This window comes from Variovorax sp. 679 (assembly GCF_003952185.1).
Lineage (GTDB): Bacteria > Pseudomonadota > Gammaproteobacteria > Burkholderiales > Burkholderiaceae_C > Variovorax.
In genome coordinates this window covers 508,260-565,223 of sequence record NZ_RXFS01000001.1, presented here as the reverse complement: position 1 = coordinate 565,223, position 56,964 = coordinate 508,260, and the positions used below count along the sequence as shown (strand labels likewise).

The 56,964-nt window shown below is 68.1% G+C and carries 52 protein-coding genes (2 of these 52 running past the window's edge); 33 read left to right on the top strand and 19 right to left on the bottom strand.

Translation table 11 applies throughout. The features are described from left to right. Positions 1-605: the 5' portion of a LysR substrate-binding domain-containing protein gene (locus tag EJO71_RS02580; RefSeq protein ID WP_125946943.1), read on the bottom strand. The gene continues 322 nt to the left of window position 1, outside the view; only the first 605 of its 927 coding nucleotides appear in the window; its start codon is at positions 603-605; the stop codon falls past the left edge of the window. A gap of 74 nt (positions 606-679) precedes the next feature. Here EJO71_RS02580 and EJO71_RS02575 point away from each other — a divergent pair, with 74 nt between their 5' ends. From EJO71_RS02575 to EJO71_RS02550, 6 genes are all read left to right on the top strand, one after another. After that, a complete protein-coding gene (locus EJO71_RS02575; RefSeq protein WP_125946944.1) occupies positions 680-1,543 on the top strand; it encodes an aldolase/citrate lyase family protein in 864 nt (287 codons plus the stop codon). A gap of 61 nt (positions 1,544-1,604) precedes the next feature. Then, complete coding sequence (locus tag EJO71_RS02570) at positions 1,605-2,483, top strand: amidohydrolase family protein (protein WP_125946945.1); 879 nt, start codon at positions 1,605-1,607, stop codon at positions 2,481-2,483. Positions 2,484-2,496: 13 nt separating this feature from the next. Beyond that, positions 2,497-3,609 (top strand): hypothetical protein, encoded by a 1,113-nt coding sequence (locus tag EJO71_RS02565; RefSeq protein ID WP_206168981.1) that lies wholly within the window; start codon positions 2,497-2,499, stop codon positions 3,607-3,609. Then, positions 3,606-4,796, top strand: a complete 1,191-nt coding sequence (locus EJO71_RS02560; RefSeq protein WP_125946947.1) for a DUF5624 domain-containing protein — start codon at positions 3,606-3,608, stop codon at positions 4,794-4,796. Before EJO71_RS02565 ends, EJO71_RS02560 begins: the two co-directional genes overlap by 4 nt. A gap of 91 nt (positions 4,797-4,887) precedes the next feature. After that, positions 4,888-5,856 carry a tripartite tricarboxylate transporter substrate binding protein gene (locus tag EJO71_RS02555; protein ID WP_125946948.1) on the top strand — a complete coding sequence of 323 codons (969 nt, stop codon included), beginning with the start codon at positions 4,888-4,890 and terminating at the stop codon, positions 5,854-5,856. Between the two features lie 144 nt (positions 5,857-6,000). Further along, the gene (locus EJO71_RS02550; protein WP_125946949.1) at positions 6,001-7,065 is read left to right on the top strand and encodes a porin; all 1,065 of its coding nucleotides are present in this window, start codon (positions 6,001-6,003) and stop codon (positions 7,063-7,065) included. 10 nt (positions 7,066-7,075) lie between these two features. Here the strand turns inward: EJO71_RS02550 and EJO71_RS02545 are convergent, their stop codons facing one another. Further along, on the bottom strand, positions 7,076-8,077 hold the full coding sequence (locus tag EJO71_RS02545; RefSeq protein ID WP_125946950.1) for a phosphotransferase: 1,002 nt from the start codon (positions 8,075-8,077) through the stop codon (positions 7,076-7,078). A 66-nt stretch (positions 8,078-8,143) separates the two neighbouring features. On the opposite strand from EJO71_RS02545, the gene EJO71_RS02540 reads away from it, so the two are divergent. Further along, the gene (locus EJO71_RS02540) at positions 8,144-8,782 is read left to right on the top strand and encodes a class I SAM-dependent methyltransferase (protein ID WP_125947411.1); all 639 of its coding nucleotides are present in this window, start codon (positions 8,144-8,146) and stop codon (positions 8,780-8,782) included. 31 nt (positions 8,783-8,813) lie between these two features. Here the strand turns inward: EJO71_RS02540 and EJO71_RS02535 are convergent, their stop codons facing one another. Beyond that, positions 8,814-9,725, bottom strand: a complete 912-nt coding sequence (locus tag EJO71_RS02535; protein WP_125946951.1) for a DMT family transporter — start codon at positions 9,723-9,725, stop codon at positions 8,814-8,816. A gap of 93 nt (positions 9,726-9,818) precedes the next feature. Between EJO71_RS02535 and EJO71_RS02530 the strand changes: the two genes are divergently transcribed. Then, the gene (locus EJO71_RS02530) at positions 9,819-11,315 is read left to right on the top strand and encodes a PLP-dependent aminotransferase family protein (protein WP_125946952.1); all 1,497 of its coding nucleotides are present in this window, start codon (positions 9,819-9,821) and stop codon (positions 11,313-11,315) included. Between the two features lie 9 nt (positions 11,316-11,324). Here the strand turns inward: EJO71_RS02530 and EJO71_RS02525 are convergent, their stop codons facing one another. The 4 genes from EJO71_RS02525 to EJO71_RS02515 form a co-directional block, all read right to left on the bottom strand. After that, positions 11,325-12,335: a LacI family DNA-binding transcriptional regulator gene (locus tag EJO71_RS02525; RefSeq protein ID WP_125947412.1), complete on the bottom strand. Its 1,011-nt coding sequence runs from the start codon at positions 12,333-12,335 to the stop codon at positions 11,325-11,327. A 170-nt stretch (positions 12,336-12,505) separates the two neighbouring features. Beyond that, a complete protein-coding gene (locus tag EJO71_RS34260; RefSeq protein WP_164546722.1) occupies positions 12,506-12,673 on the bottom strand; it encodes a hypothetical protein in 168 nt (55 codons plus the stop codon). A gap of 39 nt (positions 12,674-12,712) precedes the next feature. Beyond that, positions 12,713-13,657, bottom strand: a complete 945-nt coding sequence (locus tag EJO71_RS02520; protein WP_125946953.1) for an alkaline phosphatase D family protein — start codon at positions 13,655-13,657, stop codon at positions 12,713-12,715. A 99-nt stretch (positions 13,658-13,756) separates the two neighbouring features. Next, complete coding sequence (locus EJO71_RS02515) at positions 13,757-14,656, bottom strand: LysR family transcriptional regulator (protein ID WP_164546723.1); 900 nt, start codon at positions 14,654-14,656, stop codon at positions 13,757-13,759. Positions 14,657-14,792: 136 nt separating this feature from the next. On the opposite strand from EJO71_RS02515, the gene EJO71_RS02510 reads away from it, so the two are divergent. Together EJO71_RS02510 and EJO71_RS02505 are read left to right on the top strand one after the other, a co-directional pair. Continuing rightward, on the top strand, positions 14,793-15,800 hold the full coding sequence (locus EJO71_RS02510; protein ID WP_125946955.1) for a tripartite tricarboxylate transporter substrate binding protein: 1,008 nt from the start codon (positions 14,793-14,795) through the stop codon (positions 15,798-15,800). Positions 15,801-15,819: 19 nt separating this feature from the next. Beyond that, complete coding sequence (locus tag EJO71_RS02505) at positions 15,820-17,121, top strand: FAD-dependent oxidoreductase (RefSeq protein WP_240651242.1); 1,302 nt, start codon at positions 15,820-15,822, stop codon at positions 17,119-17,121. Positions 17,122-17,141: 20 nt separating this feature from the next. Here EJO71_RS02505 and EJO71_RS02500 read toward each other — a convergent pair whose 3' ends face one another. Then, positions 17,142-17,543, bottom strand: coding sequence for a phage holin family protein (locus tag EJO71_RS02500; protein ID WP_125946957.1), 402 nt, complete (start codon positions 17,541-17,543; stop codon positions 17,142-17,144). After that, positions 17,537-17,938: a VOC family protein gene (locus EJO71_RS02495; protein ID WP_125946958.1), complete on the bottom strand. Its 402-nt coding sequence runs from the start codon at positions 17,936-17,938 to the stop codon at positions 17,537-17,539. The genes EJO71_RS02500 and EJO71_RS02495 overlap by 7 nt, the downstream gene beginning before the upstream one ends. Before the next feature lie 123 nt (positions 17,939-18,061). Between EJO71_RS02495 and EJO71_RS02490 the strand changes: the two genes are divergently transcribed. Together EJO71_RS02490 and EJO71_RS02485 are read left to right on the top strand one after the other, a co-directional pair. Continuing rightward, the gene (locus tag EJO71_RS02490) at positions 18,062-19,453 is read left to right on the top strand and encodes a HAMP domain-containing sensor histidine kinase (protein ID WP_240651243.1); all 1,392 of its coding nucleotides are present in this window, start codon (positions 18,062-18,064) and stop codon (positions 19,451-19,453) included. A 199-nt stretch (positions 19,454-19,652) separates the two neighbouring features. Then, on the top strand, positions 19,653-20,804 hold the full coding sequence (locus EJO71_RS02485; protein WP_125946960.1) for a hypothetical protein: 1,152 nt from the start codon (positions 19,653-19,655) through the stop codon (positions 20,802-20,804). A gap of 89 nt (positions 20,805-20,893) precedes the next feature. On the opposite strand, the gene EJO71_RS02480 is transcribed toward EJO71_RS02485, so the two are convergent. The 8 genes from EJO71_RS02480 to EJO71_RS02445 form a co-directional block, all read right to left on the bottom strand. Continuing rightward, positions 20,894-21,496 (bottom strand): response regulator transcription factor, encoded by a 603-nt coding sequence (locus EJO71_RS02480; RefSeq protein ID WP_125946961.1) that lies wholly within the window; start codon positions 21,494-21,496, stop codon positions 20,894-20,896. Between the two features lie 73 nt (positions 21,497-21,569). Next, the gene (locus EJO71_RS02475; protein ID WP_125946962.1) at positions 21,570-22,904 is read right to left on the bottom strand and encodes a tryptophan--tRNA ligase; all 1,335 of its coding nucleotides are present in this window, start codon (positions 22,902-22,904) and stop codon (positions 21,570-21,572) included. Between the two features lie 18 nt (positions 22,905-22,922). Beyond that, complete coding sequence (locus EJO71_RS02470) at positions 22,923-23,597, bottom strand: site-2 protease family protein (protein WP_125946963.1); 675 nt, start codon at positions 23,595-23,597, stop codon at positions 22,923-22,925. Positions 23,598-23,638: 41 nt separating this feature from the next. Next, the gene (locus tag EJO71_RS02465) at positions 23,639-24,274 is read right to left on the bottom strand and encodes an L-threonylcarbamoyladenylate synthase (RefSeq protein ID WP_125946964.1); all 636 of its coding nucleotides are present in this window, start codon (positions 24,272-24,274) and stop codon (positions 23,639-23,641) included. A gap of 19 nt (positions 24,275-24,293) precedes the next feature. Then, positions 24,294-25,271: a DMT family transporter gene (locus EJO71_RS02460; protein WP_125946965.1), complete on the bottom strand. Its 978-nt coding sequence runs from the start codon at positions 25,269-25,271 to the stop codon at positions 24,294-24,296. Beyond that, the gene (locus tag EJO71_RS02455) at positions 25,268-26,125 is read right to left on the bottom strand and encodes a 3',5'-nucleoside bisphosphate phosphatase (RefSeq protein WP_125946966.1); all 858 of its coding nucleotides are present in this window, start codon (positions 26,123-26,125) and stop codon (positions 25,268-25,270) included. Before EJO71_RS02455 ends, EJO71_RS02460 begins: the two co-directional genes overlap by 4 nt. 97 nt (positions 26,126-26,222) lie before the next feature. Then, entirely contained in the window at positions 26,223-27,308 is a 1,086-nt protein-coding gene (locus EJO71_RS02450; protein WP_125946967.1) for a transporter, read from the bottom strand. A 25-nt stretch (positions 27,309-27,333) separates the two neighbouring features. Continuing rightward, positions 27,334-28,965 (bottom strand): inorganic phosphate transporter, encoded by a 1,632-nt coding sequence (locus EJO71_RS02445; RefSeq protein ID WP_125946968.1) that lies wholly within the window; start codon positions 28,963-28,965, stop codon positions 27,334-27,336. 159 nt (positions 28,966-29,124) lie between these two features. Between EJO71_RS02445 and ppk2 the strand changes: the two genes are divergently transcribed. From ppk2 to EJO71_RS02390, 10 genes are all read left to right on the top strand, one after another. After that, the gene (ppk2, locus tag EJO71_RS02440; protein WP_125946969.1) at positions 29,125-30,054 is read left to right on the top strand and encodes a polyphosphate kinase 2; all 930 of its coding nucleotides are present in this window, start codon (positions 29,125-29,127) and stop codon (positions 30,052-30,054) included. 143 nt (positions 30,055-30,197) lie between these two features. Further along, entirely contained in the window at positions 30,198-31,241 is a 1,044-nt protein-coding gene (locus tag EJO71_RS02430) for a PHB depolymerase family esterase (protein WP_125946970.1), read from the top strand. A gap of 95 nt (positions 31,242-31,336) precedes the next feature. Beyond that, the gene (locus EJO71_RS02425) at positions 31,337-32,803 is read left to right on the top strand and encodes an MFS transporter (protein ID WP_125946971.1); all 1,467 of its coding nucleotides are present in this window, start codon (positions 31,337-31,339) and stop codon (positions 32,801-32,803) included. Between the two features lie 56 nt (positions 32,804-32,859). Continuing rightward, positions 32,860-33,180: a nucleotide pyrophosphohydrolase gene (locus tag EJO71_RS02420; RefSeq protein ID WP_125946972.1), complete on the top strand. Its 321-nt coding sequence runs from the start codon at positions 32,860-32,862 to the stop codon at positions 33,178-33,180. Positions 33,181-33,296: 116 nt separating this feature from the next. Beyond that, entirely contained in the window at positions 33,297-34,565 is a 1,269-nt protein-coding gene (urtA, locus tag EJO71_RS02415) for an urea ABC transporter substrate-binding protein (protein WP_125946973.1), read from the top strand. A 162-nt stretch (positions 34,566-34,727) separates the two neighbouring features. Beyond that, a complete protein-coding gene (gene urtB, locus EJO71_RS02410; protein ID WP_125947413.1) occupies positions 34,728-36,275 on the top strand; it encodes an urea ABC transporter permease subunit UrtB in 1,548 nt (515 codons plus the stop codon). Next, positions 36,272-37,492, top strand: a complete 1,221-nt coding sequence (gene urtC, locus EJO71_RS02405; protein WP_125946974.1) for an urea ABC transporter permease subunit UrtC — start codon at positions 36,272-36,274, stop codon at positions 37,490-37,492. The genes urtB and urtC overlap by 4 nt, the downstream gene beginning before the upstream one ends. Further along, positions 37,489-38,367 carry an urea ABC transporter ATP-binding protein UrtD gene (gene urtD, locus EJO71_RS02400; protein ID WP_093301977.1) on the top strand — a complete coding sequence of 293 codons (879 nt, stop codon included), beginning with the start codon at positions 37,489-37,491 and terminating at the stop codon, positions 38,365-38,367. The genes urtC and urtD overlap by 4 nt, the downstream gene beginning before the upstream one ends. A gap of 13 nt (positions 38,368-38,380) precedes the next feature. Then, positions 38,381-39,073 carry an urea ABC transporter ATP-binding subunit UrtE gene (urtE, locus tag EJO71_RS02395; RefSeq protein ID WP_019657834.1) on the top strand — a complete coding sequence of 231 codons (693 nt, stop codon included), beginning with the start codon at positions 38,381-38,383 and terminating at the stop codon, positions 39,071-39,073. Positions 39,074-39,205: 132 nt separating this feature from the next. After that, positions 39,206-40,456, top strand: coding sequence for an MFS transporter (locus EJO71_RS02390; RefSeq protein ID WP_125946975.1), 1,251 nt, complete (start codon positions 39,206-39,208; stop codon positions 40,454-40,456). A gap of 8 nt (positions 40,457-40,464) precedes the next feature. Here EJO71_RS02390 and EJO71_RS02385 read toward each other — a convergent pair whose 3' ends face one another. After that, a complete protein-coding gene (locus EJO71_RS02385) occupies positions 40,465-41,130 on the bottom strand; it encodes an anti-sigma factor (protein WP_125946976.1) in 666 nt (221 codons plus the stop codon). Further along, a complete protein-coding gene (locus EJO71_RS02380) occupies positions 41,117-41,695 on the bottom strand; it encodes a sigma-70 family RNA polymerase sigma factor (protein WP_125946977.1) in 579 nt (192 codons plus the stop codon). The genes EJO71_RS02385 and EJO71_RS02380 overlap by 14 nt, the downstream gene beginning before the upstream one ends. 154 nt (positions 41,696-41,849) lie before the next feature. Between EJO71_RS02380 and EJO71_RS02375 the strand changes: the two genes are divergently transcribed. The 11 genes from EJO71_RS02375 to EJO71_RS02325 all read left to right on the top strand — a co-directional run. After that, positions 41,850-43,094 (top strand): plastocyanin/azurin family copper-binding protein, encoded by a 1,245-nt coding sequence (locus EJO71_RS02375; protein WP_125946978.1) that lies wholly within the window; start codon positions 41,850-41,852, stop codon positions 43,092-43,094. A 54-nt stretch (positions 43,095-43,148) separates the two neighbouring features. Further along, the gene (locus EJO71_RS02370) at positions 43,149-44,723 is read left to right on the top strand and encodes an alkaline phosphatase D family protein (RefSeq protein WP_125946979.1); all 1,575 of its coding nucleotides are present in this window, start codon (positions 43,149-43,151) and stop codon (positions 44,721-44,723) included. A gap of 95 nt (positions 44,724-44,818) precedes the next feature. Continuing rightward, positions 44,819-45,829, top strand: a complete 1,011-nt coding sequence (locus EJO71_RS02365; RefSeq protein ID WP_125946980.1) for an aldo/keto reductase — start codon at positions 44,819-44,821, stop codon at positions 45,827-45,829. Positions 45,830-45,903: 74 nt separating this feature from the next. Continuing rightward, on the top strand, positions 45,904-47,379 hold the full coding sequence (locus EJO71_RS02360; RefSeq protein WP_125946981.1) for an efflux transporter outer membrane subunit: 1,476 nt from the start codon (positions 45,904-45,906) through the stop codon (positions 47,377-47,379). A gap of 4 nt (positions 47,380-47,383) precedes the next feature. Beyond that, the gene (locus EJO71_RS02355) at positions 47,384-48,601 is read left to right on the top strand and encodes an efflux RND transporter periplasmic adaptor subunit (protein ID WP_125946982.1); all 1,218 of its coding nucleotides are present in this window, start codon (positions 47,384-47,386) and stop codon (positions 48,599-48,601) included. Further along, positions 48,598-51,771: an efflux RND transporter permease subunit gene (locus EJO71_RS02350; RefSeq protein WP_125946983.1), complete on the top strand. Its 3,174-nt coding sequence runs from the start codon at positions 48,598-48,600 to the stop codon at positions 51,769-51,771. The genes EJO71_RS02355 and EJO71_RS02350 overlap by 4 nt, the downstream gene beginning before the upstream one ends. A gap of 60 nt (positions 51,772-51,831) precedes the next feature. Continuing rightward, positions 51,832-52,551, top strand: a complete 720-nt coding sequence (locus EJO71_RS02345; RefSeq protein ID WP_125946984.1) for a heavy metal response regulator transcription factor — start codon at positions 51,832-51,834, stop codon at positions 52,549-52,551. After that, positions 52,548-53,945, top strand: coding sequence for a heavy metal sensor histidine kinase (locus tag EJO71_RS02340; RefSeq protein ID WP_125946985.1), 1,398 nt, complete (start codon positions 52,548-52,550; stop codon positions 53,943-53,945). The genes EJO71_RS02345 and EJO71_RS02340 overlap by 4 nt, the downstream gene beginning before the upstream one ends. Before the next feature lie 116 nt (positions 53,946-54,061). After that, positions 54,062-55,000, top strand: coding sequence for a VTT domain-containing protein (locus tag EJO71_RS02335; protein ID WP_125946986.1), 939 nt, complete (start codon positions 54,062-54,064; stop codon positions 54,998-55,000). 131 nt (positions 55,001-55,131) lie between these two features. Next, entirely contained in the window at positions 55,132-56,370 is a 1,239-nt protein-coding gene (locus EJO71_RS02330; RefSeq protein WP_125946987.1) for an MFS transporter, read from the top strand. 44 nt (positions 56,371-56,414) lie between these two features. Further along, positions 56,415-56,964, top strand: the start of a protein-coding gene (locus tag EJO71_RS02325) for a cache domain-containing protein (protein WP_125946988.1). Its footprint extends 872 nt past the window's final position; only the first 550 of its 1,422 coding nucleotides appear in the window; it begins with the start codon at positions 56,415-56,417; its stop codon lies beyond the right edge, outside the window.

The window sequence follows — 56,964 nt, the reverse complement described above, 5'->3', positions numbered from 1 at the left end:
ATGCCGGCATTGCGCGGATACATCACCAGCGGCTCGTCGCGCAGGTCGGCGATGCGCAGCGGCTTGCCGGCGAGCCTGTGCTCGCGCGGCACGACGGCCAGCAGCGGCGACTGGTACCACTCCTCGACCACGATGCCGGTCGGGATCTCCACGTTCGGCCGGCGCAGCACGGCGACGTCGAGGCCGCGGCCGTGCACCGCATCGAGCTGGTCGAGCGAGGTCATCTCCTTCAGCGTCAGGATCACGCGCGCGTGCTGGCGCCGGAAGCGAAGAATGGCCGCCGGCAGCGCAGGTGAAAGCATCGAAGACGCCGTGTAGCCCAGCGCGATGCTCCCGACATCGCCCGAGGCCGCGCTCTGCGCCTCGCCCTTGGCCGCTTCCACGTCGCGCAGGATGCCGCGCGCGCGTTCCAGGAAATGCCGGCCCGCCTGCGTGAGGAACACGCGCCGCTTGTCGCGCTCCAGCAGCCGCACCTTGAGTTCTTCTTCCAGCGCCTGGATCTGGATGCTCAGCGGCGGCTGCGCGATGTGCAGGCGCTGCGCGGCGCGCGTGAAGTTGAGCTCCTCGGCGACCGCGACGAAGTAGCGGAGATGGCGCAGTTCCATGATATTCAGCGAGTATTGAAAACCGAAGATAAACGGTATTTCCAAATATAAGTCAGCCTGCCTACGATGCCTGCATGACAAGCAGAGACAAGCCGCAGGAGCACCCTGCACCCCGACCTTTCCAGGGCCATCCGCTGATGCAGGCGCTGGCTCGCGGCGAGCCGATGACGGCCTTCGGCATCCGCATCTCGCGCACGCCCGACATCGCCCGACTGGCAAAGGCCAGCGGGCACCACGCGATCTGGGTCGACCTGGAGCACAGCACCATTTCGCTGGACGCGGCGGGCGCGATCTGCGCCGCCGCGCACGACCTCGGCCTGATGGCGCTGGTGCGCGTGCCGGAGCGCGAGTACGGCGCCATCGGCCGGCTGCTCGACGCGGGTGCGTCCGGCCTTATCTTCCCGCGCGTCGAGACGGCCGATCAGGCCGCCGACCTGGCTGCCGCCTGCCGCTTTCCGCCGCACGGCCATCGCTCGGCCATCGCGGTGCTGCCGCAGTTCGGCTATCGCCGGCTTCCGGCGGCCGAGACCTACAGGCTCGCCAACGACACCGTGGTCGTGAACGTGCTGATCGAGAGCCCGCTCGGCATCCGCAATGCCGAGGCGATTGCCCGGGTGCCGGGCGTGGATCTGGTGAGCATCGGCACCAATGACCTGAGCGCGGAACTCGGCGTGCCCGGCGATTACCGCCATCAGCTGGTGCAGCAGGCGCTGAACGATGCGCTCGCGGCCTGCGCGCGCGCCGGCAAGCCGCTGTCGATCGGCGGTATCGCCGACGCGGCGCTGAATGCCGAGCTGCTGGTGCGCGGTGCGGCGCCCTTCCTCATGACGGGGATCGACACCGATGTGCTCCTCGCCTCGATGCAGGAGCGTGTGCGCAATGCGCTGGCCGGCCATGCGGCAGTTGCCGCGCAGAAGCCCGAGGCACAGGTGGCCTGAGAGGACATCTCCTGTCCCGACTTCTTCGTTTTCCTTTTTTCCTCCCGCCTTCGTCCCGAACATGAACCACGAGATCCTGACCTCCAAGCCCATGCGCGACGCGCAGACCCTGACCCGCGCGGCCTTCGAGGTTCCCGCCGGCGCATGCGACGCGCATGTGCACGTCTTCGGCCCCGCCGAGCACTATCCCCGCGTCGATCACCCGCACTACACGCTGCCCGACGGCAATCTCGCGCAGCTGCACAGCGCGCTCGAGGTGCTCGGCGTCGAGCGCTTCGCGATCGTGCAGCCCAGCTTCTACGGCACCGACAACCGCTGCATGCTCGATGCGCTCGACGCGGCGGGAGACCGCGCGCGCGGCGTCGCGATGGTGGAAGACGACGTGTCCGACGAGATCCTGCGCGAGATGCACGTGCGCCGCGTGCGCGCGCTCCGGCTCGACCTGTTCCTGCGCCAGAAGCTGCCCACGTCGCAGCTGCATGCCCACATCGAGCGCAGCATCCGCCGCATCCGGCCGCTGGGCTGGCACGTGCAGTTCTATACGCCGGGCTGGGTCGTGCGCGACCTGATCCCGGTGCTGCCCGATCTCGAATCCGATTTCGTGATCGACCACATGGGCTACATGCTGGAGAGCGACGGCCTCACCCGTGCCGACTTCGACCGCCTGCTGCGCGCCGTGGCCGACGGACGCGGATGGTTCAAGCTCTCGGGGCCGTACCGCCTCGCGAAGGACGGCAACTACGCGCGGCTGCGGCCGCTTGCGCAGGCGATCGTCGAGACGGTGCCCGACCGCGTGATCTGGGGCAGCGACTGGCCGCACATTCCGGAGGGCGGGCGCGACACCGGCGAGCTGCTGAACCTGCTGGGCGACTGGATTCCCGACCCGGTGGCGCGACGCAAGGTGCTGGCCGACAACCCCGCACGCCTGTTCGGCTTCTGAAGAAAGCATGAAGATGGCCGACACCACCATGGACTGCATCCAGGAACTGGACACCTCCGGCGCGCGCGCCGCGGAGGTCTTCGAACACGCCGGCACGCGCTATCTCGTGGTGCCGCAGCTCGCCGAAGACATCGCGGGGCAGCCCGCGCAGATGACGCTGGGCAACAGCGACGTGGAAGCGCTCGTCTACCGCTGGGAAGACGGCCGCTTCGTCGAGCACGCGCGGCTTCCCGTGCCGGGCGGCGAGGACGCCGAGTTCTTCCGCATCGGCGAACGCGCCTTCCTCGCCGCCGCCAGCCTGCGCACCGGCTCGGGCCCGTACGCGCTCGACACCCACTCGACGATCTTCGAGCTGGTGGACGGCCGCTTTGATGTCTTCCAGCGCATCCCCACATCGGCCGCCAAGCAGTGGATCCATTTCGAGATCGGCCAGCGCCATTTCCTCGCGCTCGCGCAGGGCGTGACCCATGGCGACACGCCGCTCGCGCCGGGCGCCGAATCGTGCATCTACGAATGGAACGGAGAGCGCTTCGAGAAGCTGCAGACGGTGCGCTCGGGCTGGGGCTACAACTGGGCATTCTTCGAGGTCGATGGCCAGAAGCTGCTGGCCTATGCTGACCACGCCGTGCCTTCGCAGCTGCTGCGCTGGAACGGCAACACCTTCGAGCCCTTCCAGGAGCTGGAAGGCAAGAGCGGGCGGGCTTTCCGCTTCTTCGAGACCGAAGCTTCCACCTGGCTTGCCTTCGCTTGTCTGCACGACGACACCGTGCTCTACCGCTGGAGCGACGGCCGCTTCGTGCAGCACCAGGTGCTCAGCGGACCGGGCGGCCGCGAGTTCGACTGGATCGAGACGTCGGATGGCGGCCGGCTGGTGCAGGTCAACTTCCTGCACGGCACGCGCGAGGCGCCGATTCCGCGGCTGCAGTCGAGCATCCTGCGCATGACGAAGGGCCGCATGGAGCCGGTCGCCGAGTTCCCGACTTCCGGCGGCACCGACGCATCATTTTTCGAGGCGGAGGGCCGGCGCTACCTGGTCGTGACCAACAGCCTCAGCGGCGAGGTGCGGTTCCGCACGCCGAGCCGTGTCTACCGCCTCGACTTCACCGCCGACAAGGAGTCAGCATGAATCATTCAGCCGCCTCGCATCAGAGCCCTGAGCTGCTGCGGCTCTTCGAAACCTACACGGGCGGGCCGCAAGGCATCGGCGCGAACCTCGCCGCGTTGACCGGCGCAGCGACGGCGGGTGATCCGCTCATCGTGGCCACCAGCGCGGACATCGTGCTGTTCCCCGGCAACGGCCGCGACCCCGAGGTCGAGGGCTTTCGCCTCTCCACGCGCGGCTTCAAGGAGCTTGCGGGCATCTCGCACCACGGGCCGGCGGTGGCGTCGATCCTCAAGATGCGGCTGGTCGACCCCGACGGACCGCTGTGGCGCAAGGAAGCCGAACGGCTGGTCGCGGCCACGCGCGTGGCGCGAGAGGCCAACTCGGCGGCGCTGTGGCGCGACCGGATCGCGGTGCCGGCCTACCGCGGGCGCGAGCAGAAGATCGCTGAACTGGTCCGTTACTCGTGCGTGCTGACGGAGCGCTACCTCGAACGCGTGCTGGAGCGGCCCGAGCTCTTCACGCCCGCGGACATGCGCGAGCACTACCTGGAAGGCACGGGCTCCGCCGTCGGTGCCACGGTTCCCATGAACGCGGTGATGATCGCCACCTTCTTCCTGGTCGGCATGGACATCAGTCACCGCGTGATCGGCTGGCTCGACCGCCATGTCATCGACTGGTCGCGCGCGATGGCGCTGGTGATCGGGCGCCAGGGCAGGCCGACCGCCGGCGTGACGTGGACCACCAATTCGGTGGCCGCCATGATCCTCGGCGCCTCGCGCCACACGCTCTCGCTCGACCGGCTCTTCATCGCACCCCACGCCGCCGAGTTCCCGGCCGGTGCGGCATCGGATTTGACGGCCATGCGCGCGTTCGAGACCTCGATGCGCCAGCTGTGGGCCCACACGCGCGCGGTGAGCGAACTCGGCACGCTGATGTACGACGGCTATCCGCGCTACGAGCCTTCCTCCACCGTCCGCCCCGTGCTCCACGCGGACACGCGAACGGTGGCAGAGATGCCGGCCATCGCCGGCCCGGACGACTGGCGCGCGCTGAACACGCGCCTGCGCGTGGTGCTGGAAGACCCGCGCCAGCTGCTGTCGGGCTGCGTCACCGACTACGCCGTCGAACAGCTGCAGGCGCACGGCAACGACCCCACGCGGGTGCCGGTGCCCGGCCTGGACGGCACGGCCTACCCGCCGCTGCCCTGAGCGCCGCCGGCGCCTGCGGAAGAAGACCGCCCGCCGCGCGCCGAATGCGGCGCGCGGACAAGAGACACAGAAGAGATACAGGAGACAAACCATGAAAAGAATCGCTCGCTCGCTGCTCGCCGTGCTGGTCTCGGCCAGCGCGTTCGCACCCGCCTGGGGGCAGGGCTCGCCCTGGCCCTCGCGGCCCATCAAGATCATCACGCCCACGCCCGTGGGTGTGGGCTCGGACATCTTCGCCCGCGCCTACGCGGACCGGCTCAGCCGCGCGCTGCAGACGCCGGTGGTGGTGGAGAACAGGCCGGGCGCGCTGGCTTCCATCGGTACAGACGCGGTCGCCAAGGCCGCGCCCGACGGCTACACCATCCTGTTCTCGACGAGCAACCCGTTCACCATGACGCCGTTCCTGCTCTCGAAGATGCCTTACGACGCGAAGAACGACCTGGTGCCGGTCACGCAGGCGCTCAAGGGCGGATCGTTCATCCTGGCCAACGCGGCGGTGCCGGTGAAGAACATTCCCGAGCTGGTCGCGCTGGCCAAGAAGGAGCCGGGCAAGATCTCGTTCGCTTCGTACGGCTCGGGCACCACTTCGCACCTCGGATTCGAGCTGTTCCAGGAGGCCGCCGGCATCGAGCTGCTGCACGTGCCCTACAAGCAGAGCGCCGCGCCGGACCTCATGGCCGGCCAGGTGCAGCTGGGCTTCGAGCCGCCTGTCTCGGCGCTGCCCAACATCAAGTCGGGGCGCGTGAAGGCACTGGCGTACACGGGCAGCAAGCGCAGCGCGGCCATGCCCAACGTGCCCACGCTCTCCGAGAGCTATCCGGGCGTCGAGGTGTTCACCTGGCTGGGCTTCTGGGTGCCGGCGAAGACGCCGCAGGCCATCGTCGACAGGCTCAACAAGGAGATCGTCGCCATCACGCATTCGCCGGAGATGGGCAGGCTCCTCAGTGACGCGGGCCTCGATCCCATCGGCAGCACGCCCGCCGAGGCGGCCGCCGTTGTCGACCGCGAAGCCCAGGCCATGAGCCGGCTGATCAAGGCCAAGAACATCCGCATCGACTGACGGGCGATGCCCCGGGGCGCGGCCACGCACCGCGCCACCTTCTTTCCCGTTCCGGAATTCCCACGCCACGGTGCTTGCAGCGCAAGCGCCGTGCGTCGGCGCACGCGCCAGAACTACAACGATTTCTACAACCAGGAGACAAGCATGAGGATCAGGACCACCAAACCCCCAACCACCATCGCCCGCCGCGGCTTGCTGCCGCATGCCTTCACCGGCGCGATCTGCCTCGCGGCCGGCGCGAGTGCCACGGCGCAATCCAGCGTGCAGATATTCGGCACGCTGGACATGAACGTCACCTGGTCGAAGAGCGGCGGAGCTTCGGTCAAGTCGCTCGACCAGGGCGGCAACATCTTCCCGAGCCGTCTCGGATTCCGTGGCACCGAAGACCTGGGCGGCGGACTGGCCGCGAGCTTCTGGCTGGAGATGGCGCTGCTGCCCGACACCGGCGAGATCCAGGGCACCGGCTTCCACCGGCGCTCGACGCTGAGCCTGTCGCACAACAGCTACGGTGAGCTTCGGCTCGGGCGCGACTACACGCCCACCTTCTGGAACATCTCGCAGTTCTCGCCCTTCGGCACTGTGGGTGTCGGCGGCTCGGCCAACATCGTCGAGGGCTGGCCCTTCGGACTCGGCGGCGCGCGCACGCTGGCGCGGGCCGACAACTCGGTGGGCTATTTCCTGCCCAAGGGCCTCGGCGGCTTCTATGGACAGGCGATGTACGCGCTGCCCGAAGGCCAGGAGGGTTCGCGCTACCGCGGTGCGCGGGTGGGCTGGGCCAACGGCACCATCGACGTGGCGGCGGCCTACGGCGTCACGCCGGTCGGCACCACCGACTACCGCGTGGCCAGCATCGGCGGCACCTACGATTTCGGTGTGGCGAAGCTCTACGCCAACTACTACCGTCAGAAGGCCGACACCGACAAGCAGGTCAACGCGCTGCTGGGCGTGAGCGTGCCGGTGGGGCCGGGCGTGATCAAGGCTTCGGTGGCGCGCTCCAACCGCTCGGGGCCGGGGCTCGACGGCGACGACGCGACGCAGTACGCCGTCGGCTACGTGCACTACCTGAGCAAGCGCACCGCGCTGTACGGCACCTACTCGTACATCCGCAACCGGGGCAACGCAGCTTATGTCGTCAGCGATTCGTCGCCGGCCGGCGTGCCGGGGGCGGGGTCGAGGGGCCTGCAGTTCGGCATCTCGCACAACTTCTGACAGGCGCCGGTCACAGAGGCAGTTCCAGCTTCTCCCAGGCGCGGAGCATGGTCAGCTGCCGACGGAGGCCGCTCGTAGGCATTGCCTGCGAGCCCCACACAGGAACGCGTCCGGCGTTCTCCCCCAGCATCCAGAACTGCCGGACCGCCATGAAACGCGGGACGGCGGCCAGATCGTTGCCTGCGACGGGTCTTGCCTCGCGATAGGCCGAGATGAAGTGCTTCCACTGAGTCTTCGCCTTGTCGCTCAGCACGCCATCGGTCGTGCGTGGATGCAGAAGCCACGGATAGACAGCAAGTTCGTAGGCAAGGTAGCCAGGGCCTGTTTCATCGAAATCGAAGAACACGGCCTCGCACTGCTCCTGGGCATTGCGCACGATGAAGTTGTTGCCGCCGTGGGCATCACCGTGGCACAGCACCTGCCTCAGCGCGCCCAGGGCCGAGATGTCGGCATGCAGGCGCTCACCCAGTTGCTCGAATTGCGGGCGCAGCTCGGCGGTCATGGTCGGGGCACGCAGCAGGCCCTGCAGCGGTCGTAGAAGGAGGTAGTCGAGGTCGAGGGAGTAGGCACTGCCGGGGCCTTCGTAGGTCTCGCCCGCGACGTGCAGGGTGGCCAGGCCTTGCGCGAAGGCCCGGATGTCTTCGGCCGAGTCGCCGGTGAACTCGCCGTCGAGGTGCTCGAACAACATCAGCGCTCGCGAACCTTCCGGCAGGGGTACCTGCACCGCGACCTCGCCGTTCGCGGCTGGCAGGCAGCGCGATACGCGGCATCCGGCGCGGGCCAGGTGCTCCAGCGCGGCCGCTTCGAACAGCACATTGGGATCGCCTCGCGGCCGTTCGGCCGAGAGCCGCGCCACCACGCGGCGCCCGTCGGCAAAGCCGAGCCTGTAGACCTGGTTGAAGCTGCGCCGCAGGAACTCGCTCTCGATCACTTCGCCCAGGTCGTAGCGGGCCTGCACGAACTTCGCGATGCCGGCGGCGGTTGGCGTGGATTGCGCGATCTCCAGTTCCATCGAAACCCCCAGGACAAAAGGGGCGCGATTATGCCGCCCGGAGGCGAATGCGATGATCTTTCCATCATGGACACAGCGAGCGACGCCAGGTTCTGGGACCGGACTTCACGCAGGTACGCGAAGAGCGCGGTCGGGGATCCGGCCGGCTACGAACGCACGCTGGAGCGCACCCGCGCGCTGCTGCGGCCGGATTCGAGGGTGCTCGAGCTGGGATGCGGAACGGGCACGACAGCGCTGCGGCTCGCGGCCGATGCGGGGAGCTGCCTCGCGACGGACATTTCCGCCGGCATGATCGCGATCGCCGACGAGAAGCTCGCGGCCAGCCTCGTGCCCTCGCTTGCCTTCCGCATCGCAACGGCGGAAGCGCTCGCGCAGGAAGCCGCGCGGTTCGACGTCGTGCTGGGATTCAACTATCTCCACCTCGTGCGCGACCTGCCTGGCACGCTGCGCTGCATTCACGGTCTGCTTGCGGCGGAAGGCCTGTTCGTCTCGAAGACGCCTTGTGTCGGAGATATGAATCCGCTGATCCGCTTCCTGCTGCCCGCGATGCGCGCCATCGGTGCAGCTCCGTACGCGAGCGCCTTCCGGGAGGCGGAACTGAGGCAGCAAATGGATGCCGCGGGCTTCGAGATTCTTGCCGTCGAAGACCACGCGACGAAGGGCAAGGAAAACCGCCCTTACGTCGTGGCGCGCAAGAGGTGGTGAAGAAGCGGTAGGCCGGTTCGCCTTCGCCTGCTCAACCCTTCCCGCGCACCATCCCCAGCGCGATGCCGCCGAGGATGAGCGCGAGCGCTCCCACCAGCGCCAAGCCGATGCGTTCCCCCAGCGACACGGCGGAGCAGACGATGCCGATCACCGGCACGCCCAGCAGCCCCAGCGAAGTCGTCGTCGCGGGCAGTGCGCGGTTGATCGTGGTCATGGCCCACGAGGCCAGCGCGATGCCGAACACGCCGCCGTAGAGCAACTGCGAAACCAGCGCCGGGCTCCATTCGATGCGCGGAACGCCTTCAAGCGCGAAGGCCATCGGCAGCAGCAGGCAGCTGGCGAGCAGTGCATGCCAGAACACGAGCTCGAAGGGCGGTGTGACCCACTTGTGCGCGCGCACGTAGAGGATGCTGCCTGCCCAGCACAGCGCGGCCAGCAGCACCGCGGCGTTGCCCGCCACCGCGCGGCGGTCGTGCCAGTCGAAGTTCAGCGGGTTGAAGATCAGCATCAGCCCCGCGAGGCCGATGCCCGCGCCCACCAGCCGCCAGCGCGTGGGGGCCTCGCCCAGCAGCAGCCATGCGCCCGGCACCACCCACAGCGGCGTGGTGTAGGCCAGCACCACGGAGCGACCGGCAGTGACGTGCTGCAGGCCGATGCTGCACAGCACGGAGAACGCGGTCATGTGCAGCACGCCGACGCTCAGGATGACGGGGATGTCCGCGCGCCTGGGCAGCACCAGCCGTCGCGTGAGCAGGCACAGCAGCAGGACCGCGAGCGCGCCCACGCCGGTGCGAAGCGTCACGGCCCACACCGGCGGAAGGTGGGCGAGCATGGCCTTGCCGACCGGCCAGTTGATGCCCCAGACCACCGCCACGAGGCCCAGCAGCCAGGGGGCGGCGCGCGGTGAGGGTGTCGATGCGAAGGCCGTGGCGGATGTGCTCATTCGTAGGTGGAGGAGGAAGTCGACCCTTGACCTTAGGTTTGGCGTGGCATCATGTGTAGACCCAGATCAGCCCTTATCGATGGAGCCACCAACATGGACTACGGCGCCCTGCTCGCCGCATTCGCGCGCGAAGAGGGGCCGCAGGGCCCCGCAACCCGGCAGCACCGGCTGTACGCATGCCTGCGCTGGGCGATCCTCGGCGGAAAGATCGCCGAGGGAGCGCGGCTTCCGTCCACGCGGACCCTGTCCGTGGAGCTGGGCATGGCCCGCAACTCCGTGCTCTATGCCTACGAGCACCTGGGCGCGGAAGGCTTCCTCGTCGGCACGCGCCATGGCACCGTCGTCGCGAGCCTCGGGCTGGCGCGCGATGCGTCAGCCGGGCACGACGCGGCGCATGCGCCCGAGGCGCTGCCCCTGTCGCGCCGCGCCTCCATCCCCCACGGCGGACCGGATGAAGCCGACCGCGCGCTGCCCCTGTGGCCCGGCGTGCCGGCGCTGGACGAGTTTCCGCTGGCCGCGTGGCGGCGCTGCATGGAGCGCGCCTGGCGCAGCATCGACGCGCGGCAGCTGAACTACGCGCCCGTGCAGGGCCATCTGCCGCTGCGGCAGGCGATCGCGCAATACCTGCGCGTGTCGCGCGGCGTGCGGTGCGAGGCGGAGCAGGTCTTCATCACCAACGGATCGCAGGGCGCCCTGGAGCTGTGCGCCCGCACGCTGGCCGACGCGGGCGACACGGCGTGGATCGAGAACCCCGGCTACCCGGGTGCCCGCGCGGCCCTGCAGGCGGCCGACCTGCGGCTGGTTCCCATCGCGGTCGATGCCGAAGGCCTTGCGCCCGGTGCCGAAGACTGGCGCGCCACGCCTCCGAAGCTGATCTACATCACGCCTTCGCACCAGTACCCGCTGGGCGCCATGATGAGCCTGGAGCGGCGGCTGGCGCTGGTACGGCAGGCGCGCGAGGCCGGTGCGTGGCTGGTCGAGGACGACTACGACAGCGAATTCCGCAGCGACAGGGTTCCGCTCTCGGCGGTGCAGGGGCTGGACGCGCATGCACCGGCGATCTATGTCGGCACCTTCAGCAAGACGATGTTCCCCGCGCTGCGCCTGGGCTTCACGGTGGTGCCGGCGCCGGTGGTCCCGGCCCTGCTGGGCGCGATCGGCGCCACCGGCATGCGCGGCCGGCTCGCGGACCAGGCGGCGCTGGCGGACTTCATCGGCAACGGCCAGTTCACGCTGCACCTGCGCCGCATGCGGCAGCTCTATGCCCGGCGGCGCGAGGCATTGCAGGCGGCGCTGCAGCGGCACCTGCGGGGTGTGGTCACCGTCTCGGGCGGCGCGGGCGGCATGCACCTGTCGGCGCGGCTCGAAGCGCCGGTCTCCGACGTGGACGTGAGCCAGGCGGCGCGGAAGCAGGGGCTGGGTTTGCGGCCGCTGGGCCCGTTCTGTCTTCCGGGCACGGCCGGCGCGCTCTACAACGGCTTCGTGCTCGGCTACGCGGGAATGCCGCCGGAACGGGCCGACGAACTCGTGCGGCACATGGGCCGGGTCATCGACCAGGTGTCGCGCGCGGCCGCGAGCCGGCCGTCCTGAAGCAGGAGCCTATGAACTCTCGCGCTGCTCGATGCGGAACGGGATCAGCACCGTCTCGGCGGGCGGCCGATGTCCCTCGCGCGTGCCGTCGATCACGCGCAGCAACAGTTCGCCCGCCGCCTTGCCGATGCCCACGCAATCCACCGCCACGGTAGTGATGCGCGGATGGCAGGCGCGTGCCACCTCGAAGTCGCCGAAGCCCGCGATCGCGATGCGGCCCGGCACGTCCCAGCCGCGGCGCTGGCATTCCATCAGCGCGCCGAAGGCCGAGAGGTCGGACACGCAGAGCACCGCGTCCACGTCGGGCCACTGGCGAATCAACTGCGCCACGGCCTCGCCACCCTGCGCCATCGAGATCGGCGGCTGGCCGAAGCTGATCACGCGGCCATCGGGCAGGCCCAGTTCGCGGATCGCCTCCGCGTAGCCGCGCTGCCTGTCCGCGCCGCGCGTGTCGCGGTTGGAGGTACCGCCGATGAAGGCGATGCGCCGGTAGCCCTTGCCATGCAGGTGCCGAACCATCGCGCCTGCCGCCTCCGCATTCGAGAAGCCGACCGTGTGCTCGACGGGTGTGGCCGGCAGGTCCCAGGTCTCGATCACCGGCACGCCGGCGGCCTGCAGCATCGCGCGCGCGGCCGGCGTGTGCGAGCCGCCGGTGAGGATCACGCCTTCGGGCCGGCGCGCGAGCATGGCGCGCAGCAGGCGCTCCTCGGTTTCCACGCGGTAGTCGGTATAGCCCAGCAGCAGTTGCAGGCCGCGCGCTTCGACGGCGGCGGTGATGCCCTGCGCGGTTTCGGAGAAGTTGGAGTTGTTGAGCGAGGGGATCAGCACCGCGATGAAGCCCGAGCGCTTGCTGGAGAAGGTGCGCGCCGTCTGGTCGATGACATAGCCCATTTCCTCGCAGGCCTGCAGGATGCGCTGGCGCAGCGCCTCGGAGGTCACGCGGTCGCTGCGCCCGTCGCGGTTGAGCGCGCGCGACACCGTCATCTTCGACACGCCGACGCGCGCGGCCACGTCGGCCATGGTCGCGGGGCGGGTGAGGGGCGGAACCGGTGTGGCAGAGGCTTTGGTCGGGGGCAAGGGGCTTCTTTCTCGGGAAAGCAGTCCAAGGATATGCGACGGAGCATCGTCGCAAACCCATGGCTGCCGAGAATACGCCGGGAGCTCCGTCCGGGGCAGGCAGGGCCCGCCGGTCACTCGGTGGCGAGAACGCTCTTCATGCGCACCTGATCACCGCTGCGGTAGTAGAAATCGCCGGGGCGCTTTGCCTGTGCACGTTTGTCGAGGTCTTCGAGGCTGATGCCGTCGGGGTTGGCCAGCAGTTCCTGCTCGAGCGCACCGAGTTCGGCTGCGTTCGTCACCGTCGGTCGCCAGGATCCGCAGGAAGATGCCGGATGCTTTCACCGGATCTCCCGGTGCATGAAGGTGGTGTTGTCGATGACGTTGTGCAGCTCGAGTCCGTGCCTGTCGAACAGCTTGATGTCGGTGCTCGCCGGCGTGTATTCGAGGATGCCGAAGTTCTCGCGCTCGCCGGTGAGGTAGTACTTGGTGACGAAGGCGCCCGAGGAGACGATCTCGAACATCTTCGTCTCGCCGGCCGGCGGCAGGAACGCGTTCTCGTGGATGTCGCCCGTCAGGAAGATCACGTTGCGGTTCTGGATGATCGCGCGGAACTTCGCGTAGTCGTCGCGGTAGCGCATCCAGCCGTTGCCGGTCGCGCGGATCGGGGTGCCTGCGCAGATCACTATGTAGCCTTGCTCGGCGGCCAGTTCCTGCTTGAGGTAGTCGAGCTGCTTCTGCCCCAGCAGCGGGCTCGCGTCGCCCGGGTTCGTGCTGTACCAGCGGGTGTCGAGGAAGATCGCCCTGCCGATGCGCTGCTGCTGGTGCATCAGCGGTATCGAGTAGTAGATGCCGTCCGTGGCGGGGTCGAGGTGCGCGGGGTTGTTCAGCTGCGCGATCTGCATGTACCTGGTGAAGAGATTGCGGCTCGCCTGCTTCACAGGCGGCTTGACGTCCGAGCCGTGCGCGTTGTTCCAGGCGAAATCGTGGTCGTCCCAGGTGCCGTACACGCCGCCGCCGTTGTCCTGCCGCTGGCGCAGCGCGTCTCGCAGCGCCTTGAAGTTCGGCACGCTCCACTGTGCTTCGTACTTGCCCTGCATCACGTCGGCGAACTTGGCCGTATCCCACTTCGACGGCTCGCCCAGGTTGGGAAAGAAGTCCATGTAGATCTGGTCGCCCAGCAGGAAGAGGTAGTCGGGCTGCTCCTGCGCGATGCGGTTCCAGACGTGCTGGTAGCCGTCGGGGCCGGGCTTGAAGTTCATGCACGACGTGAAGGCGATCTTCATGGGGGACTCCTCGTTCACCGGTCTGTATGCCGGGTGAGGCGGATCATAGGCAGCCGCCGTGCGCTGTCCCTCCGTAGAACATGGGATGGCGCTGCCTGCTCAGGCGCGCTCTTTTTTCAGTTGCCGCAGCGCCGCCCCGGCGTGCGCGACGAAACGGCCCGACAGCAGCGAGGCCGCGAAGTTGTGGTTGGTCACGGCGAAGATGTCGAAGGAGGGCGCGTTGCGGATCGGCCTGAAGCTCAGCCTGTCGGTCATGCAGCCACGCGCGGTGAGGTCGTCGACGATGGCCACGCCCGCGCCCGCCGCCGCCATGGCGCAGGCGCTCTGGCCGGCGCGCACCTCGATTCGCGCGTCGGGCTGGCAGCGATGCTGCACGCACCAGTCGGCAATGATGCGGCCCTGCGGGGTGTCGGGGCTGAAGGAGATCATGCGTTCCTTCAGGATGTCCGCCGGGGCCAGCGTGCGCCGCGCCTCCAGCGCATGGCCGCGGGGGAACACGCCGGCCAGCGTCCATTGGCCGATGGGGCGCGCGGTGAGCAGCGGGTCGTCGATGGGCAGCGTCGAGATGGCCACGTCGGCCTCGTGCGCAGCGAGGCGCTTGACCATCTCCTTTGCGAGCAGAACCTCGAAGTAGAGGCGCGCGTCGGGAAACTCCTCGCCCAGCGCGGTGAGCGCGCGCGGCACCATGTCGAGCCCGGTGCCCGGGCTGCACAGGACGCGCAGCGTGAGCATGCTGCCGTTCTTCAGCGACTGCGCGCAGTCGTCGATGCGCGCCACGCCCCGGTACACCTGCTCGACCTCGGCGAACAGCGCCTGCGCCTCGGGGGTGGCCAGCAGCCTGCCCTTGCGGCGCTCGAAGAGGCGCAGCCCCAGCTGCAGCTCGATGTGCGAGAGCATGCGGCTGATGCCCGGCTGCGACACGTGCAGCGAGCGCGCAGCGTCGGTGACGGAGCCCGCCAGCATCACGGCGCGGAAGACTTCGATCTGTCGGAGGTTCATGACTTGGCCCGGAGAAACGGCGTTGTTCGATAACGCGATGTTATGGGATTGCGACATGTTGGTATTTGCCCGGCGGGCGGGTGCTTCCTAGGATCGGGTTTCCCTCTCCAGAACAACCAAAGAGGCAACGAGACATATGACTTCAGCGACCGCCACGCGCGGCATCACACGCAGGCATGCGATTTCCACTTTCTCGCTCGCGGCGCTCGCCATGGCCGTCGGCCACCGCGCGCATGCCACCGAAGCATGGCCCGCGAAGCCGGTGCGCATCATCGTGCCCTTCGCACCGGGCGGTGGGGCCGATGGCTCGGCACGCGTGCTGGCCGAGGTGCTGGCGCCGCAGCTGGGGCAGCCGGTGATCGTCGAGAACAAGCCGGGCGCGGGCAGCGCCATCGGCGTGATGGCGGCGCTGCAGAGCCGCGACGGCCACACGCTGCTGATGGGCAGCAACAGCATGGTGATCAACCCCTCGCTCAACCCCAAACTGACGTACGACGTGGCGCGCGACTTCGACGCCATCGGCATGGTCTCGCAGCAGCCGCTGGTGCTGGTGGTGCCGGCCGAGTCGAAGTCGAAGAACGTGGCGGACCTCGTGGCGCAGGCCAAGGTCCAGCCCGGCAAGCTCAGCGCGGGCAACAGCGGCACCGGCACGCTGGCGCACCTGACGGCCGAGCTGTTCGCGCAGGAAACCGGCACCTCGCTGGTCAGCGTGCCCTACAAGGGCGAAAGCGCGCTGATGCCCGACCTGATCTCGGGGCTGGTGTCGATGGGCTTCCTGAACCTGCCGAGCGTGATCGTGCACATCCGCTCTGGCCGGCTGCGCGCGCTGGCGGTGTCGTCGGCCCAACCGGTGGCCGAGCTGGCGAACGTGCCGACCCTGCGCAGCCTGAAGCTGCAGAGCCTGGAGGTGGAGGGCTGGGCCACGCTGGTGGCGCCCAAAGGCACCATTCCGGCCGAAGGGCTGGCGCGGCTCGAGAAGCTGCTCGCAGCGGCGCTGCAGTCCGACGTGGTGAAGAAGCGCTTCGACGCCTTGAGCCTCGAGACCTTCGTCCGCGACCGTGAGGCCACCGCGCAATACCTGAAAGCCGAAGGCAGCCGCTGGGGGCAGGTGGTGAAGAGCCGCGGCATCCAGGTCGAGAACTAGCATGCACATGAGCACGGATATGGGAACGAGCCACGCCGTCGAAGCCGACGTGGTGGTGTGCGGCGGCGGCGTCGCGGGCACCATGGCCGCGGTGGCGGCGGCACGGCAGGGCGCCTCGGTGGTGCTGGTCGAGCGCTACGGCTTCCTGGGCGGCAATGCGACGGCCGGCGCGGTGGCGCAGTTCAACAGCTGGCAGACCGGCAATGGTCGCAAGGTGGTGGCGGGTCTTGCCGACGAGGTGGTCGAGCGGCTGCGGCGCTACGGCGGAGCCCGTGAGCACGACCGCTTCGTGATGTCCACCGGGCACCACATGGACCGCGTCGAGTACGAGCCCGAGGTGCTCAAGCTGGTGCTCGACGACATGGTGGCCGAGGCCGGCGTGCGGCCGCTGCTGCATGCCAGCCTGCTCGACGTGCAATGCGAAGGACGGCGCGTCGCCGGCCTGCGCGTGCTCACCAAGGGCGGCGTGCTGGCCGTGCGACCGGGCGTGCTGGTCGATGCCTCGGGCGACATGGATGCGCTGAAGCAGGCGGGCGCGCGCTTTCTCGAACTCGGCGGCGGCGAGGCGCTGCAGCCCGCCACGATGATGTTCCGCTTTGGCCCCATCGACTTCGGGCGCTTTGGCGCGTTGTCGAAGACGGAGCTGGCCGAACTGGCAGCCAGGGGTTATGCGCAGGGCGGGCTTGCGCGGGCCGCGCTGCACTCCAGCCGGGTTCCGCATTCGGACGATGCCTGGTTCAACATCAGCCGCCTGGCCATCGACGCCACCGATCCCATGGCGCTCGGCGGCGCCGAGATCGAAGGGCGGCGGCAGGCCTGGAAGGCGTCGGCCTTCCTCTCGGCCTCGGTGCCCGGTTGCGCAAACGGCCGGCTGCGCGCCTTCGGCACGCAGGTGGGCGTGCGCGAGACGCGGCGGGTGGAGGGCGACCATGTGCTCACGGCTGCCGAACTGCTGGAGCCGGTGCAGTTCGCCGATGCCATCGCGGCGGGCGCCTACCCGATCGACATCCACCCGGCACAGGGCGGCTCGCTGCACTACGTGCCGATGGACGACGACCATGCCTACCAGATCCCTTACCGCAGCCTGATTCCGGGCGCGCTCGACAACGCGCTGGGCGTGGGGCGCGGCATCTCTGCCAGCCACGAGGCGCTGGCAGCCATCCGGGTCATGACGATCTCGATGGCGGTGGGGCATGCGGCCGGCATCGCCGCGGCCATGGCCGCGAAGGCGGCCGGCGAGGGCATGGGCGCGCAGGTACGCGCGGTTGCGGTGCCGGCGCTGCGCGAGGCACTGCTGCGCGGCGGCGCGGTGCTGGCCTAGGCGTGCAAGCTTTCAGGTGCTCAGAGCCAGTTGCCGCTCTGCGGCATCTGCACCTTCTCGGCGGGGTCGCTGCCCGTGACCAGCGAGCCGATGACGATGCTCAGCAACGAGATGAAGATGCTCGCGAACAGCGCGGTCCAGAAGCCCGACACCCTGAAGCCCTTCACCAGCGCGGCCACCAGCAGGATCATCAGCGCGTTGATGACCAGCAGGAAGAGCCCGAAGGTCACCAGCGTCAGCGGCAGCGTGAGCACGATCAGCAAGGGCTTGACGATCGCGTTGGCCAGGCCCAGCAGCAGGGCGGAGACGATCAGCGCGCCGGTGCTGTCGAACTTGAGCCCGCGAAAGAGATGGCTCGCGACCCACAGCGAGATGCCGGTGATGGCCCAGTGGACGAGGAATGGAGTCAGGTTGTTCAGCATGGAGTCGATGGTGTGTGGCAGCAGACGCAGAGCTTGTTGCCGTCAGGGTCGCGAAAGTAGGCGCCATAGTAGTCGGCGTGATAGTGCGGCCTGAGGCCGGGCGGGCCTTCGCAGGTGCCGCCCTGCGCCAGCGCGATGGCATGGACGCGGTCCACCGTGGCGCGGTCGGCGGCCATCAGCGCCACCATCTGGCCGTTGCCGGGGGAGGCGGCCTGTTCGTCGTACGGGGTACCCACCAGGAAGAGCGGGCGGGGTGTGTCCGGGCTTTGCCAGCCGGCCCATGGCTTCCCGTCGTCGCGGAACCTCAGCTTCAGGCCGAGTTCGCCCATGAGCGCCGAATAGAAGGAGAAGGCGCGTTCGAAGTCGTTCGCACCGATGTAGACGTGGGACAGCATGCGACTTAATTCTTCCTGGTTACCACATCAATTGTTGACCTGATTCTCGATTGTTACCCCAAGAAACACTGGCGGACTGGCCGTTAAGATCGCCGGCTTATGGCCAATGCGTCGATCGCCAGCATGACCCCCGCCCCGGCTTCGGCCGACGAAGCCGAATCGTGGGTACGCGGCGAGCTCATCCGCAGCCTGATGCGCTCGGCGAAGGGCTCGTATTTCGTTTCGGCCGCGCTGATGCCTGCCATGGTCGGCCTGAACTGGGCCTACGTGCCGCACTGGGAACTGCTCATCTGGCTCATGGCCGGCCTGATCGCAACCGCCTGCCGCGCCTGGGGCGCGCGGGTCTATGCGATCCGCTATGCCGGGCGCAGCGCGGCGGCGCAGCAGCAGTTCACCGAGCGCTACGGCTTCGTCTGGAGCACCAGCGCGGTGGTGTGGGGGCTGTCGGTACTGCTGTTCTTCGAGCGTACGCCGCAGGTCAACCAGTTCATGAGCTGGCTCATCGTGGCCGGCGTGGGCACTTTTCCGCTCAACGGGCTGGCGCTGCATCCGCCGCTGCTCAAGCGCTACGTCAACACGCTGTTCATCACGATGCTGGCTGCGGTGTTGCTGCGGCTGGTGTCCATCACGCTGCAGCATCCGCAGTTCCAGTACGGCTACCTGATGCCCATCCTGCCGATCCTGCACTGGTTCCTGCTGCTGAGGGCCGGGCGGCACATCCACGAGACGGCGCGCAACAGCCTGGAGCTGCTGTTCCACAACCACATCCTGATCAAGTCGCTGACCCAGCAGCGGCAGGCGGCGGTGTCGGCCGTGGCCATGAAGAACCGCTTCCTGGCCAGCGCCGCGCACGACATGCGCCAGCCGGTGCTGGCGCTTTCGCTGTACGCCGACTGGCTTCGCAACGAGCCCGAGCTGGTGCTGGAGCTCGCGCCGAAGATCGTGCGCGCCACGCACGCGGTGAATGCGTTGTTCGACTCGATGTTCGATCTGGCCCGCATCGATTCGGGCCAGGTGCGCCTGCACGTCGAGCGGGTCGACGTGCCCGAGCTGCTGCACGACCTGGAGTTGCAATACCGCCCCGTGGCCGAGAGCCGCGGCCTGGATTTCCGAGTGCACACATGCGAGGGCTCGTTCCTGACCGACCCCATCCGCGTGCGCCGCATGATCGGCAACCTGCTTGCCAACGCGATCAAGTACACGACCGAAGGTGGCGTGCTGCTGGCCGCACGGCAGACGCGCGACGGCCTGCGCGTGGAGGTGTGGGACACCGGCATCGGCATCGCGCCCGAGCATCTGCGCGACGTGTTCCTGGAGTTCTACAAGGTGGCGGACCATGCCGGCACCTCAGACGGCTTCGGCCTCGGCCTGGCCATCGTCGCGCGGCTGTCGCACGTGCTGGGGCACCCGGTGAGCGTGCGCTCGCGGCTGGGCAGCGGGAGCGTGTTCCGCGTGGCGCTGCACGATGCGGACGAGGCTGTGGCGCAGGCACGGGTGACGGCCTCCGGCGGTTGAGCTGGTCGCGGGCCTGCCTGCCTGCACATTTCCGCGTACTCTGCGCTCTCGAGTTCCGACGACCCCCGACGGCATAGGGGAGCTTTGGATACTTTCGGTAACGTCGCCTACGATCCCCGTCGCATCTCGCGATGCCTCCAGAACCACGATTCTGTGAGCTGGAGAATTATTTCTATTCGGGTGGGGGGATCAAATAGATATGAAGAGACAAGTCAAGCACGTCTTGGCGAGCAGTGCTGCGCTCGTGTTGCTGAGCGCATGCGGAGGCGAAGGCGGTGGTTCATCGGGAGGCGGCCTCTTGTTTCCGGTACCAGCTCCGGCCCCGGCGCCATCACCAGCGCCAGCGGCAGGCGATCCGGTTGCGGTGATTACGGCGCCTTCCAGCGGGACGCTGGGCCAGGTTTTCACCCTCGATGGCATCACGAGCGCCGTGGCGAGCGGCAAGACCAAGACATACCGTTGGGAAATGAGGTCCAAGCCTGCCACGAGCCGGGCGGCGCTCTCGGATTCGGGCAGTGTGAAACCATTCTTTCTGCTGGATGTCGCGGGTGACTACATCGTTCGCCTGATCGTGAACGATGGGGAGCGAGACAGCGTGCCGGTGGATTTGACTATCACGGCGGTGGTGCCTGCGTCTACGGGGCCGGTGCTGAAGTTCGCGCTTGTCGAGACGACTGCGGCACCGGATTCACCCAAGCTCGCCAGTCTGCAGGTGTGCGATGCGTACCGGCTCGACAGCCACCTTGCCGATTTCTGGACTGCAGGGTTGAATGCCTCGAACTGCAATTCGGGCCTGGGCCTTCCTCCCGATTTCCAGTATCAATACCGAAGCACAGGCTTTCTGTCGGTGACCGGTCCGGGGTTGTTCCCCGGCCCATTGGGAGAACACAGCACCGTCGCGGCCGGCGCATTTCCCGCGGACTTGCCCGCCACGCCGATCAGCATGAGCTACGAGGTCGCGGCCAACATTGCAGGGCTGGCCCGCACATCCATCGGAAAGGCCGGCGGAACCTCGCTCGACTATGTGGTTCCCGGGTACAGGATGAACGCTCCATCGGGCGGCCCGGGCCCCAAGGCCACGTACCGTATCGCTGGAGCCGTGGCTCCGAGGAATGCGCCTCAAGGCTGGGAGGCTGTCGTCGAAACCACTGTGAAGATCGACGTGTCGGCGTACACCGCCTCGGTGCTGACCACGAAATTCAATGTGTACACGAAGAAGTTCAGCGCGGACTTTTCCGAAGACGTCGCTGTCGAACTCAATCCCTCAGCTTATCCAGAGTTCGCTGGAGATCAGGCGCGCTACGACGTGAGCGTGTCTCATCAGGTGGCCTACAAGAGAAAGCCCAATTGATGGCGCTGCGCGCTTGAAGGCAAAAAAGAACCGCGCATCAGGCGCGGTTCTTTTCTTGGGCTGGCGTTGCCGAAGCAGTTGGCCTTTTCTCAGCCCGACAGCAAGCCGTTCGTGCGCGCGTAATGCAGCGCCTGCGTCCGGCTCTTCACCCCTAGCCTGCGGAACAGTCGCCACAGGTGAACCTTCACCGTGTGCTCGCTGATCTCCAGGTCGGTGGCGATGTCGCGGTTGCTCATGCCCTTGTCGAGCATGGCGATCAGCTGCGTCTGGCGCTTCGAGAGCTTGCCGCTGTTGGCGGCCGGCAGCTCGTCGGCTTCGTCTTCCGAGCCGGCCATCAGCAGGCCGCGCAGGGCCGCCGCCAGCTCGTTGGAGCTGGCCGACTTCTCGATGTAGGTGTCAGCACCGGCTTCGATGCAGGCGTCTTCCATGTCGGCGGATGGTGCCGCCGAATAGACGGCGATCGGCACGTTCGGATAGACCTGCTTGACCGCGATCACGCCCGACACGCCGTTGGTGTCCGGGAGCTTCAGGTCCAGGCAGAAGAGCGTGGGTGCACCACGCTGCTGCACGGAGCCTGCGAGCTTGTCGAGGCGCTCGAGCTCGACGATGTTCTCGGCCGGGCGCAATCGCCGCAAGACCATCACGATCGCGTCGCGCATCAGGGGGTGGTCATCGATGACATAAATGCTCATGTTTTCTTCCTTTGTGATCGCACCGTCTTCTCTCGTCATGCTCACCGGCGGATAGCCGATGGGCGTTGCCGGATCAACTCCCGCTGGTTGTGCCGGGTGTCGTTTCCGTCAGTGCCTCAAGCGCCTCTTCGACGGCGCGTATTCTTTCTGTACCGATGGGTTCCAGCTGGTCGGCCAGCGTGGCCAATGCTTCGCCGCGCTGCGCCTGCAGGATTGCGATGGTACGGCCCGCTTCCTGCGGCGACGCGAATCCACGGCTTTGCAGCAGGGTTTCGCCGCGTGCATCCAACAGCTTGAAATAGAAAAGCCCGTCCGCCTTCTCGCGGTACTGCTTGAAACTGGGCTTCGCGACCTTGGCCGCCTTGGCGGCGCCCTTGTCCTTGCCGGCCGCGAGATTGCGCAGGCCGACCGCGTGGCGCAGGCTGGCCATGAAGGGCTTCGACAGGGCCTGCGCCTTCTCGGCGCCGATGAGCAGCGTGCGTTCGATCTGCGCCGGGTCGTTCATGAGCGCCTCGTAGCGCGCGCGCAGCGGCGCCACCTCGAGGTCGATGCGCTCGAACAGCAGCTGCTTGGCCTCGCCCCAGCCGATGCCGTCGGCATACGCCTTGCGCAGCGACTCGGTTTCCTCGGCGCTGGCAAAGGCCTGGTAGATCTGGAAGAGCGCCGAGCCCTCGGTGTCCTTGGGCTCGCCGGGAGCGCGCGAGTCGGTCACGATGCTGGAGATCTGCTTGTGCAGCTGCGCGCGCGGCGCGAACAGCGGGATCGTGTTGCCGTAGCTCTTGCTCATCTTGCGGCCGTCGAGGCCGGGCAGGGTGGCCACGGCGTCGTCGATCTCGGCCTCGGGCAGCGTGAAGTGATCGCCGTACAGGTGGTTGAAGCGCTGCGCCATGTCGCGCGCCATCTCGATGTGCTGCACCTGGTCGCGGCCCACGGGCACCTTGTGGGCGTTGAACATCAGGATGTCGGCGCCCATGAGCACCGGGTACATGAAGAGGCCGGCCGTCACGTCGGCGTCGGGTTCTTCTCCCTTGGCCACGTTCTTGTCGAGCTGCGCCTTGTAGGCGTGCGCGCGGTTGAGCACGCCCTTGCCGGTGACGCAGGTGAGGAACCAGGTCAGCTCGGGGATCTCGACGATGTCCGACTGGCGGTAGAAGGTGACGCGCTCGGGGTCGAGGCCGCAGGCCAGCCAGCTGGCGGCGATCTCGAGGGTGGAGCGCTGGATCAGTGCCGGCTCCTGCACCTTGATGAGCGCGTGGTAGTCGGCCAGGAAGAAGAAGCTCTGCACACCGGGGGCGACGCTTTGCCGCACCGAATGGCGGATCGAGCCGACGTAGTTGCCGAGGTGCGGCGTGCCCGAGGGCGTGATGCCGGTCAGGACGCGCAGGGGAGCTTGGGAAGACGAAGCCATGGAACGACGAAGAATTACTTAAAGCAGCAGTGCCTTGAGCGGGGTGATCAGCAGGTTGATGACGAAGTAGCCCACGTCCATGAGCGGTCGCAGCCAGTATGTGCTGACGACGCCCGCGATGACGAGGCCCATCACGATGAAAAAGCCGTATGGCTCGATGCGCGCCAGGAACATCTGGGCCTGGCCGCTGGGAAGAAGACCGGCCAGCACGCGGCCACCGTCGAGCGGGGGCAGCGGGAACAGGTTGAAGGCCCACATCACGAGGTTGACCAGGATGCCGCCCTGCGCCATCTGAATGAAAAAGTTCTTGCTGTCGAAGCCTGCCGCGACCAGCACCACCAGCAACAGCGCCCACAGGATTGCCTGGATGAAATTGGAGACCGGCCCGGCCAGCGCCACCCAGACCATGTCGCGCTTCGGATGGCGCAGCCGCCCGAAGTTGACCGGCACCGGCTTGGCATAGCCGAACAGGAATGCACCCGAGGTCGCGAAGTACAGCATCAGCGGCATCAGGATGGTCCCGATGGGGTCGATGTGCTTCATGGGGTTGAGCGTGACGCGTCCCATGACCGCGGCCGTGTTGTCGCCGAAGTGGCGCGCCACGTAGCCATGCGCTGCCTCGTGCACCGTGATCGCGAAGATCACGGGCAACGCGTAGATCAGTACGGTCTGTATGAGATTGGAAATATCCACTGGGCGATTGTGTCAGACGGGAGTGGTTCTCAGCCCCGATTTCAGAGGCCCAGCACGGCCAGCGCGCCGCGCCCCTGGCGCACCACGACGGGGTCGTCGCCCGTGCCCATGGGCGTGAGGTCGACCACGGTGGTGGGCTGCGAAGGGCAGGCGCCGGCATCGATGACCGCGGCGATCTGCTTCTCGAAGCGCTCGCGGATGGTCTGCGCGTCGTTCAGCGCTTCGGTTTCGCCGGGCGCGATCAGCGTGGTGGCCAGCAGCGGCGCGCCGTGCAGCGACAGCAGCTCCAGCAGCACCTTGTGGTCGGGCACGCGCAGGCCGATGGTCTTGCGCTGCGGATGGCTCACGCGGCGCGGCACCTCCTTGGTGGCTTCGAGCAGGAAGGTGTAGGGGCCGGGCGTGGCCGCCTTCAGCAGGCGGTATTGCTTGTTGTCGACGCGCGCGTAGTTGGCCAGTTCGCTCAGGTCGCGGCACAGCAGCGTGAGATGGTGCTTCTCGTCGACCTGGCGGATGCGGCGCAACTGGTCGACCGCGTCCTTGTCGTCGAGGTGGCAGGCCAGCGCGTAGCTGGAGTCGGTGGGCACGGCCACGATGTCGCCGCGCTCCAGCAGCGTGACGGCCTGCTTCAGCAGGCGCTGCTGCGGGTTCTCTGGATGGACTTCGAAATACTGGGCCATGATGAAGAAGAGTTCCGGGTCAGGATTCGGCGGGTTCGATCGGCACGCGGCGCTCGCGCACCGCGAGCCAGGCACCGGCCGCGCCGCAGACCGCGATCATCGCCATGCCGATGAGCGAGACACGGTCGGGCACGTGGGAAAAGACCAGCCAGCCGCCGAGCATGGCGAACGCGATCTGCGCATACAGATATGGCGTGAGCGTGGACGCCGGCGCGCGCTGGTAGGCCAGGATCAGCATGAAGTGCCCCACCGTGCCCATGAAGCCCATGAGGCACAGCAGCGCCCACCATTCCCACGAGGGCAGCGAGGCCCACACGAAGGGAACCACCAGCGAGACGAGCAGGGTGCCCACCCAGCCGGTGTAGAAGTGCATCGTCAGCGGCTTCTCGGTCTGCGCCAGCTTGCTTGTGAGCACCTGGAACCAGGCGTTGCTCAGCACCAGCCCCAGCGGCAGCAGGATGGCCCAGCTGAACGCCCCGCCGCCCGGCCGCAGGATCACCAGCGTGCCGACGAAGCCGCCCGCCACCAGCGACCAGCGCAGCGGCGACACGTGTTCCTTGAGCGTGGTGGCCGCCAGCAGCGTGATCACCAGAGGCGCGATCAGCACGATCGACGTGAACTCGGCCAGCGGCATGTAGCGCAGGCTCAGGAAGGCGAAGATGCTCGACGCCAGCAGCAGCGCCCCGCGCAGCGCCTGGTAGCGCGGATGCTGCGTGCGCAGCAGCGCGGTGCCATGCAGCGGCAGCAGCACCAGCGTGGTCGCCACCGCCTGGAAGGCATAGCGGAACCACACGCCCATGAGAATCGGCACGCCGAGGGTGGAGTACTTGGTGGCGGTGTCGAGCGTCGCGAAGCAGGCCACGGCCAGGATCACGAGGCCGATGCCGGCGAGGATGCGTTCCGACTCCTTGGCGAGGCTGCGCTGCTGTGCCGCGCGTGCGCTCGCCAGCGCAACGGTCGCCGCGCTCTCGGGGCCGGTCCCGGGGTTCTGGCTCACTGCTGGATGCGGTCGCCGAGCAGCTCCCACACGGGAGTGAGCGCGCCGGGCAACGGCGGCAGCTTGCCGAGATCGCAGTGGCTCTCGTCGGGGCTGTGGAAATCGCTGCCGCGCGAGGCGGCGAAATCGAACTCGAGCGCCTTGTCGGCGTACTCGACGAACTCTGCAGGCGTGTGGCTGCCGGTGACGACCTCGATCGCCTGGCCGCCATGCGCCTTGAACTCGAGGAACAGCGCGTACTCCTCGTTGGCCGTGAACTTGTAGCGGCCCGGGTGCGCGATCACGGCCATGCCCTTGGCAGCCGTGATCCAGTGCACCGCGTCCTTCAGCGTGGCCCAGCGGTGCGGCACGTAGCCGGGCTTGCCTTCGGTGAGGAACTTGCGGAACACCTCGGGCGTGTCGCGGCAGTGGCCCTGCTCGACGAGGAAGCGCGCGAAGTGCGTGCGCGAGATGAGTTCGGGGTTGCCGACGAACCTGAGCGCACCTTCGTACGCGCCGTGGATGCCGACCTTGGCCAGCCCCTCGGACATTTCCTGTGCGCGCTTGCCGCGGCCGCCGCGCGTGTCGTAGAGGCCCTGCGAGATGGCTGCGTCGTCGGCGTCGAAGCCCAGTCCGACGATGTGCACCGTTTCGCCGGCGAAGGTCACCGAGATCTCGGTGCCGGTGAGATAGCGCATGCCGTTGGCGCGGGCAGCGGCGGCGGCGCGGTGCTGCCCGCCGATCTCGTCGTGGTCGGTGAGGGCCCAGAGTTCGACGCCGTTGGCGGCCGCGCGCACGGCCAGTTCTTCGGGCGTCAGCGTGCCGTCGGAGACCACGGAGTGGCAGTGGAGATCGGCATTGAGAATGGAGGACACCCCCGCATTCTATGGGGTCTGGAACACCGTTGCGGCCCCATGGATGCTGCGCGAAACGCTACTAAATAAATAGCATTACTGCGCCGCTGCATGCGGCTCAGCGCTTCTTGCGAAAAGCCGCCCAAGCCGCCACCGCGGTGAAGCTGATCACGATGCCGACCACGATCCAGAAGCCGTGCTTGTGCTCCGCCAGCGGAATGCCGCCCACGTTCATGCCGAACAGGCCGGCCAGGATGTTGATTGGCAGCGCCAGCACCGTGACCACCGTCAGCACGAACAGGCTGCGGTTGTTGTCCTCGTTGACGTTGGCTGCGATCTCTTCCTGCAGCAGCTTGATGCGCTCCTGAAGCGCCTGCATGTCGCGCAGCACCACAGAGAACTCCTCGGTCGAGCCGCGCAACGCCTGCGCGTCGGGCTCGGACATCCACGTCGGAGGCCCCTGCAGCAGCCGGAACAGCGCGGCCGGCTCGGGTGCCAGCAGCCGCTGCAGCCGCACCAACAGACGGCGCAGCACGCCGAGCCGCGCGCGCTTGTGGTCGAGGCGGCCGGCCAGCAACTCGTCCTCGATACGGTCGATGCGCGAGGTGACGCCGCGCACGATCTTCACCAGCACGTCGGCCTGCGCGCGCAGCAGGTGCTCGAGCAGTTCCGTGCTCGAGCGCGGCGCGTCGCCCGCCTTCACGGCCGTGCGCAGCGCGTCCACCGAGCGCAGCGGCTTGGTGCGCGCCGTGACCACGAGGCGCGGGCCGACGCTGATCCACAGCGTTGAGATGTCCGAGGGCTCGAAGCTGAACTCGAAGTGCACGTCGTTGATGACGGCGATCAGCGAGTCGTCGTCGCGCTCGATGCGCGTGGAGGGCAGTCCTTCGTGCAGCGTCTCGTAGAAGGTGTCGGAGAGATTCGCGTGCCGCACCAGCCAGCGCTCGGCGTGCGCATGGCTCAGGTTGAAGTGCAGCCAGACGTAGGCGGGGTTTTCCTCGCTGCCGTCTTCGCAGCCGTGGAGGTCTTCGCGATTCGTACTGCCGGTTGCGGCGTCGCGATGTTCGGCCAGCCAGGCGGCCGCCTGCGCCGAGTCGATGGCTCGCGCAGGCTCCGGCGCCCGGGCGTCGAACAGGTAGCCGGAGATCAGCCCGGCTTCGTCGCCTCCGTAGGACTGGGCGGCGAGATCATGGAATGCCGACAAGATAGTAGAGACTAGATACGCGAGATCAGAAGATGCGGGTGAACAGCCAGTAGAGCGACCCCGACAGCAGCATCGCCACCGGCAGCGTCAGCACCCAGGCCATCGCCAGATTGCGCAGCGTGGACATCTGCAGGCCCGAGCCGCTGGCCGTCATGGTGCCGGCCACGCCGGACGAGAGCACGTGCGTGGTCGACACCGGCAGCCCGTACATGTCGGCCGCGCCGATGGTGACCATGGCCACCACCTCGGCCGAGGCGCCCTGCGCGTAGCTCAGGTGCGTCTTGCCGATCTTTTCGCCCACGGTGACCACGATGCGCTTCCAGCCGATCATCGTGCCCAGGCCCAGCGCGATGGCCACCGCGACCTTGACCCACAGCGGGATGAAGCGGGTGGCGCTGTCCAGCTCCTGGCGGAAGGTGCCGATGCGCAGCTTCGCTTCCTCGTCGAACTTTGCCGCGCCGCTCTTGTCGAGGTGGCGGATCGCTTCGGAGGCCAGGTACATGTCGTTGCGCACGTTGGCGACGGCATCCGCCGGGACGCTGGCCAGCGAGCCGTGCTGGCGCACCTGCTGGCCGATGCTGCCGGAGATCACGGCCAGCGCAGGCACCACGGAAGGAGCGAACTCGCGGGTGCGCACATAGGTAGAGAGCGTGTCGCGCGCGGCCGCCGGCTCCATGGCGGGCAGCGAGGTCGGCACGCTGCGGTTCAGCGCGTTCTGCGCCATCTCGGCGACGGCCACGAACTTCACTGTCTCGTTGGCGGGCATTGCGCGGTTCAGCGCATAGGCCATCGGCACCGTGCCAACGAGGATCAGCATGATCAGGCCCATGCCCTTTTGCCCGTCGTTCGAGCCGTGCGCGAACGAGACGCCCGTGCAGGTGAGGATCAACAGGCCGCGGATCCACCACGGCGGCGGTTCGCTGCCCTTGGGCTCTTCATAGAGTGCGCGGTTCTTCACGAAGGCGCGCAGGGCCAGCAGCAGCAGGGCGGCGCAGCCGAAGCCGACCATCGGCGACAGCAGCAGCGAATAGCCCACCTTGGTGGCTTGCGCCCAGTCGACGCCGCTGGTGCCGTCGCGGCCGTGCATGAGCGCGTTGGCCACGCCCACGCCGATGATCGATCCGATCAGCGTGTGCGACGACGAAGCAGGCAGCCCCAGCCACCAGGTGCCCAGGTTCCAGATGATGGCCGCGATCAGCAGCGCGAACACCATCGCGAAGCCGGCGCCCGAGCCCACCTGGAGGATGAGCTCCACCGGCAGCAGCGCGATGATGCCGAAGGCCACCGCGCCGCTGGACACCATCACGCCCAGGAAGTTGAAGAAGCCCGACCACACCACCGCGAAGTTGGGTGGCAGCGAATGGGTGTAGATGACGGTGGCTACGGCGTTGGCCGTGTCGTGGAAGCCGTTGACGAACTCGAAGCCCAGCGCAATCAGCAGCGCCACGCCCAGAAGCATGTAGGGCACCCAGGTAGTGACAGGCGCCCCGGATGCAGTGACGTCGCCCACCAGGCTCCAGGCCGTGAAGAGCAGGCCGGCGGCCAGCAGCCCCACGAAGGTGATCAGCGTGAGCGGACCGGGTTTGGCGTCGAGCTTCGGCCGTTGCGCGGCAGGCGCCGACGGCAACTCGGCATGCGGGGCTGCAAGCGTGTTCATGGGCGATTCTGGGGTGTTGGAATGGCTTCAGATGGTGTTCGCGGCATGTGACAACTCCGTGTCAACAGGCTGAAAACCGTCACGCAGCCGTCATATGGGGCGAGCAGCATGCTTTTTTCCGCCTCTTCACTCCCTCTTACTTCCTCCTTCTGCACGACCATGCTGACGAGCGCACTTCCCGACCACGAAGACCTGATGCAACGCATCGCCCGCGACCTGATCGACAGCTACGACGAAGAACTCGAGCTGGAAATCGAAGACCGCAACATCGACGGCCTCGACCCCGCCTCGGCCGCAACGCCCACCTCCGCCGACAAGGCGGCCCGCCAGGCCTATTTCAAGGAACTGTTCCGCCTGCAGGGCGAGCTGGTCAAGCTGCAGGACTGGGTGCAGCACAGCAGGCAGAAGGTGGTCATCCTGTTCGAAGGCCGCGACGCGGCGGGCAAGGGCGGGGTCATCAAGCGCATCACCCAGCGCCTGAATCCGCGCGTGGCCCGCGTGGCGGCGCTGCCGGCACCCAACGACCGCGAGCGCACGCAGTGGTACTTCCAGCGCTACGTGGCGCACCTGCCGGCGGCCGGCGAGATGGTGCTGTTCGACCGCAGCTGGTACAACCGCGCCGGCGTCGAGCGCGTCATGGGCTTCTGCACTGACGACGAGTACGAGGAGTTCTTCCGCACCGTGCCCGAGTTCGAGAAGATGCTCGCGCGATCGGGCATCAAGCTCATCAAGTACTGGTTCTCCATCACCGACGACGAGCAGCACATGCGCTTCCTCGGCCGCATCCACGACCCGCTCAAGCAGTGGAAGCTGAGCCCCATGGACCTGGAAAGCCGCCGCCGCTGGGAGGAATACACCAAGGCGAAGGAAACCATGCTCGAGCGCACCCACATCCCCGAGGCTCCGTGGTGGGTGGTGCAGGCGGTCGACAAGAAGAAGGCGCGGCTGAACTGCATCAGCCACCTGCTGGGTCAGCTGCCCTACAACGAAGTGCCGCACCCGCCGGTCGAGCTCCCCGAGCGCGTGCGCCATGCCGACTACCTGCGCCAGCCGGTTCCGGCCAGCATGATCGTCCCGGAGATCTACTGACCCCCAGGCTTCGCGCACTGCGTGTCGCTTCTCCTTCCCCCTTGCAGGGGGCAACACCAGCGGCCCGGCCGAGCCGGTTCCGCGGTGTTCCCGGGTTGGGCTGCTGTTTGGTTTGAGGGCGCTTTGCCTTCACACTGCACGCCATGGTCCGTCGCTCCACCGCTTCCGTCTTTGCCCGCGCCTACGAGCGCAACCTGAAGGCGTTGACCCGGCTCACGCTGAGCAACAGCAAGAGGGTTGCCGGGCAGGTTCAGCGCGCCACCGCCAAGCGGCTCAAGCCCCCGCCCGGCAGGGGCGACTGGCTCAGCGGCATGGCCGTGGGGCCAGGTGGGGCGCGCGGCTATCACCTGTTCCGGCCGGCCGGGCTGGAGCTCCAGCCGGGCGAGCGGCTACCGCTCATGGTCATGCTGCACGGCTGCGGCCAGACCGGGCGTGACTTCGCCGCGAGCACCCGCATGAACGCGCTGGCCGTGCGCAAGCGCTTCCTGGTGCTCTATCCCGAGCAGGACCGGCTCGCCCACCCGCAGGGCTGCTGGAACTGGTACGAGCGTCGCTCCGGCAAGGCCGATGCCGAGGCCGCGACGCTGATGGCGGCCATCGACCAGGCCTGCCTGCTCTATCCCATCGACCGCGACCGCATGGCGCTGGCCGGTCTCTCGGCCGGCGCGGGCATGGCGGCCTTGCTGGCCACGCGCTATCCGAACCGCTTCCGCGCCGTCGTGATGCATTCGGGCGTGGCGCCCGGCGCGGCGAAGTCGTCGGTCACGGCCCTCGGCGCGATGCGCGGGGAACACGTCCCGCCGATGCCCACCACGGCGGTCGGCAAGGCGATGGGCGCCGCGGCAGTCTTCACCACCTTGCCGCCGATGCTGGTGCTGCACGGCGACGCCGACGCGGTGGTCGCGCCGAGCAATGCCGTCAGCAGCGCCGCGGTGTGGGCCACGGCGCTGGGCGCGCGGCCCGGACTGCCGCGCGACATGCAGCGCGGCAAGCGACGCGCGATGCGCGTGACCGACTTCAAGCGCAAGGGCCGCACGCTCGTCACGCTGTGCGAGATCGCGGGGCTGGGCCACTCGTGGAGCGGTGGCGCGCCGCAGCAGCTGTTCAGCGATCCCGAAGGGCCCGATGCCACGCGCATGAGCTGGGCCTTCGCCGACGCACAGTTCAGGAACGTCGTGAAGGCCTGAGCCGGGGCGCACTGCGGAAATCCGCCGTCCGGGCATCGCGATGACCTCCGAGGTCATTGCCGCCGCGTCGCCCGGCCCGAACACTCGAGCCCATCATGACGCAGACGAACACCGCTGCCTCGGCAGCATCGCTTTCTCCAACGGCCGGCCACAGCACGGGCGCGACCGGCAAGCCCGGCCGGCTGGGCCTGTGGGTCATGCTCAGCGGCACCTTCCTGGTGGTGATGGACTTCTTCATCGTCAACGTCGCGCTGCCGTCGATGCAGCGCGAACTGCAAGCGAGCGCGGGCACCCTGCAACTGGTGGTGGCCGGCTACGGCCTGGCCATGGCGGCGGGCCTTGTCACCGGCGGGCGGCTCGGCGACATCTTCGGGCGCAGGCGGATGTTTATGCTCGGCCTGCTGCTCTTCGCGCTGGCTTCCGCCGCCTGCGGCTTCGCGCCGACCGCCGAACTGCTGGTGGCCGCGCGCGTGCTGCAGGGGCTGGCCGGTGCGCTGCTGCAACCGCAGGTGCTGGCGATGATCGGCCTGGCCTACACCGGCGAAGACCGCGCGCGAGCCTTCGCGGCCTACGGGCTCGCCCTAGGGCTTGCCGCCACGCTGGGCCAGCTCGTGGGCGGGCTGCTGATCCATGCCGATCTGGCGGGGCAGGGCTGGCGCAGCTGCTTCCTCATCAACGTGCCGATCGGCCTGCTCGCGTTCGTGCTGGCGCCGCGCGTCATCCCGCCTCTCGCGAACAACGGCAGGAGCAGCCTCGATCCGGCCGGCATGCTGCTGGTGGCCCTGAGCTCGGTGGCCGTGGTGCTTCCCTTGGTGGAAGGTCGCGAGCAGGGTTGGCCGATGTGGAGCTGGCTGTGCCTTGCCGCGGCGCTGCCGCTGCTCGCAGCCTTTGCATTCCAGCAGCGCAGGCTCGCCGCACTAGGCGGTGCGCCGCTCGTGGCACCGGTGCTGCTCGCCAACGGACGCTTCGTCACGGGCCTGCTCACCACGCTGGCCTTCTACGTGGGCAATGCCTCGCTGTATTTCGTGCTCGCGCTGTACCTGCAGCAGGGCCTGGGGCTCGACCCGCTCAGCTCGGGCATCGTCTTCACCTCGCTGGCGGTGGGTTTCTTCGCGACCTCCATCGCGGGCGCGCGCCTCACGCGGCGCTTCGGCGGCAAGCCGCCCATCGCGCTCGGTGCGCTGGTGCTGGCGGCGGGGCATGCGCTGCAGTTCGTCAACGTTGCCGGATGGGCCGGGCATTCGCATGTCGTGGCGTGGATGGTGCCGCTGCTGTTCGTGCAGGGCGCCGGGCTCGGCATGGTGATGGCGCCGCTGGTGTCCACCGTGCTGGCCGGCCTGCCGCCGCAGCATGCGGGCGTGGCCTCGGGTGTGATGTCGATGGTGCAGCAGGCGAGCAATGCGCTGGGCGTGGCGCTGATCGGCATCCTCTTCTACGGGCGGCTGGGCCACGCGCCCGATGTGGCGGGATATGCAGCTGCGTTCGGGGCGGCGTTGCTGTACCTGACGGTGTCGGCGCTGCTCGTGGCGGCGCTGCACCGGCGTGGGAGCCTGCAGGCTTGAACTGAAGCGCGGCGGGTGGCCGTGCCAAACTCTCCCGTCCGCAAGACAGGACAGACATGGCCACCGATCTGCAGCAACTGACCCAGGCCCTGCGCGACTTCGCCGAAGCCCGCGACTGGGAGCAGTTCCACTCCCCCAAGAACCTGGCCTCGGCCCTTTCGGTCGAAGCCGCCGAGCTGCTCGAACATTTCCAGTGGCTCACCGAAGCTCAGAGCCGCGACGTGCCGGCCGACAAGCGCGCCGAGATCGGCACGGAGATCGCCGACGTCTTCCTCTACCTGCTGCAGCTCGCCGACAAGCTCGGCATCGATCTGATGGAAGCCGCAAGAAGCAAGATGCTCGTCAACGCCCGCAAGTACCCCGCGCCACCCGCCTGAGTACCTTCCGTGTACGCCACCCGGCGTATTTCCCCTTTGTGGTGCATTCCGCAGACTCCCTCCCACGCCAGCAAGCGCTGTCGAAAAGGTTCAACCAACCCGGAGCAGGAGTCCACATGCAACGTCGTTTCACACTCAAGGCGCTCACCGCCGCCGTCGCGCTGGCCAGCATTTCTGCTGCGCCCGCATTTGCCGCCGACACCATCAAGGTCGGCGTGCTGCACTCGCTGTCGGGCACGATGGCGATCTCGGAAACCGTGCTGAAAGACACGGTGCTGATGGCCATCGACGACATCAACAAGAAGGGCGGCGTGCTGGGCAAGCAGCTCGAGCCCGTGGTGGTCGACCCCGCTTCCAACTGGCCCCTGTTCGCCGAGAAGACCAAGCAGCTGCTCGGCCAGGACAAGGTGTCGGTGATCTTCGGCTGCTGGACCTCGGTGTCGCGCAAGTCGGTGCTGCCGGTGGTCGAGGAAATGAACGGCCTGCTGTTCTACCCCGTGCAGTACGAGGGTGAAGAGCTTTCGAAGAACGTCTTCTACACGGGCGCAGCGCCCAACCAGCAGGCCATTCCGGCCGTCGACTACCTGATGAGCAAGGAAGGCGGCGGCGCCAAGCGCTGGGTGCTGCTGGGTACCGACTACGTCTACCCCCGCACCACCAACAAGATCCTGCGCGCCTACCTCAAGAGCAAGGGCGTGAAGGACGCCGACATCGACGAGAAGTACACCCCCTTCGGCCACAGCGACTACCAGACCATCGTCGCCGACATCAAGAAGTTCTCGGCCGGCGGCAAGACCGCGGTGGTGTCGACCATCAACGGCGACTCCAACGTGCCCTTCTACAAGGAACTCGGCAACGCCGGCCTGAAGGCCAAGGACGTGCCCGTGGTCGCCTTCTCGGTCGGCGAAGAAGAGCTGCGCGGCGTGGACACCAAGCCGCTGGTGGGTCACCTGGCCGCATGGAACTACTTCATGTCGATCAAGAACCCGACCAACACCGCCTTCATCAAGCAGTGGAGCGACTACGCCAAGGCCAAGAACATCGCCGGCCACAAGGACAAGCCGCTCACCAACGATCCGATGGAAGCCACCTGGATCGGCATCCACATGTGGAAGCAGGCGGTCGAGAAGGCCAAGTCGACGGACACCGACAAGGTGATCGCCGCCATGGCCGGTCAGACCTTCACGGCGCCCTCGGGCATCGTGTCGAAGATGGACGAGAAGAACCATCACCTGCACAAGAGCGTGTTCATCGGCGAGATCAAGGCCGATGGCCAGTTCAACGTGGTGTGGAAGACGCCGGGTCCGGTGAAGGCCAAGCCGTGGAGCCCGTACATCGAAGGCAACGACAAGAAGCCGGACTACCCCGCTGGCAAGTCGATGTAACTGGGCTCGCCCCCAGGCTGCGCGCACTTCGTGTCGCTTCGCCTTCCCCCTACCGGGGGGCAACACCTGAGGCCCGGCAGAGCCGGTTCCTCGGTGTTCCTGAATGAGAGAAACGCTGTGCATTTCTTATTGCGCCCAATCTGTTACTGCGCGACGGCGCTGTTGCTCCTGGCGGCAGCGCCTGTTCACGCGCTGACCGCCGACGAAGCCCGGGCCATCGCCTCCGGCGACTCCGAAGCCCGCATCGCCGCGCTCAACAAGGCCGTGCTCACGGCCGACGACAAGACCGCCGCCTTCATCCAGGCCATGTCCGACGACGCGGTCAAGTACACCGAGGACAAGGTCTTCGTGATGAAGGACGACAAGGGCTACGACCCCGTCACCGGTGCCGAGCTGAAGGTGCCCGACACCGCCGAGGACGTCGTCAACAACAACCTCATGCGCGGCGCGCTCGATGCCGCGCAGGCCGCGCTCAAGCTCACGAGCAAGGACGACGCCGTGCGCGCCGAAGCCGCGCAGGCGCTCTTCAAGGAGCCCGACGAGTCGCGCGTGCCCATGGTCGAGAAGGCGCTGGCCGCCGAGACCAACCCGAAGATCAAGGCGCAGCTCGAGCTGGTGCGCGCCGCCAGCATGCTCAACAGCGCCGACAAGGCAAAGCGCCTCGCGGCCGCGAAGGAGCTGGGCAACAACCGCAACCCCGACACCAAGCTGCTGCTCAACCAGCGCCTGGCCGACGAGACCGAGGCGGACGTCAAGGCCGCCATCGTCGCTTCCATCGCCAGCATCGACGGCGCGCTGGTCTGGGGCGATCGCATCAACGCCGTGTTCAGCGGCGTCAGCCTGGGCTCGGTGCTGCTGCTGGCTGCGCTGGGCCTGGCCATCACCTACGGGCTGATGGGCGTGATCAACATGGCGCACGGCGAGCTGATGATGATCGGCGCCTACGCCACCTACGTGATGCAGGGCATCTTCCAGAAGTACATGCCCGAGGCTGCGTTCGGCTGGTACCTGGTGGCCGCCATTCCGGTCTCGTTCATGGCATCGGCGCTCGTGGGCGCGGTGCTGGAGCGCGGCGTGATCCGCTTCCTCTACGGCCGCCCGCTCGAGACGCTGCTGGCGACCTGGGGCATCAGCCTGATGCTGCAGCAGCTGGTGCGCTCCATCTTCGGCGCGCAGAACGTCGGCGTTGAAAACCCCGGCTGGATGAGCGGCGGCTTCACCATGTTGAGCAACGTCACGCTGCCGTGGAACCGCATCTGCATCATCGTCTTCGCGGCTCTGGTGCTGCTGGCAATGGGCTGGCTCATCGGCCGCACGCGGCTGGGCCTGTTCGTGCGCGGCGTCACGCAGAACCGCCCGATCGCCTCGTGCATGGGCGTGAACACTGCGCGCATCGACACCTACGCCTTCGCGCTCGGCTCGGGCATCGCGGGCCTGGCCGGCTGCGCGCTGAGCCAGATCGGTAACGTCGGCCCCGACCTGGGCCAGAGCTACATCGTCGACAGCTTCATGGTCGTCGTGATGGGCGGCGTTGGCCAGCTTGCGGGCACCGTGTACGCGGCGCTGGGGCTGGGCATTCTCAACAAGTTCATCGAAGGCTGGGCGGGCGCGGTGCTCGCGAAGATCGCGGTGCTTGTCTTCATCATCATCTTCATCCAGAAGCGGCCCCAGGGCATCTTCGCAATGAAAGGCCGGAGCGCCGAGGCATGAGCAAGGTCGTACTTCCAACCAAGGGGCCGCTCTTGAGCGGCAAGGGCTGGACGGCCTTCTTCGTCGCGCTGATCGTTGTGTGCGCCGTGGCGCCCGTCCTCAACATGTGGGTGCCCGTGGACAGCCCGCTGCACATGAGCGACTACGCGGTGGCGCTGGTCGGCAAGATCATGTGCTACGCCATCTGCGCGCTGGCCATGGACCTGATCTGGGGCTACACCGGCATCCTCTCGCTGGGCCACGGCCTCTTCTTCGCGCTGGGCGGCTACATGATGGGCATGTACCTCATGCGCCAGATCGGCCGCGACGGCAACTACAAGAGCGACCTGCCCGACTTCATGGTGTTCCTCGACTGGAAGACGCTGCCCTGGCACTGGACCTTCAGCGACAGCTTCATCGCCACGCTGATATTGATCGTCGCGGTGCCGGGCCTCATCGCCTTCGTGTTCGGCTTCTTCGCTTTCCGCTCGCGCATCAAGGGCGTGTACTTCTCGATCATCACGCAGGCCATGACCTTCGCGGCCATGCTGCTGTTCTTCCGCAACGAGACGGGCTTCGGCGGCAACAACGGCTTCACCGACTTCAAGCGCATCCTGGGCATCCCGATCGCAACGCAGGAAATGCGCATGACGCTCTTTGCGCTCACGGGCGCAACGCTGCTGGGCTTCTTCCTGTTCGCGAAGTGGCTCATCGGCAGCAAGTTCGGCCGCGTGCTGCAGGCCATCCGCGACGCCGAAACGCGCGTGATGTTCTCGGGCTACAACCCGCTGCCCTACAAGCTCACGATCTGGGTGATCTCTGCCGTCATGTGCGGCGTGGCCGGCGCGCTGTATGTGCCGCAGGTCGGCATCATCAATCCGGGCGAGATGAGCGCGGCCAACTCCATCGAGATCGCCATCTGGGCTGCGGTGGGCGGGCGAGCCACGCTGATCGGGCCGATCATCGGCGCCTTCATCGTCAACGGCGCGAAGAGCTGGCTTACCGTGGCCTATCCGGAGTACTGGCTGTACTTCCTGGGCGCCTTGTTCATTGCTGTCACGCTGTTCCTCCCGAACGGCATCGTGGGGCTGGTGCGCAAGTGGTTGTCGAGGGAGAAAAAGAAGACCACGCCACCGGAGCCCGTGCAGGATGCGCGCCGCGCGGTTGCTGCAGAGCAGGGTGTCGAGCCCGATGCGCTGGCCTCGCTGCCGGTGGACGCGAAGGGAGCACGCGCATGACACCGGATCTTATGGAAGCCGGCGCCGAGCGCGCCGCACGCGCCAGCGGCATCCACTACGTGAGTGGCAGCACCGAGTCGGGCGGACGCGCCGCCGACTTCGGCCGCCACGTCACGCCGGGCGAGGTCGACGTCACGCACGGCCGCATCCTCTACCTCGAAGATGTGAGCGTGAGCTTCGACGGCTTCAAGGCCATCAACAAGTTGTCGCTCGACATCGCGCCGGGCGAGCTGCGCTGCATCATCGGCCCCAACGGTGCGGGCAAGACGACGATGATGGACATCATCACCGGCAAGACCCGGCCCGACGAGGGCACCGTGTTCTTCGGCAGCACCATCGATCTGCTGCGCCACCGCGAGGCAGAGATTGCGCAGCTGGGCATCGGCCGCAAGTTCCAGAAGCCGACAGTGTTCGAGCACCTGACCGTGTTCGAGAATCTCGAGCTCGCGCTGAAGACCGACAAGGGCGTGCGCTCGTCGATGCTCTTTCGGCTCGACTCGGCGCAGAGCGACCGCCTGGCCGAGGTGCTGGAGACCATCCACCTCGCCGACAGCGTCTCGCGCCTCGCGGGCAACCTGAGCCACGGCCAGAAGCAGTGGCTCGAGATCGGCATGCTGCTGATGCAGGACCCGAAGCTGCTGCTGCTCGACGAGCCCGTGGCCGGCATGACCGACGAAGAGACTGCGCGCACCGCGGAGCTGTTCCTCTCGCTCAAGGGCAAGCACTCGCTGATGGTGGTGGAGCACGACATGAGCTTCATCCGGACCATCTCCGAGATCGTCACCGTGCTGTGCGATGGCTCCGTGCTGGCGCAGGGCACGCTCGACGAGGTGCAGGCCGACGAGCGCGTGATCGAGGTCTACCTGGGCCGCTGAGGGAGAAAGAACCATGCTCACAGTCAAGAACATCCACCAGTACTACGGCGGCTCCCACATCCTGCGAGACGTGAGCTTCGAGGCGAAGCTCGGCAAGGTCACGGTGCTGCTGGGCCGCAACGGCGTGGGCAAGACCACGCTGCTGAAGTCGCTCATGGGCCTGGTGCCGATCAAGAGCGGCAGCATCGAGCTCGAAGGCAAGCCGATCCACAAGGCCACGCCCTACGAGCGGGCGAGGGCGGGCATCGGCTTCGTGCCGCAGGGCCGCGAAATCTTCGCGCGGCTCACGGTCGAGGAGAACCTGCGCATGGGGCTGGCCTACAAGAGCGGTGGCACGCCCATTCCGGCGGAGCTGTACGAACTGTTCCCGGTGCTCAAGCAGATGATGAACAGGAGGGGCGGCGACCTCTCCGGCGGCCAGCAGCAGCAGCTCGCCATCGCGCGGGCGCTGGCGCCGAAGCCGCGCCTGCTGATCCTCGACGAGCCCACCGAGGGCATCCAGCCCAGCATCATCAAGGACATCGGCCGCGTCATCCGCATGCTGGCCGACCGGGGAGACATGGCCATCGTGCTGTGCGAGCAGTACTACGACTTCGCCCAGGAGCTGGCCGACGACTACCTCGTGATGGAGCGCGGCGAGGTCATCGCGCGCGGCCTCGGCAAGGACATGGAAGCTCAGGGCGTGAGGCAGCTGGTGGCCATCTGAGCCCACTGGCGAGGCCCTCGCGGCCCTGCCAGTACAAGGTCTTCGGCAACTGCGTATCGGCGAGGTTTGAGGGTTTACCCTAAAATCGCGCCTTGCCCGCTGCCGCCGGGCACCCCTCCCAGGAGCCTGGCCTTGAACGCCTCCCCACCCGCGCAGGACAGCGCGGTCACCGACATTTCTTCCTTCAAGCTGCCTTCGGGCGCACCCGCCAATTTCCTGCGCGCGGTGCTCGCGCTCGGCGTCGGCGGCTTCGCCATCGGCACCGGCGAGTTCGTCATCATGGGCCTGCTGCCCGAGGTGGCGAAGGACATCGGCGTGAGCATCCCGCAGGCCGGCCACGTCATCAGCGCCTATGCGCTCGGCGTGGTCATCGGCGCGCCCGTGCTCGCGGTGCTCGCCGCCGGCTGGCGCCGCCGCGCGCTGCTGATTGCGCTCATGGCCGTGTTCGCGGCCGGCAACTTCGCCAGCGCCGTCGCTCCCAACTACCTGCTGCTGAACCTGCTGCGCTTCGCCGCCGGGCTGCCGCACGGCACCTACTTCGGCGTGGCCGCGCTGGTGGCTGCCACGCTTGCTCCGCCGGGGCGAAGAGCCCGGGCGGTGGGGCTCGTGATGCTGGGGCTCACCGGTGCCACACTGGTCGGCGTGCCCATCGCGGCGTGGCTGGGCCAGTACTTCGGCTGGCGCGCGGCCTTCGTCTTCGTCGGCGTCATCGCGTTGGTGGCCATCGCGCTGCTTCGTCGCGACATTCCCGACATGGCGCCCGCTGCCGGCGCCAGCCCGTGGCGCGAACTCGGCGCGCTCAAGCGCAAGCAGGTGTGGTTCACGCTCGGCATCGCGGCCATCGGCTTCGGCGGCATGTTCTCGGTGTTCAGCTACATCAAGCCCACGCTGATCGAGGTGGCGGGCCTGCCGCTGGGCGGCGTGCCCTTCGTGCTCGCGCTGTTCGGCCTCGGCATGGTCGTGGGCAACCTCGTGGGCGCGCGGCTGGCCGACAAGTCGGTGATGCGCACCATCGGCGGCCTGATGGTCTACGCGGCGCTGGTGCTCGCGATGTTCACCTTCGCGGCGCACAACGTGATTGCCGCCGCGATCAACGTGTTCCTCATCGGCACCACCGTGGCCATCGGCCCGGCACTGCAAATCCGCCTGATGGATGTGTCGGGCGACGCGCAGACGCTCGCGGCCGCTCTCAACCACTCGGCCTTCAACATGGCGAACGCGCTGGGCGCGTGGCTCGGCGGCGTGGCAATCGCGGCCGGACTGGGCTGGACTTCCACAGGCTGGGTTGGTGCGCTGCTGGCTCTGGCTGGTCTGGGCATCTTCGGCTGGGCCGTGGCGAGTGCCCGTGCCGCCGCGCGCCGGCCGGCTGCCGTCGCGTACTGAGGCCGCTGCTACTTCGGCGCGGTGCGTTCGCGCAGCAGCGCCGCGAAGTTCTGCAGCTCTGCTGCATTGAGATCCGACACCGCCCAGGCCTGCATGCCGCCCTGGGCCCAATGCACCAGCTGGTAGCCCTGCCGCGCGGAGAGCACCGTCGGCTGCGGCTTGGCATCCTGGGCCGGCCACACGAACAGGTTGATGACGTGCGGGCCCGAGCGATAGACCAGCGCAGCCACCGTGCGGCCGTCGAGGTAATCGAGCCGTCCGCCCGCCAGCGGAAAACCTTCCGCCGCAAGGTCGACCACAGGCGGCGAGAAGTCGAGCTTGCCGGCGAACCACGGCTTTACCGTGTGATGGTCGGAAGAGGCCACGTCGGCTAGGTGCGAGGCCATCAGCGAGCGCACATGGTTCGCGGTGACGCCTTCGGCGAGCGCATCTGCAGGCGGCATCGGCGTTGCCAGCAGCATGAGCGCCAGGCCCCAGGCCGTCGCGGCGCCAGTGCCGAACCATGCCAGCCCCTGCCACACGCCGCTGCGGCGCCGCACGGGCGCAGGTGCAGGTGCAACAACCGCTTCGGCACGCACCGCGCGCCCGATGCGTTCGGCCAGCTCCTCGGGCGGCGAGTGCCGCGTGGCGTGGCGGCGGATCAGCGTTCCCAGTTCCTCGTCAGACATTGACATGGCGTGTCCTTCCTCCCGCGTCGCCGGGACGTTCGTCGCGCAGGCTCTCGCGCAGCATCGCCCGCGCGCGCGACAGCCGCGACATGACGGTGCCCAGCGGCACGCCCGCGATGCGCGCGATGTCCTCGTAGCGCATCTCCTCCAGTTCGCGCAGCACGATCACCTCTCGGTACACCGGTGGCAGCGCGTCGATGGCGGCGTTGACGCGCTCGCCCTGCACCCGCTGCTCCCACTGCCGCGCCGGATCGGCCGCGTCGGGCGAGGAAGAGGGCGCTGCGGTGGCCTCGCTGTCGCGCAGCTCGTCGAACTCCACCTGGTCGGCCAGCTGCCGGTTCTGCCGCATCCAGTCGTAGCAGGCGTTGCGCACGATGCCCAGGAGCCACGGCCGCGCGCTCTCGCCTCGCAACCCGTCGAAGAAGCGGAACGCGCGCAGGTACGCCTCCTGCACCGCGTCGTCCGCCAGTTGGTCGTCGCGAAGCAGCCAGCGCGCGAGGTTCCATGCCGCATCGAGATGCGGCAGCGCGGCGGCTTCGAACTGGCGTGTGCGGTCGGTCGACAGGCTCAAGGGCTCCTTCTTCCTGCATGACGTGGCAGCCCGGCGATTTATTCCAGCCCTTTTTCGCTTTTTTTGCGGCACCGCTGGAATAAGCAGGGCACGCCATGCGTCATGCCCTCCACGGATTCTGCTTCTTTCGTTTCTTCCACAGGAGGTTTTCACCATGATCGCCATGCCCCGCTTCGCACGCATCCTCGCCGTTCTCGCGGCGCTGGCGGCCTCGGCAGGCCCTGCGCTTGCAGCCGGTCCCAAGGCCTATGTCGGCAATTTCAAGGACAGCACGGTCAGCGTGATCGACACGGCTTCCGAGCGCGTCGTGGCCACTCTGCCGGTGGCGGCGGGGCCGGACGGCATCGTCCTCACGCCCGACGGCCGTACCGTGTTCGTGAGCGGCTCCAGCGCCGCGGCCGTAAGCGAGATCGACGCCGCGAGCGACCGCGTCACGCGCTCCATCGACGTCGGCAAGGGCCCGCAGGGCCTGGCCATGACGGCGGACGGCAAGTGGCTGCTGGTGGCCGTCAACGGCGACGACCGCGTGGCCTTCGTCGACACCTCGGCGCATGGCGTGAGCGCCACCGTGCCGGTGCCCAAGCCACACACCATCGCCATCCGGCCCGACGGGCGCCAGGCGTACGTCGCTTCGCAGGAGCCGGGGCATTTCGCGCTGGTGGTCATCGACATGGCGACGCGCGCCGTGGTCACCCAGATTCCGCTCGACAAGCCGCCGCGCGACCTGGAGTTCGGCCACGACGGCAAGGCGCTGTACCTCACGCTGGCCGGCCTGCCGGCGGTGCAGGTGCTCGATCCGGCCACCAACCAGTGGGGCGCGCCTGTTCCCACGGGCGTGTCGCCGCACATCGCGCAGCACTTCGCGGGCATGGCGAATGGTGCGGTCGTGGTGCAGGGGCCGGGCGAAGTCATGCTGTTCGACCCGGCCACGCGCGCGGCGGTGCGCAGCATCGGCGTGGGGAAGCAGCCGCACTGGCTCGACCTGTCGGCGGACGGCAAGAAGCTGTGGGTCAGCAACGAGGGCTCCAACGACGTGAGCGTGGTCGACCTGGGCGGTGGTGCAATGCACACCGTGGCGGTCGGCAACGCGCCGCGCAAGATCGCGGTGCAGCGCGTGGCCTTGTCCGAAGGCGCGCATGCCGGCGCATCGACGCACGTGACCATCCGCAACTTCGCCTTCGAGCCCGCGCAGATCACCGTGAAGGCGGGCGAGCGCGTGAGCTGGCAGAACGACGACGGCGCGCCGCACGGACTGGTCTTCAAGGACGGCTCGACAGGCATCGACCTGCTGCTGCCCGGCAAGAGCTTCGCCCGCAGCTTCGACAAGCCGGGCATGTACGAGTACGCGTGCTCGGTGCATCCGTACATGACGGCGCGGATCACGGTCACGGCGCGGTAGTGCGCGGCCGCGCCGCATTGACAGGGGAGAGCGAACCCGACGACATTGCCGGGAATGATCGATCTCGAGAAGAACGCTACAACTACAAGACTCTCCCGCCGGCGCCTGCTGCTGAGCGGGCTTGCCGCCACCTCCCTGGGCCACCCCTTCCTGAGGCTGAATGCACAGCCCGCGTCGCGTGAGCTGTTCACGCTGGGCGTGGCCTCGGGCGTTCCTGGCTCCGACGGCTTCGTGCTCTGGACGCGGCTGGCGCCCGAGCCCTTGCAGGGCGGCGGCATGGGCGACGCGCCTGTCGATCTGCGCTGGGAAGTCGCCGACGACGAAGGCTTCAGGCGCGTGGTGGCCAAAGGCACGGCCATCGCCACGGCCGAATTCGCGCACTCGGTGCACGTCGAGGTGCGGGGCCTTTCTCCGGGCCGCTGGTACTGGTACCGCTTCACGGCCGGCGGCGCGCGCAGCCCCGCCGGGCGCACGCGCACCGCGCCCGCCGAGAACGACGAATCCTCGCAGCCGCTGCGCTTCGCCTTCGCGTCCTGCCAGCACTACGAGCAGGGCTACTTCGCCGCCTACCGCGACATGGCCGCGCAGCCGCTCGATTTCGTGGTGCACCTGGGCGACTACATCTACGAGAGCTCCCACAAGGCGCGCCAGGTGCGGCGCCACGAGGGCGGCATTCCCACGCAGCTGGCCCAGTTCCGCGACCGCTACGCGCTCTACAAGGCCGACGCGCAGCTGCAGGCCGCGCACGCCGCCTTCCCCTGGCTCGTGACCTGGGACGACCACGAGGTGGCCAACGACTACACGAACGACGTGTCGACGCGCACGGCGGACCCCGCGCAGTTCCTCGCGATCCGAGCCGCCGCCTACCAGGCCTGGTACGAGCACATGCCCGTGCCCGCCGGCATGCGCCCGCGCGGCGCCGATGCCACCATCTACGGTCGACACCGCTTCGGCCGCATGCTCGACCTGCTGCTGACCGATGGGCGCCAGTACCGTTCGCACCATGTCTGCCTCACGGGGCGCAGCGCCTCGCCGCTGGCCGACTGTCCCGACCGGCTCGCGCCCGAGCGCAGCCTCTTCGGCGCGCAGCAGGAAGCATGGCTCGCGCGAGAACTCGCCGCGCCACCCGCGCGCTGGACCGTCGTCGCCCAGCCCACGCTGCTCGCCGAGGCCGACCGCAAGCGCGGCCCCGAGCACGGCTACTGGATGGACGGCTGGGACGGCTACGCCGCAGCCCGTGCGCGCCTGCTCGACGCGCTGGCCGAACACAAGGCGCGCGGCGGCAACGCGCTGGTGGCCAGCGGCGACGTGCACGCCTTCTGGGCCGCCGACCTGCGGCAGGGCGATGCGCAACAGGGGCCGCTGGTCGCGACCGAGTTCGTCGGCGGCGCCATCACCTCCGAGGGGCCGAGCGCCGCGAGCGTGGCGAACATGCTCGCGAAGAATCCGCAGCTGCGCTACGGCCGGGCCGACAGGCGCGGCTACGCGCTCGCGACGCTCGATGCGCGCGGCTGCTCGGTCGAGTTCCGTGCGGTGGAAGACGAGAAGACGGCCGACTCGCCGGTCGGCACGATGGCCCGCTTCTCGGTCGAGCGCGGCGCGCCCGGCGTGCATCTCGAAAGCAGCTGAAACCTCGCTCGCCTGCAGGGTCGCGCGGTCGTGCCTATGATGGCCGCCGCTCCTTCCCACCCATCTCCTTCCCTTCCGAGCGAGAACCGAACACCATGAGCATTCCCTCCACCCGTCTCGGCCGCACAGGCCTCACCGTCTCCCGCCTCGCCCTCGGCACGATGACTTTCGGCCTGCAGACCGACGAGGCCGTGTCGCACCAGATTCTCGACAAGGCGGCCGAAGGCGGCATCAACTTCCTCGACACCGCCGACGTGTACCCGCTCGGCGGCACCATCGATACGGCAGGGCGCACCGAGGAGATCATCGGCAACTGGCTCGAGAAGCAAGGCCCCTCGGGCCGCCGCTGCTTCGTGCTGGCGACCAAGGCGGTCAACAAGGTCGGCCCCAACAGCTGGGACCAGGGCGCGTCGCGCAAGCACCTGCTCGACGCCATCGACGCCTCGCTCAAGCGGCTGAAGACCGACCACGTCGACCTGTACCAGCTGCACATGGACGACCGCGAGACGCCGCTGGAAGAAAGCCTGGAGGCGCTCGACACCATCGTGAAGTCGGGCCGCGCGCGCTACATCGGCGTGTCGAACTTCCTGGCCTACCGCCTCGCCCGCGCGCTGGGCAAGGCAGACCTGCTGCGGCTCACGCGCTACGTGTCGGTGCAGCCGCGCTACAGCCTGCTGTTCCGCGAGATCGAGCGCGAGCTGTTGCCGCTGGCTGCGGAAGAGGGCCTGGGCGTGATCCCCTACAACCCGCTGGCCGGCGGCCTGCTCACCGGCAAGTACAAGCCCGGCGGCAAACCCGAGGAAAACACCCGCTTCACACTCGGCACCGCCGGCGGCATGTACCAGGACCGCTACTGGAACGAGCGCAGCTTCAACACCGTGACGCAGCTGCACAAGCTGGCGGACGAGGCCGGCGTGCCGCTGGCCACGCTGGCGGTGGCCTGGGTGATGGCGAACCCGCTCATCACCGCGCCGCTGCTCGGCGCCAGCCGCCCCGACCAGCTCGAGGCGACCATCGCGGCCGCCGAATACAAGCTCGATCCGGTGCTCAAGCAGAAGCTGGACGAACTGACCGCCGAGTACCGCAAGGGCGACGCCCCGCGCTGACAAACTGAAACTGTCAGAACTGTCAGTTAACCGACAGCGAGGGGTTTGATGGGGGCTCCTAGAGTGCCTCCATCATGGCCCTCCCAGACGCTTCCACTCTTTCGCGCACGGCCCTCGCGCTGGCCGTCGCGCTTCTTGCAGGCTGTGCCGTCGGCCCCGACTACGTCCGCCCTCAGCTGGACGTGCCCGCCGCCTACAAGGAAACCGGCGGCCCCTGGAAGACCGCCGCACCGCAGACCATCGACGCCGATCATCCCTGGTGGGATGCCTACGGCGACAGCACGCTCAGCTCACTGATTGTTCAGGCCAACGCGGCCAACCAGAACATCCGCGTCGCCGAGGCCCAGTACCGCGAGGCGCAGGCCATCACCGCGGCGGCGCGTGCCGGCTTCTTCCCGACCGTCGGCCTCAACGCCGGCGCCACCCGCGCGCAGTCGAACAGCACCGGCACCGTCAAGCTCGGCACCACCGACACCCTCGGCCTTGCCGCGAGCTGGGAGCCCGACATCTGGGGCGCTGTGCGCCGCTCGGTCGAGGCCGGCAGCGCGAGCCAGCAGGCCAGCGCCGACGACCTGGCCGGCGCGCGGCTCAGCATCCAGACCACGCTGGCGCAGGACTACCTGCAGATCCGCGTGATCGACCTGCAGCGCGACCTGTACGCCAGCACCACCGCCGCCTACGCCAGGGCGCTCGAACTCACGCAGCACCAGTACGCGGCGGGCACCGTGCTGCGCTCCGACGTGGCACTGGCCGAGAGCCAGCTCAAGACCGCGCAGGCCCAGGCCGTCGATCTCGACGCGCAGCGCAGCCAGCTGGAGCACGCCATCGCGGTGCTGACCGGGCAGGCGCCTGCGTCGTTCTCGCTGCCGCCGCTCGAAACTTCGTCGCAGGCGCCCACGGCCGAGTCGCTTTCCTCGGCCGCCGCGCTGCACCTGCAACTGCCGGTCACGCCCGCCGGCTTGCCATCTGAGTTGCTGGAGCGCCGCCCCGACATCGCCGGCGCCGAGCGCCGCGTGCAGGCGGCCAACGCCAACATCGGCGTGGCCAAGGCCGCCTACTACCCGCAGATCGTGCTCAGCGCCAGCGGCGGCTTCAGCGCCGCCACCCTGGGCACGCTGTTCAACACGCCCAGCCGCGTGTGGTCGCTGGGCGCGGCGCTGGCGCAGACCGTGTTCGACGGCGGCCTGCGCAAGGCCCACACCGACCAGGCCGTGGCCGCCTACGACGCCTCCGTCGCGCAATACAAGCAGACCGTGCTCGCGGGCTTCCAGCAGGTCGAAGACAACCTCGCCACCCTGCGCGTGCTCGACAGCGAATCCGCGCTGCAGGCCGATGCCGTGCGCGCCGCGCAGCTCGCCGAGCGCATGGCCCTGAGCCAGTACCGCGCCGGCACCGCCACGTACCTCAGCGTGGTGACGGCGCAGACGCTCTCGCTCACCAACCAGCGCACGGCCGCGCAGGTGCTCGGCCGCCAACTGGCCGCCAGCGTCTCGCTGATCGCCGCCACTGGCGGCGGCTGGAACGCCGCCACAACGACTTCCGGGAATTGATGCCATGACGACCCCAGACACCCCCACGACGCACCCCATTTACCAACGCCGATCCACCTGGCTCGCGGCCTCCGCGCTCGTGGTCCTGCTCGGCGGCGGCGCCTGGGCGCTGACCCACCACGCGGCCAACGCCGCCAAGCCCGATGCACCGAAGACGCCGCCCGTGCAGGTGACCACCGCGCGCGTCGCCACCCAGACCGTGCAGGTCTACCGCTCGGGCATCGGCACCGTGGCCTCGATGGCCACCGTCACCGTCAAGGCGCGCATCGATGGCCAGCTCGACAAGGTCGGCTTCGTCGAGGGGCAGGACGTGAAGGCCGGCCAGCTGCTCGCCCAGCTCGACCCGCGCACACTGCAAGCCCAGCTCGCGCAGGCGCAGGCCACCAGGGCCAAGGACCAGGCCACGCTGACGAACGCCCGCGCCGACCTCAAGCGCTACACCACGCTGCTCTCGCAGGACGCCGCCACGCAGCAGCAGGTCGACACGCAGAAGGCGCTCGTCAACCAGCTCGAAGCGGCAGTGCAGAACGATGCGGCCCAGGTGCAGTACGCCGAGGTGCAACTGAGCTTCACGCGCATCACATCTCCGATGAACGGCCGGGTGGGCGCGCGGCTGGTGGACCCGGGCAACATCGTGCATGCGGCCGACGCCAACGGGCTGGTCGTCATCAACCAGATCGACCCCATCGCCGTGCAGTTCACGCTGCCCGAAGACGCGGTGCAGGACATCAACCGCGTGCAGCAGCAAAGCAGCCAGCCGCTCTCGGTGGTGGCCTACGACCGCAGCGGCACGCAGATGCTGGGCACCGGCAAGCTGATATTGCTGAACAACCAGATCGACACCACCAGCGGCACCGTGCAGCTCAAGGGCAGCTTCACCAACCCGCAGCACACGCTGTGGCCGGGCCAGTACGTCAACGTGCGGCTGCAGCTCGACCGCCGCGCCGACTCGCTCACGCTGCCCGCCGCCGCCGTGCAGCGCGGCCAGGACAGCACCTACGTCTGGACGGTCGATGCCGAGAACAAGGTGGCCAACGTGCCGGTGCACGTGGTGCAGATCGCCGACGGCACGGCCGTGATCGACAAGGGCCTGGAGGCCGGCCAGCGTGTGGTGATCGACGGCCAGTACAAGCTCAAGCCCGGCGCCACCATCGTCGAGCCGCCGCCCGTCGCGAAGAATGCCGACGGCAAGAAGGTCGCAAGCAGCGGGAGCAGCAATTGAGCATCTCCGCCGCATTCATCAAGCGCCCCATCGGCACCACGCTGCTGGCGCTGGCCATCCTGCTGGTCGGCGCGGCGGTGTTTCCGCTGCTGCCGGTGGCGCCGCTGCCGCAGGTCGACTTTCCGACCATCCAGGTCTCGGCCAACCTTCCGGGCGCCAGTCCGGAGACCATGGCCTCCAACGTGGCGCAGCCGCTGGAGCGGCAGTTCTCGCTGATCGCGGGGCTGTCGCAGATGACCTCGACCAGCGGCCTCGGCTCCACGCAGATCACGCTGCAGTTCGACCTCGACCGCAGCATCGACGCCGCCGCGCTCGACGTGCAGGCCGCCATCAATGCATCGACCGGCCAGCTGCCGGCCAACCTGCCGAGCCCGCCGACCTTCCGCAAGGTGAACCCGGCCGACGCGCCCATTCTCATTCTCTCGGTGCAGTCGAAGACGCTGCCGCTCACCGAGGTGAACGACTACGCCGACAACATCCTCGCGCAGCAGATCTCGCAGATCTCGGGCGTGGGCCTGGTCAACATCGGCGGCGTGCAGAAGCCGGCGGTGCGCATCCAGGTCGACCCGGCCAAGCTCGCGGCGCTGGGCCTGAGCCTGGAAGACGTGCGCACCGTGCTCGCCTCGGCCACCGTCAACGCGCCCAAGGGCACCATCGACGGGCCCAACCAGAGCTTCACCGTCTACACCAACGACCAGTTGCTGAAGGCCAAGCCCTGGAACGACGTGGTGCTGGCCTACCGCAACGGCGCGCCCATCCGCGTGAGCGACCTGGGCGTGGCGGTCGACGGCCCCGAGAACGCCAAGATCGCCGGCTGGGCCTATGCCGGCGCCGCCGCGCCCGAGGGCAGCACCGTGCAAAACGGCCGCTCCATCGTGCTCGCCATCACCAAGCAGCCGGGCGCCAACGTCATCGAGACGGTGGACCGCATCAACGCCGCACTGCCCAGGCTGAAAGCGTCGATCCCGCCGACGGTGGACGTCAACGCCATCATCGACCGCACCCAGACCATCCGTGCCTCGGTGAAGGACGTGGAGTTCACGCTGCTGCTGACCATCGCGCTGGTGGTGGGCGTGATCTACGTGTTCCTGCGCAACGTGCCGGCCACGCTCATTCCCAGCGTGACGGTGCCGCTCGCGCTGCTGGGCACGGTGGCGGTGATGTACCTGCTGGGCTACAGCCTGGACAACCTCTCGCTCATGGCATTGACCATCGCGGTCGGCTTCGTGGTGGACGACGCTATCGTGATGCTGGAGAACATCTACCGCTACGTGGAAGAGGGTATGTCCGCGGTCGAGGCCGCGTACAAGGGCGCGGGCGAGATCGGCTTCACCATCATCTCGATCTCGGTGTCGCTGGTGGCGGTGTTCATTCCGCTGCTGCTCATGGGCGGCATCGTGGGGCGTCTGTTCCGCGAGTTCGCGGTGACGGTCACGCTCACCATCGTGGTGAGCGTGGTGATCTCGCTCACGCTCACGCCCATGCTGTGCTCGCGCTTTCTGAAGAACGAGCACGGCAGCCAGCACGGGCGGCTCTACCAGCTCTTCGAGCGCGGCTTCGACGCCATGCTCGGCGCCTACAAGCGCGGGCTGCACGTGGTGCTCGACCACCAGTTCATCACGCTCATGACCTTCATCGCCACGGTGGCGGCCACGGGCGTGCTCTTCGTGTTCATCCCCAAGGGCTTCTTCCCGCAGCAGGACACCGGCTTCATCTCGGGCTTTGCCGAGTCGGCGCAGGACGCCTCCTTCGCCTCGATGAACGCCCGCATGCTCGAACTGGCCGACGTGGTGCGCAAGGACCCGGACGTGACCGGCTTCGGCATGAACGGCAGTTCGTCCACCTACAACACCGGCAACTTCTTCATCAGCCTGAAGCCGAAGGACGAGGGCCGCACCGCCTCCGCCGATGAGATCATCACGCGGCTGCGCCCTCAGCTGGCCAAGGTGCAGGGCGTGAACCTGTTCCTGCAGGCCGGGCAGGACATCCGCGTGGGCGGCCGGGCCTCGCGCACGCAGTACCAGTACACGGTGACCGACGCCAACCTCGACGAGCTCAACACCTGGGCGCCGAAGCTGCTGGAGCGCTTCAAGCAGCTGCCCGAGCTCACCGACCTGGCCACCGACCAGCAGAACGCAGCGGCCTCCGCCGTGCTCACCATCGACCGCGACCGCGCATCGAGCTTCGGCATCTCGCCGGCCGTCATCGACGCCACGCTGTACGACGCCATCGGCCAGCGCCAGGTGGCGCAGTACTTCACCCAGCTCAACAGCTACCACGTGGTGCTCGAGGTAACGCCCGCGCTGCAGCAGGACCCGGCGCTCTTCAGCAAGCTGTATCTGAACTCACCCATCACCGGCCAGCAGGTGCCGCTGTCGACCTTCGTGAAGGTGGACACCAGCAAGACCGCCTACCTCTCGATCAGCCACCAGGGCCAGTTCCCGGCCGTGACCATCTCGTTCAACCTCGCGCCGGGCCATGCGCTGGGCGACGCGGTGAACGCCATCAACAAGGCGCAGGCCGACATGGGGCTGCCGCAGTCGCTCACAGGCTCGTTCCAGGGTACGGCGCAGGCCTTCCAGGATTCGCTGGCCACGCAGCCCTACCTGATCGCGGCGGCGCTGGTGGCGGTGTACATCGTGCTGGGCCTGCTGTACGAGAGCTACATCCACCCGCTGACCATTCTCTCGACGCTGCCCTCGGCCGGCGTGGGCGCACTGCTGATACTGATGGCGGGTGGCTACGACCTGAGCGTGATCGCGCTGATCGGCATCATCTTGCTGATCGGCATCGTGAAGAAGAACGGCATCATGATGATCGACTTCGCGCTCAAGGCCGAGCGCGAGCAGGGCATGACGCCGCACGACGCCATCTACCAGGCCTGCCTGCTGCGCTTCCGCCCGATCATGATGACCACCATGTGCGCGCTGCTCTCGGGCCTGCCTCTGATGCTGGGCCACGGCTCGGGCTCGGAGCTTCGCCGGCCGCTGGGCTACGCGATGGTCGGCGGGCTGATACTCTCGCAGGCGCTCACGCTCTTCACGACCCCGGTGGTCTACCTGTACCTCGACCGCGCCCACTATTGGTACATGCGTCGCAAGGAAGCGCGCAAGGCCCGCAAGGCCGCGAAGGAAGGCAAGGCTCCGGTGCCTGCCGAGGCGCACGGATGAGTGCCTGCTGACACCGGAACCGGAGGGATGGAGACAAAAGACAAGAAGGCAGAAGACGCCATGAAGATCCTGATAGTCGAAGACGAACTGAGAACCGCGGACTACCTCTCCAAAGGGCTGACCGAGCAGGGCTGCGCCGTCGACATGGCACACAACGGAATCGACGGCCAGCACCTCGCGCTCACCCACGAGTACGACGTGATCGTGCTCGACGTGATGCTGCCGGGCCAGGACGGCTTCTCGGTGCTGCGCGCGCTGCGTGCCGTGAAGCAGACGCCGGTCATCATGCTCACCGCGCGCGACCGCGTCGAAGACCGCATCAAGGGCCTGCACGAAGGGGCCGACGACTATCTCGTCAAGCCCTTCTCCTTCCTCGAACTGCTGGCGCGGCTGCAGGCGCTGAACCGGCGCGGCCGCAAGCAGGAGCCGATGCAGCTTCGCATCGCCGACCTGCAGATCGACCTGCTGGCGCGCAAGGCTTTTCGTGGCAGTGGTGGTGGCAGCACCCGCATCGACCTCACGGCCAAGGAGTTCGCGCTGCTGGCCGTGCTGGCGCGGCGCCAGGGCGAGATCCTGTCGAAGACCGCCATCGCCGAGCTGGTTTGGGACATGAACTTCGACAGCAACACCAACGTGGTCGAGGTGGCCATCAAACGGCTGCGCGACAAGATCGACGTGCCCTTCAGCCCGAAGCTGCTGCACACCATCCGCGGCATGGGCTACGTGATGGAGGTGCGCGACGTTCAGGCGGAAAGCCAGGGCGAGGGCCAGGCCCAGTGAAGCGTTCCATCACTGCCCGGCTGGTGCTCATGTTCGCGGCCGTGGCGCTCGCGACCTTCGCGCTCGCCGGCTTCGCGCTGCACAACGTGCTGGCGCGCGAGCTGGAGCGGCACCAGTACGAAGAGCTCGACACCGCGCTCAGGAATCTGCAGTTCTGGATCAAGGCCATCGGCAGCCCGGAGCGCTGGTCGCGCGTGCAGTCGCGCATGGATGCGCTCACGCCCGCGGACGGCAGCGTGCGCTTCTGGGTGCTCAGTGACGATCCGCGCTTCCAGTACGGCAAGGGGCTGGCCGAGATCGACGGCCTCACGCGCGAAGCCAACGGGCACACCAGCATCATCGAGCTGCCGGGGCAGGAGAGGCCGCTTCGCACGCTGTCGGTGCACATCGATCCTTTCGAGCAGCGTCCGGCGGTGCGGCTGATCGTCGGGCGCAACACCGAGCCGTATGCGCGTACGCGCCAGGCCTTTTTGACTGCGCTGGTTGCGCTCGGGCTGGGCGCGGTGCTGGTGGTTGCCTTTGCGGGCTACTGGATCGCGCGGGTCGGGCTGAGGCCGCTGGAGCGGCTGTCGAAGGAGGCGCAGGCGCTGCGGCCCAAGACGCTGTCGCAGCGGCTGCGCGCGGAGCCGCTGCCCGTGGAACTTTCGGCGTTGGCCGAGGCTTTCAACGGCGCGCTGAGCCGGCTGGAGGAAGCCTACGGCCAGCTCGAATCGTTCAACGCCGACGTAGCGCACGAGCTGCGCACGCCGCTGGCCAACCTCATCGGTAGCACGCAGGTGGCGCTCTCGCGCCAGCGCAGCGCGGGCGAGTTCCAGGAGGTGCTGCAGGCCAACCTCGAAGACCTGGAGCGGGTGCGCTCCATCGTCAACGACATGCTGTTCCTCGCGCGGGCCGATCGCGGCGAGGTCGCGACCGGGCTGGTGCTCACGCCTGTGGCGCTGGAAGTGCGAAAGACCATCGAGTTCTTCGAGTTCGTGCTCGACGAGACGCGCGCGCAGGTCGTCATCGAGGGTGACGTGCTGGCCGAGGCGCGGCTTGAAAGCGCGCTGTTCCGCCGCGCCATGTCGAACCTGCTGCAGAACGCCATCGAGCATTCGAAGCCGGGCGCGCGCATCACCGTCACGCTGCGTGAGGAGGCCGCGGCCACGTGGATCACGGTCTCGAACCCCGGCGCGCCCATCGACGTGCAGCACCTGCAGCACCTGTTCGACAGGTTCTACCGCGTCGACGAGGCGCGCAACGATGGGGGCGAGCGCCACGGCCACGGGCTGGGGCTGGCCATCGTGAAGGCGGTGGCGAGCATGCACGGCGGCCAGGTCAGCGCGTCGAGCGATGGCGGCCTGAATACCTTCGGCTTCAGCGTGTCGCGCGCCCCCGAAAAAATCGTTGGCTGAAGCCATCCGGCAATGGCCTGTGCCCGGTACGTTCTTGGGCCATGCCGGAGAATCGCGGTTCGCATGAACCGCACGCAACCCCGGCAATCTCCAACCGCATCCCGACAAAGGCAGCCATGGCGCAGCTGATGTCCCTGCTCGTGCAGAACGCGATCCTGGTGGTTTTCGCCGCCAGCTTCGCTGCCCGCCTGGGGCTGCCCGTGCCGGCGGCTGCCGTGCTTGTGCTCACGGGCGCGCTGCTGGCGGCGGGCGACGTCTCGGTAGCCGGCGTGGTGCTGGCGGCGGTCGTCGCCAACCTGCTTGGCGACGGGGCGTGGTTCTATGCCGGGCGGCGCTTCGGCTACCGCTTCATGCGGCTGCTGTGCCGCATCTCCCTTTCACCCGACTCCTGCGTGCGGCGCGGTGAATCGCTGATTTCCGACTGGGGCGGCCTCTCGCTCGTGGCCGCCAAGTTCGTGCCGGGCGTGTCGGTGGTGGCACCGCCGATGGCCGGGGCGCTGGGCATGTCGGTGCGGCGCTTCATCGGCTTCGACATTGGCGCGGCGCTGGTCTGGACCGGGCTCTTCCTCGGGCTCGGTTGGGTCTTCCGCAACCAGATCCAGGAAGTACTGGCCGTCATGGCGCAGGCCGGCGGCGTCGCCACCGCCGCGCTGGGCGTGGTGCTGCTGGTGATCCTGGCGGTGCGCTACTGGCGCCGGCGCGCCTTCATGCGGCTCACGGGCATGCCGCGCATCTCGGTGGAAGAACTGCACGAGCTGCTGAATGGCGATGAACCCCCGCTCGTGATCGACGTGCGCGGCAAGGCCGGCGTGCAGGTCGATCCGCGCCGCATTCCGGGCGCGCAGGCGTACACGCTGAAGGCGCTGCAGCAGCGCAGCCTCGACCTGTCGCATGCCAACGGGCGGGTCGTGGTGCTGTACTGCAACTGCCCCAACGAGGTGTCGGCTGCACAGGCCGCGCGCGTGCTGCTGGCGCGCGGTGCGCGGCGGGCCCTGCCGCTGACGGGCGGGCTCGATGCATGGGTGGCCTCGGGCCGGCCCACCAGCGTCGACTGAGGGCGGCGGCGCTCTCCCGAGGGCCTGTACAAGGCCCACGCCAGCAGAAACCGGCTCCGCGTGCTATGGTGCCCGGCCTTCGGGTTAACCCTGAATCCAGCCTTCTCGCAACCGGCAACCGGGATTCCTCCGTGTCCTCTTCGTCCTCCACGGCCCCCGCGGCCCACGCTGCCCATCCTTCCGCCCCGGGGCTCACGCCCGCGCTCACGCTGGTCTTCGCCGTCGCCTGCGGCCTCTGCGTAGCCAACATCTACTACGCCCAGCCGCTGATCGGCCCCATCTCCGACACGCTGCAGCTGCACGCCGGCCTGGCCGGACTCATCATGACGCTCACCCAGCTCGGCTACGGTGCCGGCCTGCTGCTGCTGGTACCGCTGGCCGACGTGGTCGAGAACCGCAGGCTGATCCTCGGCGCGCTGTTCGGTGCGGTGATCGGGCTGGTAGGCATCGCGCTGTCGGGCTCGGCCATCACCTTCCTGGCGGCGTCGTTCGTGGTCGGCACCTGTGCCGTCGCGGCCCAGGTGCTGCTGCCTTTCGCCTCGCACCTCGTGCCCGAGGCCACGCGCGGCAAGGTGGTCGGCAACATCATGGCCGGGCTGCTGGGCGGGATCATGCTGGCGCGGCCCTTCGCCAGCGTGGTGGCCTCTGCGCTGGGCTGGCGCGCGGTGTTCGGCCTGTCGGCTGTGCTGATGTCCTCGCTCATCGCCGTGCTGTGGCGCGTGCTGCCCCGGCGGCACCCGCACGCCTCGGTGGGCTATGCGCGCACCATGGCCTCGTTGCCCGGCATCGTGTGGAACACGCCGCTGCTGCGCAGGCGCAGCCTCTACCAGGGAATGATGTTCTCCGGCTTCCAGGCCTTCTGGACGGCCGTGCCGCTGGCGCTGGTGCACGAGTTCGGCATGGGGCAGGGCGGCATCGCGCTGTTCGCACTGGCGGGCGCGGCCGGTGCGCTGCTCGCGCCCGTGGCGGGGCGGCTGGCCGACAGGGGCTGGACGCGTGCCGCCACCGGCTGGGCCATCGTCGTCGCGCTGCTCTCGTTCGTGCTGGGCGCCATCTCCATGCACTACCACTCGCTGGCCGGGCTGGTCGCGGCGGGCATCCTGCTCGACGGGGCCGTGCAGCTGTGCCAGGTGCTCAACTTCCGCAGCCTGTTCATGCTTGCGCCCGAACTGCGCGGCCGCATCAACGGGCTGTTCATGACCTTCATCTTCATCTGTGCGGCGGTGGCTTCGGGCATCGCGGCTGCGGTGTATGCCTTCCATGGATGGGGCGGACTGTGCCTGCTGGGCGGCGGGTACGTGCTGGTGGCGCTGCTCTACTACGCGACGGAGTTCAGGCGGGCATCGGTGCCTGCTGCCGTCGGCGGCTGACCCGGCCCGGCGGCCTCCAGGCGCGGTGGTAGCCTTGCCACCCGATGAACCTCCGCACCAAGATCGTTGCGCTCGCCGTCGCACCGCTGCTCCTGGCGCTGGTGCTGGTGGCCCTTGCGGTGCGCCACCAGGAGAACGACCTCGCCCAGCGCGAGCGTGCCCTCATCGAGAACAGCTACATGGCCCAACGCCGCAGCGAGCTGCGCAGCTACGTGGACCTGGCCGTCAGCAACCTGATGCCGCTGTACGAATCGGGCCAGGACGACGAGGCCACCCGCAACGAGGCCTTGCGCCGGTTGGCCGCGCTCAACTACGGCGACGACGGCTACTTCTTCGTGTACGACCTGGAGGGCAAGTCCCTCATGCATTCGCGCCAGCCCGAGCTGGTCGGCCAGAACCTCTGGGAGCTGCGCGACTCGCATGGCCGCTACACCATTCAGGAGCTGATCAAGGGCGCGAAGGAAAACGGCGGCGGCTACGTCGAGTACGAATGGCGCAAGCCCTCGAGCGCGCAGCTGGCGCCCAAGCTCGGCTACGTGACCGCCATGCCGCGCTGGAACTGGATGGTGGGCACCGGCCTGTACCTCGACGACA

Bases quoted from the DNA above. Each gene is read 5' to 3' on its own strand.
- EJO71_RS02575 (WP_125946944.1), top strand. From the start codon at position 680: ATGACAAGCAGAGACAAGCCGCAGGAGCACCCTGCACCCCGACCTTTC.
- EJO71_RS02570 (WP_125946945.1), top strand. From the start codon at position 1,605: ATGAACCACGAGATCCTGACCTCCAAGCCCATGCGCGACGCGCAGACC.
- EJO71_RS02565 (WP_206168981.1), top strand. From the start codon at position 2,497: ATGGCCGACACCACCATGGACTGCATCCAGGAACTGGACACCTCCGGC.
- EJO71_RS02560 (WP_125946947.1), top strand. From the start codon at position 3,606: ATGAATCATTCAGCCGCCTCGCATCAGAGCCCTGAGCTGCTGCGGCTC.
- EJO71_RS02555 (WP_125946948.1), top strand. From the start codon at position 4,888: ATGAAAAGAATCGCTCGCTCGCTGCTCGCCGTGCTGGTCTCGGCCAGC.
- EJO71_RS02550 (WP_125946949.1), top strand. From the start codon at position 6,001: ATGAGGATCAGGACCACCAAACCCCCAACCACCATCGCCCGCCGCGGC.
- EJO71_RS02545 (WP_125946950.1), bottom strand. From the start codon at position 8,077: ATGGAACTGGAGATCGCGCAATCCACGCCAACCGCCGCCGGCATCGCG.
- EJO71_RS02540 (WP_125947411.1), top strand. From the start codon at position 8,144: ATGGACACAGCGAGCGACGCCAGGTTCTGGGACCGGACTTCACGCAGG.
- EJO71_RS02535 (WP_125946951.1), bottom strand. From the start codon at position 9,725: ATGAGCACATCCGCCACGGCCTTCGCATCGACACCCTCACCGCGCGCC.
- EJO71_RS02530 (WP_125946952.1), top strand. From the start codon at position 9,819: ATGGACTACGGCGCCCTGCTCGCCGCATTCGCGCGCGAAGAGGGGCCG.
- EJO71_RS02525 (WP_125947412.1), bottom strand. From the start codon at position 12,335: ATGGCCGACGTGGCCGCGCGCGTCGGCGTGTCGAAGATGACGGTGTCG.
- EJO71_RS02520 (WP_125946953.1), bottom strand. From the start codon at position 13,657: ATGAAGATCGCCTTCACGTCGTGCATGAACTTCAAGCCCGGCCCCGAC.
- EJO71_RS02515 (WP_164546723.1), bottom strand. From the start codon at position 14,656: ATGAACCTCCGACAGATCGAAGTCTTCCGCGCCGTGATGCTGGCGGGC.
- EJO71_RS02510 (WP_125946955.1), top strand. From the start codon at position 14,793: ATGACTTCAGCGACCGCCACGCGCGGCATCACACGCAGGCATGCGATT.
- EJO71_RS02505 (WP_240651242.1), top strand. From the start codon at position 15,820: ATGGGAACGAGCCACGCCGTCGAAGCCGACGTGGTGGTGTGCGGCGGC.
- EJO71_RS02500 (WP_125946957.1), bottom strand. From the start codon at position 17,543: ATGCTGAACAACCTGACTCCATTCCTCGTCCACTGGGCCATCACCGGC.
- EJO71_RS02495 (WP_125946958.1), bottom strand. From the start codon at position 17,938: ATGCTGTCCCACGTCTACATCGGTGCGAACGACTTCGAACGCGCCTTC.
- EJO71_RS02490 (WP_240651243.1), top strand. From the start codon at position 18,062: ATGACCCCCGCCCCGGCTTCGGCCGACGAAGCCGAATCGTGGGTACGC.
- EJO71_RS02485 (WP_125946960.1), top strand. From the start codon at position 19,653: ATGAAGAGACAAGTCAAGCACGTCTTGGCGAGCAGTGCTGCGCTCGTG.
- EJO71_RS02480 (WP_125946961.1), bottom strand. From the start codon at position 21,496: ATGAGCATTTATGTCATCGATGACCACCCCCTGATGCGCGACGCGATC.
- EJO71_RS02475 (WP_125946962.1), bottom strand. From the start codon at position 22,904: ATGGCTTCGTCTTCCCAAGCTCCCCTGCGCGTCCTGACCGGCATCACG.
- EJO71_RS02465 (WP_125946964.1), bottom strand. From the start codon at position 24,274: ATGGCCCAGTATTTCGAAGTCCATCCAGAGAACCCGCAGCAGCGCCTG.
- EJO71_RS02445 (WP_125946968.1), bottom strand. From the start codon at position 28,965: ATGAACACGCTTGCAGCCCCGCATGCCGAGTTGCCGTCGGCGCCTGCC.
- ppk2 (WP_125946969.1), top strand. From the start codon at position 29,125: ATGCTGACGAGCGCACTTCCCGACCACGAAGACCTGATGCAACGCATC.
- EJO71_RS02430 (WP_125946970.1), top strand. From the start codon at position 30,198: ATGGTCCGTCGCTCCACCGCTTCCGTCTTTGCCCGCGCCTACGAGCGC.
- EJO71_RS02425 (WP_125946971.1), top strand. From the start codon at position 31,337: ATGACGCAGACGAACACCGCTGCCTCGGCAGCATCGCTTTCTCCAACG.
- EJO71_RS02420 (WP_125946972.1), top strand. From the start codon at position 32,860: ATGGCCACCGATCTGCAGCAACTGACCCAGGCCCTGCGCGACTTCGCC.
- urtA (WP_125946973.1), top strand. From the start codon at position 33,297: ATGCAACGTCGTTTCACACTCAAGGCGCTCACCGCCGCCGTCGCGCTG.
- urtC (WP_125946974.1), top strand. From the start codon at position 36,272: ATGAGCAAGGTCGTACTTCCAACCAAGGGGCCGCTCTTGAGCGGCAAG.
- urtD (WP_093301977.1), top strand. From the start codon at position 37,489: ATGACACCGGATCTTATGGAAGCCGGCGCCGAGCGCGCCGCACGCGCC.
- urtE (WP_019657834.1), top strand. From the start codon at position 38,381: ATGCTCACAGTCAAGAACATCCACCAGTACTACGGCGGCTCCCACATC.
- EJO71_RS02385 (WP_125946976.1), bottom strand. From the start codon at position 41,130: ATGTCAATGTCTGACGAGGAACTGGGAACGCTGATCCGCCGCCACGCC.
- EJO71_RS02375 (WP_125946978.1), top strand. From the start codon at position 41,850: ATGATCGCCATGCCCCGCTTCGCACGCATCCTCGCCGTTCTCGCGGCG.
- EJO71_RS02370 (WP_125946979.1), top strand. From the start codon at position 43,149: ATGATCGATCTCGAGAAGAACGCTACAACTACAAGACTCTCCCGCCGG.
- EJO71_RS02365 (WP_125946980.1), top strand. From the start codon at position 44,819: ATGAGCATTCCCTCCACCCGTCTCGGCCGCACAGGCCTCACCGTCTCC.
- EJO71_RS02360 (WP_125946981.1), top strand. From the start codon at position 45,904: ATGGCCCTCCCAGACGCTTCCACTCTTTCGCGCACGGCCCTCGCGCTG.
- EJO71_RS02355 (WP_125946982.1), top strand. From the start codon at position 47,384: ATGACGACCCCAGACACCCCCACGACGCACCCCATTTACCAACGCCGA.
- EJO71_RS02345 (WP_125946984.1), top strand. From the start codon at position 51,832: ATGAAGATCCTGATAGTCGAAGACGAACTGAGAACCGCGGACTACCTC.
- EJO71_RS02335 (WP_125946986.1), top strand. From the start codon at position 54,062: ATGGCGCAGCTGATGTCCCTGCTCGTGCAGAACGCGATCCTGGTGGTT.